Annotated in this window: 48 protein-coding genes and 1 pseudogene (2 of these 49 cut by a window edge); 21 read left to right on the top strand and 28 right to left on the bottom strand. The window is 37.1% G+C overall.

All coding sequences use genetic code 11. From position 1 onward, the window contains the following. Positions 1-1,793, bottom strand: the 5' portion of a protein-coding gene (locus ACLLO5_RS01215; RefSeq protein WP_413173676.1) for an HAD-IIB family hydrolase. 409 nt of this gene lie to the left of the window's left edge; the window shows 1,793 of its 2,202 coding nt (coding positions 1-1,793); its start codon is at positions 1,791-1,793; its stop codon lies off the left edge, out of view. 237 nt (positions 1,794-2,030) lie between these two features. Here ACLLO5_RS01215 and ACLLO5_RS01210 point away from each other — a divergent pair. The 5 genes and pseudogenes from ACLLO5_RS01210 to ACLLO5_RS01190 form a co-directional block, all read left to right on the top strand. Beyond that, positions 2,031-2,453 (top strand): annotated as a pseudogene (locus ACLLO5_RS01210) (ferredoxin:protochlorophyllide reductase (ATP-dependent) subunit B); the annotation flags it as partial. 163 nt (positions 2,454-2,616) lie between these two features. Then, complete coding sequence (locus ACLLO5_RS01205; protein ID WP_413173675.1) at positions 2,617-4,638, top strand: AAA family ATPase; 2,022 nt, start codon at positions 2,617-2,619, stop codon at positions 4,636-4,638. A gap of 116 nt (positions 4,639-4,754) precedes the next feature. Then, positions 4,755-5,099: a type II toxin-antitoxin system RelE/ParE family toxin gene (locus ACLLO5_RS01200; RefSeq protein ID WP_413173674.1), complete on the top strand. Its 345-nt coding sequence runs from the start codon at positions 4,755-4,757 to the stop codon at positions 5,097-5,099. 2 nt (positions 5,100-5,101) lie between these two features. Beyond that, positions 5,102-5,395 carry a helix-turn-helix domain-containing protein gene (locus ACLLO5_RS01195; RefSeq protein WP_413173673.1) on the top strand — a complete coding sequence of 98 codons (294 nt, stop codon included), beginning with the start codon at positions 5,102-5,104 and terminating at the stop codon, positions 5,393-5,395. A 62-nt stretch (positions 5,396-5,457) separates the two neighbouring features. Next, on the top strand, positions 5,458-5,787 hold the full coding sequence (locus ACLLO5_RS01190) for a hypothetical protein (protein ID WP_413173672.1): 330 nt from the start codon (positions 5,458-5,460) through the stop codon (positions 5,785-5,787). Between the two features lie 134 nt (positions 5,788-5,921). On the opposite strand, the gene ACLLO5_RS01185 is transcribed toward ACLLO5_RS01190, so the two are convergent. Both ACLLO5_RS01185 and ACLLO5_RS01180 read right to left on the bottom strand, forming a co-directional pair. Beyond that, complete coding sequence (locus ACLLO5_RS01185; RefSeq protein ID WP_413173671.1) at positions 5,922-7,226, bottom strand: Tudor-knot domain-containing protein; 1,305 nt, start codon at positions 7,224-7,226, stop codon at positions 5,922-5,924. A gap of 343 nt (positions 7,227-7,569) precedes the next feature. Further along, positions 7,570-8,475 carry a hypothetical protein gene (locus ACLLO5_RS01180; RefSeq protein WP_413173670.1) on the bottom strand — a complete coding sequence of 302 codons (906 nt, stop codon included), beginning with the start codon at positions 8,473-8,475 and terminating at the stop codon, positions 7,570-7,572. A gap of 532 nt (positions 8,476-9,007) precedes the next feature. Between ACLLO5_RS01180 and ACLLO5_RS01175 the strand changes: the two genes are divergently transcribed. The 3 genes from ACLLO5_RS01175 to ACLLO5_RS01165 all read left to right on the top strand — a co-directional run bounded on the left by ACLLO5_RS01175 (position 9,008) and on the right by ACLLO5_RS01165 (position 13,108). Further along, positions 9,008-9,169 (top strand): ribbon-helix-helix protein, CopG family, encoded by a 162-nt coding sequence (locus ACLLO5_RS01175; RefSeq protein ID WP_200327443.1) that lies wholly within the window; start codon positions 9,008-9,010, stop codon positions 9,167-9,169. Between the two features lie 269 nt (positions 9,170-9,438). Then, complete coding sequence (locus tag ACLLO5_RS01170) at positions 9,439-12,024, top strand: GAF domain-containing protein (RefSeq protein ID WP_413173669.1); 2,586 nt, start codon at positions 9,439-9,441, stop codon at positions 12,022-12,024. A 589-nt stretch (positions 12,025-12,613) separates the two neighbouring features. Beyond that, the gene (locus tag ACLLO5_RS01165; RefSeq protein WP_413173668.1) at positions 12,614-13,108 is read left to right on the top strand and encodes a hypothetical protein; all 495 of its coding nucleotides are present in this window, start codon (positions 12,614-12,616) and stop codon (positions 13,106-13,108) included. Positions 13,109-13,147: 39 nt separating this feature from the next. On the opposite strand, the gene ACLLO5_RS01160 is transcribed toward ACLLO5_RS01165, so the two are convergent. From ACLLO5_RS01160 to ACLLO5_RS01150, 3 genes are all read right to left on the bottom strand, one after another. Further along, positions 13,148-13,435: a TMEM165/GDT1 family protein gene (locus ACLLO5_RS01160; RefSeq protein ID WP_413173667.1), complete on the bottom strand. Its 288-nt coding sequence runs from the start codon at positions 13,433-13,435 to the stop codon at positions 13,148-13,150. 9 nt (positions 13,436-13,444) lie between these two features. Further along, entirely contained in the window at positions 13,445-13,843 is a 399-nt protein-coding gene (locus tag ACLLO5_RS01155; protein WP_413176210.1) for a TMEM165/GDT1 family protein, read from the bottom strand. A 95-nt stretch (positions 13,844-13,938) separates the two neighbouring features. Then, positions 13,939-14,289, bottom strand: a complete 351-nt coding sequence (locus ACLLO5_RS01150) for a YkgJ family cysteine cluster protein (protein WP_413173666.1) — start codon at positions 14,287-14,289, stop codon at positions 13,939-13,941. A gap of 293 nt (positions 14,290-14,582) precedes the next feature. On the opposite strand from ACLLO5_RS01150, the gene psb30 reads away from it, so the two are divergent. Then, positions 14,583-14,702 carry a photosystem II reaction center protein Ycf12/Psb30 gene (gene psb30 / locus ACLLO5_RS01145; protein WP_413173665.1) on the top strand — a complete coding sequence of 40 codons (120 nt, stop codon included), beginning with the start codon at positions 14,583-14,585 and terminating at the stop codon, positions 14,700-14,702. A 175-nt stretch (positions 14,703-14,877) separates the two neighbouring features. Here the strand turns inward: psb30 and ACLLO5_RS01140 are convergent, their stop codons facing one another. Further along, a complete protein-coding gene (locus ACLLO5_RS01140; RefSeq protein WP_413173664.1) occupies positions 14,878-15,465 on the bottom strand; it encodes a hypothetical protein in 588 nt (195 codons plus the stop codon). A 109-nt stretch (positions 15,466-15,574) separates the two neighbouring features. Beyond that, positions 15,575-16,642 (bottom strand): Rieske 2Fe-2S domain-containing protein, encoded by a 1,068-nt coding sequence (locus ACLLO5_RS01135; RefSeq protein WP_413173663.1) that lies wholly within the window; start codon positions 16,640-16,642, stop codon positions 15,575-15,577. A 196-nt stretch (positions 16,643-16,838) separates the two neighbouring features. Between ACLLO5_RS01135 and ACLLO5_RS01130 the strand changes: the two genes are divergently transcribed. Both ACLLO5_RS01130 and ACLLO5_RS01125 read left to right on the top strand, forming a co-directional pair. After that, entirely contained in the window at positions 16,839-17,318 is a 480-nt protein-coding gene (locus tag ACLLO5_RS01130; protein WP_413173662.1) for a YbjN domain-containing protein, read from the top strand. A 199-nt stretch (positions 17,319-17,517) separates the two neighbouring features. Then, positions 17,518-18,195, top strand: a complete 678-nt coding sequence (locus ACLLO5_RS01125) for a biotin/lipoate A/B protein ligase family protein (protein ID WP_413176209.1) — start codon at positions 17,518-17,520, stop codon at positions 18,193-18,195. 358 nt (positions 18,196-18,553) lie between these two features. Here ACLLO5_RS01125 and purH read toward each other — a convergent pair whose 3' ends face one another. The 3 genes from purH to ACLLO5_RS01110 form a co-directional block, all read right to left on the bottom strand. Then, on the bottom strand, positions 18,554-20,089 hold the full coding sequence (purH, locus tag ACLLO5_RS01120; protein ID WP_413173661.1) for a bifunctional phosphoribosylaminoimidazolecarboxamide formyltransferase/IMP cyclohydrolase: 1,536 nt from the start codon (positions 20,087-20,089) through the stop codon (positions 18,554-18,556). Positions 20,090-20,298: 209 nt separating this feature from the next. Then, a complete protein-coding gene (locus ACLLO5_RS01115) occupies positions 20,299-20,625 on the bottom strand; it encodes a DNA-binding protein (RefSeq protein WP_413173660.1) in 327 nt (108 codons plus the stop codon). Positions 20,626-20,736: 111 nt separating this feature from the next. Further along, a complete protein-coding gene (locus ACLLO5_RS01110; protein WP_413173659.1) occupies positions 20,737-21,846 on the bottom strand; it encodes a Gfo/Idh/MocA family protein in 1,110 nt (369 codons plus the stop codon). A 158-nt stretch (positions 21,847-22,004) separates the two neighbouring features. Here ACLLO5_RS01110 and ACLLO5_RS01105 point away from each other — a divergent pair, with 158 nt between their 5' ends. Then, complete coding sequence (locus tag ACLLO5_RS01105) at positions 22,005-22,493, top strand: AAA family ATPase (RefSeq protein WP_413173658.1); 489 nt, start codon at positions 22,005-22,007, stop codon at positions 22,491-22,493. A 6-nt stretch (positions 22,494-22,499) separates the two neighbouring features. Here the strand turns inward: ACLLO5_RS01105 and ACLLO5_RS01100 are convergent, their stop codons facing one another. Both ACLLO5_RS01100 and ACLLO5_RS01095 read right to left on the bottom strand, forming a co-directional pair. After that, positions 22,500-23,648 carry a DUF1822 family protein gene (locus ACLLO5_RS01100; RefSeq protein ID WP_413173657.1) on the bottom strand — a complete coding sequence of 383 codons (1,149 nt, stop codon included), beginning with the start codon at positions 23,646-23,648 and terminating at the stop codon, positions 22,500-22,502. A gap of 44 nt (positions 23,649-23,692) precedes the next feature. After that, positions 23,693-24,865, bottom strand: a complete 1,173-nt coding sequence (locus ACLLO5_RS01095) for a sigma-70 family RNA polymerase sigma factor (RefSeq protein WP_413173656.1) — start codon at positions 24,863-24,865, stop codon at positions 23,693-23,695. A gap of 84 nt (positions 24,866-24,949) precedes the next feature. On the opposite strand from ACLLO5_RS01095, the gene ACLLO5_RS01090 reads away from it, so the two are divergent. Further along, positions 24,950-25,744, top strand: a complete 795-nt coding sequence (locus ACLLO5_RS01090; protein ID WP_413173655.1) for a hypothetical protein — start codon at positions 24,950-24,952, stop codon at positions 25,742-25,744. 74 nt (positions 25,745-25,818) lie between these two features. Next, positions 25,819-26,295, top strand: a complete 477-nt coding sequence (locus ACLLO5_RS01085) for a hypothetical protein (RefSeq protein ID WP_413173654.1) — start codon at positions 25,819-25,821, stop codon at positions 26,293-26,295. Positions 26,296-26,394: 99 nt separating this feature from the next. Here ACLLO5_RS01085 and ACLLO5_RS01080 read toward each other — a convergent pair whose 3' ends face one another. Together ACLLO5_RS01080 and ACLLO5_RS01075 are read right to left on the bottom strand one after the other, a co-directional pair. Then, complete coding sequence (locus tag ACLLO5_RS01080; RefSeq protein ID WP_413173653.1) at positions 26,395-26,691, bottom strand: hypothetical protein; 297 nt, start codon at positions 26,689-26,691, stop codon at positions 26,395-26,397. 161 nt (positions 26,692-26,852) lie between these two features. Continuing rightward, a complete protein-coding gene (locus ACLLO5_RS01075) occupies positions 26,853-27,779 on the bottom strand; it encodes a polysaccharide deacetylase family protein (RefSeq protein WP_413173652.1) in 927 nt (308 codons plus the stop codon). Positions 27,780-27,901: 122 nt separating this feature from the next. On the opposite strand from ACLLO5_RS01075, the gene ACLLO5_RS01070 reads away from it, so the two are divergent. Then, complete coding sequence (locus ACLLO5_RS01070) at positions 27,902-32,950, top strand: eIF2A-related protein (protein ID WP_413173651.1); 5,049 nt, start codon at positions 27,902-27,904, stop codon at positions 32,948-32,950. A 37-nt stretch (positions 32,951-32,987) separates the two neighbouring features. Here the strand turns inward: ACLLO5_RS01070 and ACLLO5_RS01065 are convergent, their stop codons facing one another. The 3 genes from ACLLO5_RS01065 to ACLLO5_RS01055 form a co-directional block, all read right to left on the bottom strand. Then, positions 32,988-33,725, bottom strand: a complete 738-nt coding sequence (locus ACLLO5_RS01065) for a choice-of-anchor E domain-containing protein (protein ID WP_413173650.1) — start codon at positions 33,723-33,725, stop codon at positions 32,988-32,990. A gap of 115 nt (positions 33,726-33,840) precedes the next feature. After that, positions 33,841-35,448: an iron uptake porin gene (locus tag ACLLO5_RS01060; protein WP_413173649.1), complete on the bottom strand. Its 1,608-nt coding sequence runs from the start codon at positions 35,446-35,448 to the stop codon at positions 33,841-33,843. Between the two features lie 29 nt (positions 35,449-35,477). Then, complete coding sequence (locus ACLLO5_RS01055) at positions 35,478-36,701, bottom strand: hypothetical protein (RefSeq protein WP_413173648.1); 1,224 nt, start codon at positions 36,699-36,701, stop codon at positions 35,478-35,480. 653 nt (positions 36,702-37,354) lie between these two features. On the opposite strand from ACLLO5_RS01055, the gene ACLLO5_RS01050 reads away from it, so the two are divergent. Further along, positions 37,355-38,314, top strand: coding sequence for a choice-of-anchor A family protein (locus ACLLO5_RS01050; protein ID WP_413173647.1), 960 nt, complete (start codon positions 37,355-37,357; stop codon positions 38,312-38,314). Positions 38,315-38,401: 87 nt separating this feature from the next. Here ACLLO5_RS01050 and dusB read toward each other — a convergent pair whose 3' ends face one another. The 3 genes from dusB to rppA form a co-directional block, all read right to left on the bottom strand. Beyond that, on the bottom strand, positions 38,402-39,460 hold the full coding sequence (dusB, locus tag ACLLO5_RS01045) for a tRNA dihydrouridine synthase DusB (protein ID WP_413173646.1): 1,059 nt from the start codon (positions 39,458-39,460) through the stop codon (positions 38,402-38,404). A 47-nt stretch (positions 39,461-39,507) separates the two neighbouring features. Beyond that, positions 39,508-43,653 carry a response regulator gene (locus tag ACLLO5_RS01040; RefSeq protein ID WP_413173645.1) on the bottom strand — a complete coding sequence of 1,382 codons (4,146 nt, stop codon included), beginning with the start codon at positions 43,651-43,653 and terminating at the stop codon, positions 39,508-39,510. Between the two features lie 470 nt (positions 43,654-44,123). Then, a complete protein-coding gene (gene rppA, locus ACLLO5_RS01035; RefSeq protein WP_413173644.1) occupies positions 44,124-44,834 on the bottom strand; it encodes a two-component system response regulator RppA in 711 nt (236 codons plus the stop codon). Positions 44,835-44,985: 151 nt separating this feature from the next. Here rppA and hisG point away from each other — a divergent pair, with 151 nt between their 5' ends. Further along, a complete protein-coding gene (gene hisG / locus ACLLO5_RS01030; protein WP_413173643.1) occupies positions 44,986-45,633 on the top strand; it encodes an ATP phosphoribosyltransferase in 648 nt (215 codons plus the stop codon). Between the two features lie 61 nt (positions 45,634-45,694). On the opposite strand, the gene ACLLO5_RS01025 is transcribed toward hisG, so the two are convergent. After that, complete coding sequence (locus ACLLO5_RS01025; protein ID WP_413173642.1) at positions 45,695-47,413, bottom strand: cation:proton antiporter; 1,719 nt, start codon at positions 47,411-47,413, stop codon at positions 45,695-45,697. 199 nt (positions 47,414-47,612) lie between these two features. Beyond that, positions 47,613-48,707 carry a calcium/proton exchanger gene (gene cax, locus ACLLO5_RS01020; protein ID WP_413173641.1) on the bottom strand — a complete coding sequence of 365 codons (1,095 nt, stop codon included), beginning with the start codon at positions 48,705-48,707 and terminating at the stop codon, positions 47,613-47,615. Between the two features lie 507 nt (positions 48,708-49,214). Between cax and ACLLO5_RS01015 the strand changes: the two genes are divergently transcribed. From ACLLO5_RS01015 to ACLLO5_RS01005, 3 genes are all read left to right on the top strand, one after another. After that, positions 49,215-51,923 (top strand): DUF3536 domain-containing protein, encoded by a 2,709-nt coding sequence (locus ACLLO5_RS01015; protein ID WP_413173640.1) that lies wholly within the window; start codon positions 49,215-49,217, stop codon positions 51,921-51,923. A 229-nt stretch (positions 51,924-52,152) separates the two neighbouring features. Then, the gene (locus ACLLO5_RS01010; RefSeq protein ID WP_413173639.1) at positions 52,153-53,232 is read left to right on the top strand and encodes a class I fructose-bisphosphate aldolase; all 1,080 of its coding nucleotides are present in this window, start codon (positions 52,153-52,155) and stop codon (positions 53,230-53,232) included. 85 nt (positions 53,233-53,317) lie between these two features. Further along, a complete protein-coding gene (locus tag ACLLO5_RS01005) occupies positions 53,318-53,701 on the top strand; it encodes a hypothetical protein (RefSeq protein WP_413173638.1) in 384 nt (127 codons plus the stop codon). Between the two features lie 73 nt (positions 53,702-53,774). On the opposite strand, the gene ACLLO5_RS01000 is transcribed toward ACLLO5_RS01005, so the two are convergent. Continuing rightward, complete coding sequence (locus ACLLO5_RS01000; protein ID WP_413173637.1) at positions 53,775-54,062, bottom strand: DUF433 domain-containing protein; 288 nt, start codon at positions 54,060-54,062, stop codon at positions 53,775-53,777. A 187-nt stretch (positions 54,063-54,249) separates the two neighbouring features. On the opposite strand from ACLLO5_RS01000, the gene ACLLO5_RS00995 reads away from it, so the two are divergent. Then, positions 54,250-54,471 (top strand): type II toxin-antitoxin system HicB family antitoxin, encoded by a 222-nt coding sequence (locus tag ACLLO5_RS00995; protein WP_413173636.1) that lies wholly within the window; start codon positions 54,250-54,252, stop codon positions 54,469-54,471. Positions 54,472-54,547: 76 nt separating this feature from the next. On the opposite strand, the gene ACLLO5_RS00990 is transcribed toward ACLLO5_RS00995, so the two are convergent. The 4 genes from ACLLO5_RS00990 to ACLLO5_RS00975 form a co-directional block, all read right to left on the bottom strand. Beyond that, entirely contained in the window at positions 54,548-54,754 is a 207-nt protein-coding gene (locus ACLLO5_RS00990) for a phycobilisome linker polypeptide (RefSeq protein ID WP_413173635.1), read from the bottom strand. A 214-nt stretch (positions 54,755-54,968) separates the two neighbouring features. After that, entirely contained in the window at positions 54,969-55,454 is a 486-nt protein-coding gene (gene apcB, locus ACLLO5_RS00985; RefSeq protein ID WP_015213876.1) for an allophycocyanin subunit beta, read from the bottom strand. A gap of 67 nt (positions 55,455-55,521) precedes the next feature. Further along, a complete protein-coding gene (gene apcA, locus ACLLO5_RS00980; protein ID WP_413173634.1) occupies positions 55,522-56,007 on the bottom strand; it encodes an allophycocyanin subunit alpha in 486 nt (161 codons plus the stop codon). Between the two features lie 305 nt (positions 56,008-56,312). Next, positions 56,313-57,671, bottom strand: partial view of a phycobilisome rod-core linker polypeptide gene (locus tag ACLLO5_RS00975; RefSeq protein WP_413173633.1) — the end only. Its footprint extends 2,037 nt past the window's final position; 1,359 of the gene's 3,396 nt are visible here — the last part of the coding sequence; its start codon lies beyond the right edge, outside the window; the stop codon is at positions 56,313-56,315.

Below are 57,671 nucleotides of genomic sequence, written 5' to 3'. Positions count from 1 at the left end.
ATTTTAAACTGGCGTTGAGTTTCCGATGGTTGCAATTCTACACCGGGTATATCTTTCATGGCTTGACGAATTGCTTGGGCTTGCCATTGATAACCTATATGTTTTTGCCAACTTGTATCTGTGACAATTTGGGGTCCATAGTAGATTTCACTACCTGCTGATGTAATTAATAAATCTGGCATGGGGAAGCGCCATTCTTCCAACATACTCAAGGTACTTTCTAATGTGCGTCCTGTGGCTATTCCGACTCCGGTTGTATGTCCTTCTTGACGAATGCGCTGTATCAATTTTTCTAGGGCTTCTTTGTCACCTAAAAGGGTGTTATCAATTTCGCAAACGAGGAAACGGTCTGCAGTTGGTAAACGGTTTGTATCTGGTACATTCCATTCTGGATGATCAGCAGCAGGAGACGCGGGGAGGGGACTGAGTAAAGATTGAATTCGTCGTTGGGGGAAAAGGCTGATTTTCTCTAGATATTTGTCAACGTGACTATTCCAGGAGAAATGTTTGCGGACATTAACTAAGCCGTTTTTAGACCAGTGTTGCCATTTTTCCGTATCTGTCAGGGTTGTGCGGAGGGCATTTTGGATATCTTGAATATTCAAGGGGTCAATCAGCAAACCATTTTCGCAAGCTGCTAAAATATCTCTGGGTCCACCGTCAGCAGTTGCAATAATCGGTACACCGCAAGCACTGGCTTCTATTAAAGTTAACCCAAATGGTTCTGTTAGGGCTGGATTAATAAAGACTCCTTTGGTTTTAGCCGTCAGTCTAAATAAATCTGGCACATCATCAGCGTTATGGTGTTTAGGATATGCAATATGGCCATAGAGGTCATAGCGGTCTATTAGTTGCAATATTTCAATAAATACTTGACGGGGACCAGATTCCATGGTCATGATGTCGTCTCGTTTCCCCAGTACAATTACTAGGTTAGCCAGGTGACGTAATTCAGGATCTTCTCCATAGGCTTTGATTAAACTACTCACGTTTTTCCGAATAGCGGGGCGAGAAATCGCCATAATTATCGGCTTTTGGGGTTGTTTGAGAAAACGATCTAATTCTGTTTGAATGGGTGGGTTGTGCCAATTATCTGCGGCTGAGTAAAAGCGATCCAAGTCTACACCAGGGGGAATCACTACCATTCTTTCTGGTTGATAGCGATCGTATATACTATATTGCTGTTCAACTTCTTGATTCGTACTGGCTATAACTAAAGCTGCTCCACCCAGTGTAATTTCTTCGGCTTCAATTCTGGTACTGATATGAAAATGTTCTTCAATTGCGTCTTGTTTAGTTCCCTGTTCCAGTAATTTTTGTTGCTTGACTCGTCCCAGGGAATGACCAGTATGGACAAGGGGTGTTCCTAACCACCCAGCCACCCGACTACCAACATATCCTGCGTCGGCGTAATGTGTATGAATTACATTTGGTATTCTTCCCACTTTGCGAATATGTCGGAGTAATTCATCAGCAAAGGTATCTAAATGTGGCCAGAGAACTTCTTTACGTAGGTAGCGACGGGGACCGCAAGCAAGGCGAATAATTTGGGCTTTATCTGAAAGTATTTCTATTGGTTGGGCATAGTCAACACTGACTTTGGAATCATTCACCAACCGGGTGACTAAATCAACTCTTTCTACTTGGGGATTTTTGGCTAATGTGTTGGCCAGTTCGACTACATATTTTGTTTGTCCACCGGTGTCTGCATCTCTTCCTAGTTCTAGATTATGACCTCTAATTAAACCGTGAACACTGACGAGTATAATGTACAGTCCTGGGCTATTTGACATTTGTCTTCCTCCATTGTTGACTGTATATTTGGCTGTAAGTAAGTTGGCAGATATGGAAGGATCTAATTGGGAGGTTCAGCCATAATAATATGGCTTCTTGTCCTTTACTTGCCTCGTTGGGGACAAATCCTTAGCGATCGCAGTAGTTTAAACCATAGCTGACGAGCGGGTATATTGTCATCTACTATCCAGATTTTGTGGTGGCGTTGCTTGGGTTTTCATGCGTGCGATCGTATGGAATGCACCGTTATATTTGTTACACTGAGGGAACGCCACGTTGGTAAACGTTTGGATATTCCTTGCGGTGTCATTGCCGCACCTATTCACGTGCAGAATTTCCCCATTGGTTACAAATCATTTATGGGTTATGAAGGCACAAATCAAATCACTGATTTAATCTACAATTCCTTCACTTTGGGAATGGAAGATCACCTGTTAGAAATCTTTGGTGGACACGATACAAAAGAAGTAATTACCAAAGGAATTTCCGCAGAATCTGGTTTGAATTCGACAAAAGATGGACAAGCAGAATTGAATAAGATTCCTGGTTTTGTGCGCGGGAAAGTAAAGCGAAATACGGAAAAGTTTGCCCGTGAGCGTGGGTTTAAAGATATCTCTGCTGAGGTATTGTATGCAGCTAAGGAGTCTGTAGGGGCGTAGTTTTGGTAGTTGGTTGATAAAAGTAAGTGGTGAGGGGTAAGATTTACTCTTTACTACTCACTATATATTGACGTTTTTGATTTTGGTATAAAGTTGATTATATAAGAAGTTATTTAGTGTATAATACTACCTGTAAGCTTCTTCATTATCTAAGTCTATATATATGAAACTCTCTTTTGTTAAACCTTATAAATCTATAACTTTTCTCCCTGAGACTGAATTACCTGATTTTGTCGTACTGACTGGAGTTAATGGTGCTGGAAAAACTCACTTATTGGAAGCAATCGAAAAAGGCTATATTTTAGTTGATAATATTACAATAGATGAACAAATAAAACCAGTTAGATTTTTCAATTGGATGAACTTGGTAACTCAAGATAGTGGTGCTATAGCTCCTTTTCAGCTAAGTCAAGAACTATCAAATTTTTGGTCTCAATTGTCCCAATCTATTAAAGAGTCTCTTCCTATAATTTATAATACTTTGTATTCCAATTTTAATAAACCTGAATTCTTATCTATAAATATTCGTAATCTTCTGAATATGAGTGAAGCAAATTTCATAGAAATAGGGATTAATTCAAATCAAGCGCAAGAAATTCCACGGATAATTCAAAGTGCTATTCAAAACGCAAAACATAATTTTATTCAAAAAAACCCTAATCGTCAAATTCCTAATACTCACTCAGAATTAATCAAGTATTTAGAAGAAAGCAGTGGAATTCCTATAATAGCTTTTGAAGAAAAAGATTTTTATGATAACTTTCCTAAGATGGGTTGGATGTCTGTGGATATATTTCAGCAATCTTTTGGTAGACTTTTCGCAGAGTATCAAAAGAATTGGCTTTCTAATGAAATAAAAGCTTGTGCAAGATATAAGGGAGAAAATGTCACTTCTTTATCTGATGAAGAGTTTAAAGAAAAATATGGAGAACCACCTTGGGATTTTTTAAACAGTATTCTTGAAGCTGCAAATTTAGATTTTCGTGTTAATCAACCTGCTAAGTATGATGATAGACCTTACGAACCAGTTCTTACAGACAAATTAAGAGAAAACACTGTCCTATTTGCTGATCTCTCCTCTGGAGAAAAGATTTTGATGTCATTTGCACTATGTTTATATTATGCAGAAGATAGTCGTCAGATTGTAAATTATCCCAAAATTTTACTTTTTGATGAAATTGATGCTCCGCTGCATCCTTCCATGACTCAATCTCTTTTAAAGACAATACAAAATGTACTGGTAAATCGCCATACTATTAAAGTAATATTGACAACACACTCACCATCAACAGTCGCTTTAGCTCCAGAAGATTCAATATATGTCATGAACAAAACTGGAGAAAATCGTTTACAAAAGACGACAAAAGATAACGCACTTGCTATTCTAACTTCTGGTGTTCCTACCTTAAGTATAGATTATGAAAATCGCCGTCAGGTATTTGTTGAAAGTGATTATGATGCTAAATGCTATGAGAAAATTTTTAATAAGCTAAATAAGTCAGAAAATACTTTAATATCAGAAATTTCTTTAAATTTTATTTCTTCTGGATTAACAAGTAAAGATCCAAACGGTGGAAATTGTACTAGGGTTAAAGATATAGTCAAGGAGTTATATCAAACAGGGGGTAACAAAAATATTTATGGAATCATTGATTGGGATATTAACAATAACGAAAACGAAAATGATCATGTAAAAGTTCTTGGGCATAAAAAAAGGTATAGTATTGAAAATTATATTCTTGATCCACTTCTATTAGTAGCTTTTCTACTTCGTGAGAGACATAATGAAAAAATAGTTCAAGAAATTAAACAATGTTGTGAAATAGGCTTAAACAATAATGAAACGTTTATGGATATTGCCAAGTTTAATGATATCAGACTTCAAAAGGTAGCTGATTTTATAGTAAATAAGGTGAGAGAAAAATTGTCACCTTCCATAGATGAAAATAATCAACAGTGTGAGTATATAAATGGACAATCAATTAACTTGCCAGAATGGTTTCTTAAGATTCAAGGACACAAGTACGAAGATATACTAAAGGATATTTTCAATCCTCTAAAGCAATATAAAAATGATGCCCTGAAAAAAGAAATATTGAATAAAGTTGTTGATGATATACCACAACTTCTTTCTAAAGATTTTATAGATTTATTCCATAAAATTCAGAATTTCAATATCTATTGACTTTATGTACCAAAAAAGGTACTATATAGCATAACATCAAATCTAACGTATGTAGTTGTTAGATAAAGGTATGCAAAATACTAATGCCTACTTCTATATTTAATTAGGTTTGATGTATGACAGATAAAAGAGTTCCGGCTGAATTTTATAAAAACGAAAATGGTAGTGAGCCAGTTCGTGATTGGTTAAAAAGTTTATCTAAAGAGGAAAGATTTTTGATTGGTGCTGATATCAAGACGGTTGAATTTGGTTGGCCAATTGGAATGCCAACCTGTCGGCCAATGGGTGATGGATTATTTGAAGTCAGAACAAATTTACCACAAAATAAAATTGCTCGTGTGTTATTTTGTTTCTATGCAGGTAAAATGATATTGCTGCATGGCTTCATTAAGAAAAGTCAAAAAACACCAAAACAACAATTAGATTTAGCCTTGGAACGCAAACACATATTGGAGGCGTAAATATGAAAGAAAATCCTTATATTGGTTCTTCTCTTGATGCGCTTTTAGAAGAAGATGGAACATTAGATGAAATCAACTTAATAGCTATTAAAAGAGTTATTGCTTGGCAGATTCAAACAGCAATGGTAGAGAAAAACATTACTAAAACAGCAATGGCTGAGAAGATGAAAACCAGTAGATCATCTGTTGATAGACTTTTAGATCCTGATCATCATTCTGTTACCTTAGAGACAATTGATAAGGCTGCTAGAGTTGTTGGTAAGAAAATTCGTTTTGAATTGGTAGATGCTGTTTAAAGTAGAAAAAATCAAACTCATGGCTGATTATGAATGTTACCCATTATGGTGGGTAAATTCTGATGAAGCTGGAGATATATATTGACCCAGAAAAATTACCACTGAGTCAAGAAACTATTACACGTTTGGAAAAATGGGCTGATATTTACGATGCAAAATTGAACTGGGAAGATCCTAATTCATCAGGTTTTCCCAGTTTAAATGCTAAAGCAGCTTTTGAAGCAGAAGGAATTAGTTTGTGGAAGCAACTGCAAAAAGAACTTGCACCCAACTATGAAGTTGTTTATTTCAGTGAAACATTACGCAAAGTCGTAATTGATATAAATGAATTAGAATCTTTACGCAATAGATATCTCCGAAAATTAAATGTGCGGTTTCTAGAAACCTTGTAGAGACGTTCCATGGAACGTCTCTACGTCTCTACAATCTTTTTTGGATATCTCTAATATCAATACTTAACAGATAGTCAACTAAAAAAGTAAACAATGACAAAAGCCAGTTTATTCTAATAATACCTGCTCGGTAGTTAGCAAATATCATCTAGATCAACCCATTCATCATAGGATGAGTCATAGTCAATGTAATGTACAAAGTATTGTTGACCCTGAATTTTATTGATGGTTGCAGAATACCATTCTTCATTATCCTCATCCCAAACTTTGACTTTGACACCCACCGCATATCCATTATCATCGGATGAGGCTTTATCGCGGATACGCAAATCATCTGGTTCAACCCATTCATCTGAGGATGACCCGTAACCATCATAATGAATAAAGTATTCGTTATCTTTGACTTTCTCAATAGTTGCAGAATACCAATCCTCATCTTCTTCATCCCATACTTCTACTTTTGTGCCTACTGCATACTGATTATTATTAACTTTGCCAGCAGATGAAATATCTCGAACAGATGATTTTTCCTCTTGTTGAATTTCTTGTTTAACTAAAATATGGGCTTGCTTAATCAAACTGGCAGCCACAGTTTGAATCCCTGTATGCTCATAATAATTAGTAGTTTGATCAAGGAATGCTGCTACAAAGTCTAGATTATCATCAGCAATTTGAATAAAATTACCCAGACTACTAAAAATTGATTGCGGAGTTATACCTGTCTTGGATACTAAATTAGATATCCAGCCTTGTACAGAGTTAAAACCTTGAGTAATAAAACCAAGTTTATCAGTGGGATTATTACCTGGTAGAGAGCTATTAATAGCTGAAAAAACTGGGTTTTGAGCTATTTGACTAGCATCAGTGCCACTAATAAGTTCATGAATTTTGTTGAGGAAGTCGGGACCTAATGGCACTATTCCATCTAAACAAACTAAAGCTACCATCCTCATAAGGGAGGCATCTTGATAGTTGTTGGCTAGAGACTTGGCAAACTCTTGGGGGTTCGGTTGAGGAATACCATTGAGTTTGCAAAAAACGATGATTTCGATCGCAATTTTCAGTACCAAATCAATCGTTTGGGTGAGGTCTGCTTTGGGTGTAATATTGGTCAGAAACGAAAGAATACCAATTTTTTCACCAACTTTGTTCGCTAAAGCTGCCGTAGCCATAGCTGTGTCTGCTTTATCAACTGTTTGATAAAGTTTAATTGCACTCTGGTAGCCCTGTTGAGGATCGTGATACAAAATAACAGCACGCTCCCGGATTTTCTGGATTACTTTGGTATCAGTTTCTCCAGTAATAGCACGGATAGTATTGTCAAAGCCCACCAAATTGTTCCACTGACTTGGGGCTACATAATCAACAGCCTTTAAAACTTTAACGGTAATATTATCAGTTGATAACTCGTCAACCAATTGAATAATTGATTTCTCCATAAGTAATCCTCAAATAATCCTCAAAAACAAAAATGGGACGTATTGATAGAGTTCCCTAAATTAGTAAAAAAGTAACTTTCATTTTTATCTAAAGTTCCCCATGCGGACGTGAGCAAAAATGCTGTAACCTTTATCGGCCGATAAATACAGGCTTTGATGGTAGAAAAGCTGTACTCATGGAATTTAAGATTTTTTTCAGATTTGGGAGTTAGTCTAACAAATGCAGCGTGTTTTTTTTAATGCTTTAAAAAGAGCTAATACCAGAAGTTGAAGAAAATCCTCTAAATTAGTAGAGACATAAAAAACGTCTCTACATTTGCCAAAACCAGATTTGAACTTAAATTTAGTTCAGCGACTGATTAGATGAAATATATTGTTGTTGACAATATTCCTGAGTTGGTGTGACAGAAACAACTTCCACTTCCACAGGTTTTTCTGGTGCGGGGTTAATAATAAACTCACTCGGACCGACATGGGGTTTTTGTGCATTTCCCCAATCATAGGTATAACCTAAACCTGACCAGGGATAATATTCTTTCTTCTCATTGGTGTAAGAATTGGTGTATATTGTCTTGATTACAGGACTGCTATCAGGCACAGGTAAAGGTAAAAGATTACAACTAGCATCGTTAATTTCTGAATCAATACAGGGTCTCATTAAATCTTCCCCTTTTACCCACAATTCGACAAAATGGGTTTTGGTGGAATACTTATTTAAGATTAATCCTAAATACTGTTGTAAGCGCAGTGAAAGTTCAACATTATCAGGAATATTCGCATCTATGGCTTGATATTGCTGACAAAATTCTTGAACTTGTGGTACTGCTGTAAACCAAGTTTGATAAGGGAGTTGTTTTTTTGCACCTATTGGCCAATCTACAGTTGGGTTACTCACATATTTCCAAGTAGACATTAAATATTCAATTTTGCCATTATTCTCTCTCCATTTAATTTTGGGATTACTGGGAGACAAAGCCCAAAGATCACTAACTACCTCATCTTCTAATGGTTGTTTTGCATCTTCAATCGCATCTGCTAATGTCTTGGTCAAAAGATTATAAGTTTCCGGTTGATATTGCAAGAGATATTCATAAACATTTAATGGTGCTTCTGCTAGGGCTAATTGTGTTTTTAGTATTGATGTACTATTGCTAGCAATTTCTTCAGCTAAAAGCTGTGGTTGCCATCCGAAAACTAAAAAAGCACAACATAATAAGCCTACAAAAAAGCTTTTCTGCCAATTCTTCATGGTAACTAAACTGGTATGTTTGTTGTTGATCGAATTATATCCAGGTCATATTTTATATTTACTTATTACGAGATAACCGCTAGTCTTTATGTTTTTTAATTTAACTTTTATGTATAAATTTGAACAAAATATTAATATATGTGTGTACTTTTTCAGTGATTTTGACCAAATGCGATTGGATGAGTAAATTTTCTCATCTACAATAAAGTTCAGTTATATTATTAGTAATAATACTTATTTAAAACATGGAATTGAGTAATTTGATACAAATAACTTTAAAACTATTTTTAAAGTTACTGAGTTTAAGTGACAAAGTAATCTTTTTTCCTTTGTCTCACCAACAAAACCTATCAAGGTGCTGGAGTCTGTCTCATCTAAATTTTTTGCAGTGATTGATACTAATTGGAATTATAGATTAGTAATACTTATAATCAGGCTATCGGATGGATTTGTAATGGTATATGCTATTGCTCTTTCGCAGAATAACAAAATCTATTAAAATTAAGATGCCTCCGTTAATGGTATCTTAAATATGCCTAAACCTGAAATATACATAACTTTTAGGTTGACTCAGCCAGAAAAAGATTTACTGCGTGAGTATTGTGAACAAACTGGTAGAAACCAAACAGATGTGTTGCGCGAATTGGTACGGGGGTTAAAACGTCGAATCAAAAGAACAAATGAAGAGGTTTAAAAGCTGCTTAATGTTCCTATATAATGATTGGTAAACCTTCCTGTTTTTACTCTTGGATTCATAACTATGCAAATACTTTTTAAATTTAATTGGAATTATCAATTGTTGAGACTTGATTCTCCCCAGTATAAACTTTATTTAAAAATTCATTAGTTCATAGGGTATACTGTCCAGTAATGATAGTCTGAAGCTAAACCTAACATAATAAATTTCATAGCCACCTGAGCGACCATTTGTAATTTCTAAATCCTACTATATCAAATACAGTTATGTCACCGCAAACACCAAATATCGAAGAAAACACAGATGTGATTATTAGTTCTAGCAACAACGAAACTTATAAGTTACAAAGTAATTCTTCTCCAGTAGTAAGTTTGGCTACAAGAAAAGGAACTATTTCTCAGTTTCTGGCTCCCTTGACTCAAGATAGCTTTAAACAGGTAGTTCAGGAGGTTGAGCATAAATTGAAAATTGTTAACGAAACCTTATCCATGTTGGATTATCAAGGTTTTGAAACAATTCTCCAAGAAATGCTGCATTCAATTACTCTGAAAACAGGGGAATTACTAGGAGCAGACCGGACAACAATATTTTTATTAGATCAGGATAAACAAGAGTTATGGTCTATTTTAGCTGAAGGGGAAAGTAAGCGACCATTAGAAATTCGGATTCCAGCAAATAAGGGTATTGCTGGGGAAGTTGCTACTTTGAAAAAAGTAGTGAATATTCCCTTTGATTTTTATAATGATGAGCGTTCTAGATTTGCTCAAGAACAAGATAAAAGAAATGGCTACCGTACTTATACAATGTTAGCGTTGCCGCTGTTAAATGAAAATGAAGAATTAGTAGCGGTTGTACAATTATTAAATAAATTAAAATACCTACACAATCCTGATGATCCCTTGGCAGAACGCATTGATAATAAGGGGTTTAGTAGCTCGGATGAGAAATTATTTCAAGATTTTGCTCCTTCAATTCGCCTGATTTTAGAGTCTTCTCGTTCTTTTTATATTGCTACTCAAAAACAAAGGGCAGCAGCGGCTTTGATGAAGGCAATTAGATCCTTAAGTCAAAGTAGTCTTGATTTGGAAGATACCCTGAAACGGGTTATGGATGAAGCAAAGGAACTGATGAATGCGTATCGCAGTACACTTTGGTTAATAGATAGCGATCGCAATGAATTATGGACAAAAATTACTCAGGATGATGGCACGACTAAGGAGTTGCGAGTACCAATAGGTAAGGGTTTTGCAGGTATAGTTGCAGCTTCTGGGAAAACTTTAAATATTCCCTTTGATTTATATGAGCATCCAGACTCAGAAACCGCTAAAGCCATAGATAGACAAACTAATTTCCGTACCTGTAGTTTGCTTTGTATGCCGGTGTTTAATAGCGATCAAGAATTGATTGGTGTTACTCAGTTGGTTAACAAAAAGAAAACTGGAGATTTTCCACCTTATAATCCTGCTAATTGGCCTGATGCTCCTGAATGCTTCCAAGCCAGTTTTGATCATAATGATGAAGAGTTCATGGAAGCTTTTAATATCCAAGCAGGGGTAGCATTACAAAATGCTCAATTGTTTGCCAGAGTCAAACAACAGGAACAAATGCAGCGGGATATTTTGCGGAGTCTTTCTAATGGGGTAATTTCTTCAGATAAGTCAGGATACATTATCACTGCGAATGAAAGTGCAAAACGTTTATTGGGATTTGATACTGATGAACGTTTGGAAGGTAAATTGGTGAGTGATGTTGTGCATATTAAGGAGGGTGATTTTAGCAAGTGGTTTACAGATGCTTTACACGCTACTGATGTCAAAGATACCCAGCAATACTATCCAGATCGTACACTTTTAACGACTAATCAAGAACAACACAGCGTTAATTTATCACTCAATACTATTGCTAATGCTAATGACCAAAATCAAGTGTGTGGTGCATTGGTGGTAATGGATGATATTAGTGATGAAAAGCGTCTCAAAAGCACGATGTACCGTTACATGACTCAGGAGTTGGCAGAAGAACTGCTGAAATTAGATGATGCTAAACTGGGAGGCGATCGCAAAGAAGTTACGATCTTATTCTCGGATATTCGTGGCTATACCACTCTCACAGAAAATATGGAAGCTGAACAAGTGGTAGGTATGCTGAATGAATATTTTGAATCTATGGTAGAAGCTGTCTTTAAGCATAAAGGCACTCTTGATAAATATATCGGTGATGCCATTATGGCTGTTTTTGGTTCTCCCCTACCCTTGGCAGAACACGCACGGATGGCAGTGGAAACTTCTCTAGAGATGCGTCATCGGTTACAAGAATTAAATCAGCGTCGTGAAGCTGCTAATGAGTCCAAAATCAAAATTGGCATTGGCATTAATTCTGATATCGTTATTAGCGGTAATATCGGCTCTAGTAAGCGGATGGAATTTACTGCTATTGGTGATGGTGTTAACCTTGGTTCTCGACTAGAAAGTGTCAGTAAACAGTATGGTTGCGATATCATTATCAGCGATAATACATATAAATTCTGTCAGGATAATATTTGGGCTAGGGAACTTGATTTCATTCGTGTGAAGGGTAGAAATGAGCCTGTATCTATCTATGAATTGATTGGGATGCGTTCTGATCCTATTAGCTCTACTAAACAAGAATTAATTGAGTATTATCACAAAGGACGTGAGTATTATCTGAAACGTCAGTTTGCACTTGCCCAAACTGAGTTTGTCAAAGCTTTAACTGCCGATAATAATGACAAAGCCTCTATGTTATATCTAGGTCGTTGTCAGCATTGGTTACAATCACCTCCATCCGATACAACTTGGGATGACGGTGTTTGGACGTTTAATGAAAAATAAGGTCAGGAGTCAGGAGGCAGGAGGCAGGAGGCAGGAGTGATTAATTTGATATGAAAACAACAGCCTCTATGCTTTGCTAATTTGGGTTCACTACCCCCAGTAAATAAAAGATTTACTGTGGTCTTCGTTAAGGAGGGTATTGAATCCCATTCTTAACGCCTTCTACCTTCTTCAACAAATTATCAAATAGGTATTTTTGGTGTGAACCTGAACCAGGTTAAAGCGTCGCGTGCCGTATGACTCCTAGATCGTCACAAAATAGCCATAATTAATGCCATCAGGACGTTCTATTTCTGGTGCTGTACGTCCTGATTAATTGGTTGTGTATTGGAAATAGCTCGATTACCTACCTTACAATTTCCAAAATTTAGCCATACCTAAGCCTAATCTTAATCTCCTCTAACTAAAAGTTTAATTTTTTAATTGTTTTTATTATTTTGTAATTAAACTTAAAGAAATTATTCTAAGAAATTCAAAAATCATTGTGAAAATGTTGCATACAGTAGGTTTTGTAACAGTTAATTGATATTTGTTGTCAAAGTCATTCTATTAAGTTAGAAACTAGGAATACAACAAAGCAATTATTTTTATGAACGCTATTTCTAACCTTCAATTAAAACGGTCAACTTGGCAAACTGCCATTATGTTGACTTTAGGCTTTTGGCTCAGTTCCAGCTTGGTTTTAGATTGGGTAATTATGCCTAGCCTTTATCTGGCAGGAATGATGAACGAAGCGAATTTTGCTACAGCTGGCTATACAATTTTTTGGAATTTTAATCGTCTAGAATTATTATCTGCGGCTGTAGTTTTGACGGCTGTACTGGCTGTTGGCCAAGCTAAATCTAATAGGAGTTTGGGCAATATATTTTTATCTTGCTTCCTGCTAACAGTAGCCGTAGTTGATACTTATTTTTTAACTCCGCAAATGTGTGCTGTAGGCAGTCATTTAAATCTCTTTACTGCCAGTGCAGTTCCTGAAACGATGAATTTACTTCACGGTGGTTATTTTCTGCTGGAAGTGTTCAAGCTAGTGGCTGGTGCGATGCTATTAAATCGGTGTTGGCGAGAAAGTTGTGAAGTTTAAAGCATCTAGGAGATGGTGGGCAATGCCCACCCTACGAGATTAATCTGATTCGGTTTCATTTTTGGGTAAAAGTAGACGAATAGCGAGGATAGCAAATCCCACAGCAGCGATCGCTTTTAAAACCCGTGTGGGAAATAATTCTGATACTGCGCCCCCAGCTAATGCACCTAACAAACTGGTTAATAGTAATGCTCCGGCTGTGCCAAAAAACACGCCACGCCGAGATTGACCACGACCAGAAAGAGCGATCGCAGCTAATTGGCTTTTATCACCTAGTTCTGAAAGAAAAACTGTAATAAAGCTGATTCCTAAAAGATTCCAGTCCATGTTGTATAACTAACGACTAATAAACACATCCCAAAATAGCATTACAGAAATTAACAGCAACATCACCCCAGCGGATTTTTCCACAGTCTTAGGACTAAGTTTACTGGCTATCCAGCCACCTAAAAGCACACCTAAAAGGCTGGTTGTGATCAGTGCAGTTGCCGAACCAATGAACACTACCCAAGGTGCATGAGATTCTGCACTCATTAACAGAGTGGATAGTTGAGTTTTATCACCAATTTCTGCCAAAAAGATGGTGATGAAGGTTGTACCAAACACCACCAATGCTGAATCCTGTTTTTTGGCAGTATCCTGAATGACAGGCTGAAGTGGATAATCGGTAATTTCAGTTAGTTCTGGCTGGGTTTGAGTATGAGCTATGCCCAGAGGTGCGGAGTCAAGTTTCACAGGCGGTTGTCCTGTCACTAAGTTGTTTTCATATTCTTTTCATTTTCTCAGATTGTTGTAACAAATTGCAACTCAGAAGCAAAAAAAAGTTAAACTCAAAAACCAACAGCTTGATCAAACCGGATTTGTTCTAAACTGCGATCGCCATAAACTGCTTCTATTTGTTGACGACAGCAGTCGATCGCAAAATCATTTAGTTCCTCCGGTTCAATCCCATACATATCCTGAAAAATCTCTGCTTCTACCCGACAAAAACGCGGACGATTGGCGTAAATAGTGCATTCTCTCGTTTCTTGGTCAAAATTCACACACCATCCGTCCTCACCGACCATACTCAGATAAAGTCCCAATTCCTCTGGTGAAAGATATTCTTCTAAATCTGGACGCTCATCAGGATCAAGATGACAGCACGCTCCACATTGCTTTATACATTGCCAAGTAGCCATAATTTACCTCTAGGGATTGGGGACTGGGGATTGAGACAGAAGGTAAGGAAGAGAATGACAACTGATATCAAAATGTGACAGATGATGAACTAGAACACAAATACAGCAGGTGATTCCCAATCCAAAATCTAAAATCCAAAATGGTATGACCCATTCTCAGCCCAGTTTACATTTTTATATATTTTCCTATAATTTTGTTAAGTAACTTAAAATTTGCTGCCCCTATCCAGATATGATCTATTGCGGGCTTTGCATTTAAGTTATTGAATCTTTTAAAACCGTTTGGAGGAAAAATGGAAGCTTTAGCCAATATCAACTTTGAAGTTGTGTTTCAATTAGCCTGTGTAGCATTGATTATCATTGCTGGTCCAGCAGTAATCTTTGTCCTCGCTTTTCGCAACGGCAACCTGTAAATTAGGTAAGGTGTAAGGGGTAATAATTTTTACTAATTATCAATTACCTATTACCCCTTTACTCCACAACATAGGGAATTGTACGGTTTTTGTTAAATTTCTTGGATGTTAACATCCGCAATTACTGTTTCATGCGAGTCTAAAAATAATCTGTGTGTCTTCAAATTGCAGAGTGTCAAAGTGATTTTGCTTTATTCTTGAGTTGATTCCAAGCGGAGATGACGGGCTGCAATTTATTTGGTAGGCTATTTTGAGAAATATCATTGTACTGAACCGTACCTTGTTGACTAGTTAGAGTGTAAGTAATGTAGTCAGCAGCACCAGTAGGTGCGGGATAACTGAGATTATTGAATTTAGCAATGTTATTTTGATTCAACAATTTTTTAAACTTTTTAACCTCTTGTAAAGAAACACGACGAACGCTGCGTTCAGAGTCATTCGCATCACCAATACGCACACGGCTTAAAATTCCATCATCGCGTAAAACTGTCTCATAAGTTGCTCCTGTAATTCCACCACTGGAAATTTCTCGGAATACCATACCTCTATCTAAAGGTGGTGGTAACTCGTTTGCAGGAATTGGTACAGGTTGGATTTTATTATTGTTGACATTTCGCTGCTGAACATTGATGGGATTTGCAGAAGCAGGATGGTTATTGATGATAGTTAAGCCGCCAATTGTAGATAAAATGGCAGTTAATATCAAGGAAGCTGCGATTTTCCTTTCATAGATATTGGTTTTTAGGGTAGAGAAGTTTTTCATATTCACCAAATCAGAAATATTTCAGTATTTTTAAATAAGACGCTGAAGTTTTCGAGATTGTTGCCGATTTAGTAAAATTTTTCAACTTACTCATGATCAAACATTAACTTTATTTCTCAACTTGAGTTTTCATTAGCTTCTGCACACTTACTAAAGCTCGATTTAATTCATAATTTCGGATTTCTGGGTTTTGTAAATAAGCTTGTTGTTCTTCTTCAATCATTTTTACATCTTGGATTACCAAACCATCAAGTAACTTTTGGGCTGCACCAAATAGGCTATTTTTGATAAATCGCCTAAACCATACAGGTAGTTTGTGCAGTCGCCAAAAGGCGTTGAGTGAGGTAAAATGAATTAAGTAGGCTTTGGTTTGTGTCTCATTTACAGGACACAACAAACAGTAAATTTTAAAATCATTTCCCAAGCTAGATACCCAATGGGGATAAACATAACTGACATCTAATGGTTCAGGATGCAAGCGACGCAAAGCTGGGAAAAATAATTGTGATATTGACCAAATCTTATCTATTTTATAATAACTTTGGGCTGTATAATGAGCATCAACACGAGTTTGATTTTCATCAATACTTTGCAATGATGCTTCTGCCCAAGCTTGTAAATCTTGATGTAAATGTCCGTGATACATATCCATCAAGTTTTCAATTAAATAGGAATAATGGGCTTGAGTGTTAATAACGGAAACTGTGGCAATATAATTTAAATGTTCCCATTCTGGTAAACCCATTGGTTCTACAGATGGTTTTATATCTGAGGGAAATAACCAAATAAAACCGTCTTGTTCTTTAACTGGATAATGGCGAATTGTACAAGTTGGTAATTTTTGATTGGCTGCTAAATAGGGAACTGCTGTACATTCACCTTCACTATTGAAGCGCCAACCGTGATAAGCACATTCTAATTGGTTGTTGATGACTTGCCCATGACTGAGTTTAACTTGACGATGGGGACAGCGGTCTTCTAGGGCGTGAACTTTTCCGCTATTATCTCTATAGAGTGCGATCGCTCGTGTCCAAATAGTTATACCAATAGGTTTATTTTTTACTTCTGTACTGCGTGCAACTACATACCAATGATTTGGGTTAATTCCCAATTTTCGGACACTATTTTGTAAAACTGGAGAAATAGACGTAGTAGATTCAGGTATTATTTGTTGCATAATCTGTTAAAATTTAAGTATATTTAAATATATAGTATAAAAATCATATTTGATTTTTGCGAAACTAAGTACCCTTTATTTTTCTTTCCTTTTCCCTGTCACCTATCACCTGTCACCTGTCACCTGTCACCTGTTCCCTACAAGCGATAAAGTAGTTGTAGAGAAAAGCAGTCACTATATTCAGGAATAAATCTGTATGACAAGCTACCAAGAAACTCTCACTCCCGATGAATTGATTGATGAAATTATTGCTGAAACATCAGTTCTTAACCATATAGAAGTCATTGAAAACGTTATTAGCACGCTAGAACAAGATAACAGCGCCATGGTTAACCACACACCAGGGGGTGCATATCTATGGAAATTTAAATATGGTAGTGTGGAAGTATATGTACAACTCACTGGTTCTACTGATGAAGATACTATCACTGTTTGGTCTGCGGTGTTGAAGTTACCTGCCAAAGATGAACCCAAATTAACACGCCATCTGTTAGAGTTGAATTGCACTAGTACATTTGAAGCTCGTTTTGGCATTATTGAAAATCAGGTTGTTGTTATTTCCACACGCACTTTAGCAGAGTTGTCACCAGGGGAAATTTCCCGCATAATTACCATTGTTGCTACCATTGCTGATGATAATGATGAAGCTTTGGTTGCTGAGTTTGGTGCAGCATAGGTATAGTAGGTGACAGGGAACAGGTGACAGGTGACAGGGTTGAAAGTGTGTTTGTGTCTAAATTTTATCGTCAATTAAAGTCTGAACTGTCTTGTCTGTTCTGATAAGTTTGGATTTTAGATTTTAGATTTGGGATTTTGAATTGGTAAAACAGGTTTGGCGACTAATTCCTTGTTTAGCGGCTGCTGGTAATGTCCAAATGGCAGTTGATAGATGGTTGCTAGAACAGCATGAGTCGGGAAAACATTCTCCCACTCTGCGGTTTTATACTTGGTCGCCACCCGCTATTTCTCTGGGTTATCATCAAAAAAAATACCCGGAATATTGGCAAAATTTAAGGACAAATTTAACTGGGCAAGGTGAAAAACTTGATTTGGTACGTCGTCCTAGTGGTGGGAGGGCAGTTTTACACCAAGGTGATTTAACTTATGCTGTAGTTACTTCTGGACTTGTGGGAAGTCGTATTCAGGTGTATGCAAAAATTTGTGAGTTTTTGATTCAAGGATGGCGATCGCTCGGTGTAGAGTTAAACTATGGTCAAGCTGGACGCGGTTATATCCACAATCCCAACTGTTTTGGAACTGCTACAGGTGCAGATTTAGTTTTAGCAAATGGTAGTAAATTAATTGGTAGCGCCCAACTGCGAAGAGGTGAGGCAATTCTACAACATGGTTCTATTCTCTTAGACCCAGATACGGATTTATTTAAACAGGTTTTTGGGAAAGATGCTTTTACTCCAGTCCAACTGCTTCAAAATTTCCATCAAGAAACAGTCATAGAGGCTTTAATTGTTGCAGCTTGTGATGTTTTTAATATGCAGATAGAAGTACAACCACTTTCAGAAACAGAGTGGAAAGAAATTCTCAACCACTGCTAATTAACCATAATAGAAAATCATTTATCAAATCAAAAAGCGCCTGGGAGTGTTGCCGTGTTTCCACCCCAAACGCTTTTTTTCAACAATGCTCCTCACACACAAATAGACTATATCACTGGTTCAATTAAATAGCAAGCGTTTTACTGTCAATTTGATATTAGTAAATTTAATATATTATTAGTAGCCACAATAAAAAACGCCTGGGAGTGTTGCCGTGTTTCCACCCCAAGCGTTTTTTATATTTAACATTGCTCCTCACACAAGACAACCATATCACTCAAATTAGAAAATGGCAAGTATATTGGATGACAATTTTACAATTTGATGAGTTGATATCATATCTGTCCCATATTCAGATTTAGTGTAAGAAGTGCCGAACACCAGTTACAACCATTAATAAACCCAGTTCATTAGCGGCTTTGATAGAATCTTTATCCCGCAGACTTCCCCCTGGTTGGACAATAGCGGTAATTCCCGCTGCGGCTGCGGTTCTGACAGTATCATCAAAGGGGAAAAAGCCATCACTAGCTAAAACTGCACCCTTCGCTTTTTCTCCAGCTTGTTCTACGGCTATTTTTGTCGAACCGACGCGGTTCATTTGTCCAGCACCTACACCCAAAGTTGTCCGGTCTTTGCTGATGACGATAGCATTAGATTTAACGTGCTTACAAACTTTCCAAGCAAACAACAACTCGGCTAACTCAGCGGGAGTCGGTTGACGTTCAGTAACAACTTGCCATTTACTGGTGTCAGCAATGATATCATCGGCAGTCTGGACTAAGAAACCGCCTGCGATCGCTCTCACAGTTTCTTTCGGACCAGTCAACAAATCTGGTAAAATCAAAACTCGGACATTACCTTTCTTAGTCAGAATTTCCTTGGCTTCTTCATCACAACCAGGTGCAACCACGCATTCTAAAAAGGTCTTCGTTAATTCCGTCGCTGTTGCTGCATCAATGACACGGTTTAAAGCCACAATCCCACCAAAAGCCGAGGTAGAATCAGCATTGAAAGCTTTTTGATAAGCATCAAAAATTGTTTCCGCTTCCGCAGTTCCACAGGGATTGGTATGTTTAATAATTGTCGCAGCGGGAGTTTCGGTAAATTCAGCAATAATCCGGCGTGCAGCTTCCAAATCTACCAAATTATTATAGCTGAGTTCCTTACCTTGCAGTTTCGTAGCCGCTGCCCAACCAGTAGGTTTAGTTCCCGTTTGATACCAAGCAGCAGGTTGATGAGGGTTTTCACCATAACGCAGAGATTGAATTTGTGTCCCGGAAACAGTGTATGTTTCTGGTAAACCTTCAGTTTCTACACCACCCAAATAAGCAGCAATAGCGTTATCATAACTTGCCGTGTGCAGAAATCCCTTCAAGGCGCACTTTTGGCGAAACTCCAAAGAAGCCGACCCATTTTGGCGTAATTCTTGCAAATACTCATCATATTGAGCAGGATTGCATAATACAGTCAAATGGGCAAAGTTTTTGGATGAAGCCCTTAACATCGCAGGACCACCAATATCAATTTGTTCCACAGCGTCAGCTAAAGTGACACCGGGTTTAGCAATGGTTTCCTCAAAAGGATAAAGATTCACCACCACTAAATCAATTGGACGAATTTGGTTATCTTCCAAATCTTTGATATCTGACTCCACATCCCGCCGTGCTAAAATACCGCCATGAATACGAGGATGGAGAGTTTTCACCCGACCACCCAAAATTTCTGGTGAACCCGTATAATCAGAAACCTTTGTGACTGGAATTCCCGCATCCTTCAGGGTTTTGGCCGTTCCCCCACTGCTGATAATATCAAAGCCAAATTCTTCCACTAAGCTGCGGGCTAGGTCAATTATACCAGTTTTGTTAGATACACTCAGCAATGCCAGACGCGCCATAATTCCCCAGTTTCCTTTGACTACAAAATTCTAAATAGATGATTATTCTACCTAATGGTTGGCAGGATTGAGAAAAAGGGTGTGGAGTGTGGGGTGTACGGTGTGGGGAAAGAGCTTTATATTGGAGGCATCAAATGGGTTATTAGCAAGCCATTCCTCTAGTTGTATTTTAGATTTTCTTGATTTTCTTGAATTTTCTGTACAAATTTTTAATGGGGAATAACCGTCGTCTGAACATTAATATCAACATTCAGCTTTTTTCTCAAAACATTAAAAATCGCTGTCAGATTATCCATTGTTGGATTACCTTTTGCAGATAACATCCGATGTAAACTCTTGCTAGGTTTAGAAGTTTCAATCGCCAACTGTTCAAAACCTACCGTTGCATTAACAATATCTCTCAAAATCAGTCTTGCTGTTTCAGGTTCACCATTGAGGAAAAGAGAAATTGCTTCATCAAGTAAAGCTATTACAAACTCAGGATCTCGTTGAATTCGTGCATTAACAGTTTCTTTAAAGTCTCTAGTGAGTGCCATAATAACTACCTCTATAATAGACATAATCAAATATAGTAACTTATAGGTTACTGTTTGTCAAACAATATGATTACATCAGCTACTAAGTCATCTCTTTCATCACCTCAATTGTCAATATGGCGTAGTATTTGCTAAAAATGAATCTAAACTTGGTACATCTACCCAGGTTCTTAACTCATTAGATTTATGAGATAAATCCATTAATAATTGAGAATATACACCCTCATACAAAGATGGTGTGGTTTCCTGCTTGGTTTCAATTCCTTTTACCCATTGGTCTACGACACGCAGAAAGGCACAAATCCGACCATCATTATAATGTTGGGGAAAGAGTAAATGTTGAGGAATTTCTATTTCTTGTAAAGGTTGACCTGGTTGTGAACCCCAAACCCGGAAACCGTGAATATAATCTTTTTGGTTATAGCTTCCTAATATTAATGTGCCTTTATCTCCATACACTTCTAGCCAATGTGGTCTATCTGCATGAACCACTGCGCTAATAGAAACTTGGCAAGGTGTACCATTAGCTAATTCCAAAGATAATAGACAATTATCATCTGTATCTACTGATTTTAATTCTCCTGTTTCTGGGTTAATTCTTGCGGGAATAGCTGTAGTTAAATAGGCGTTTAATCTGCTAACTGAACCGAATAACCAGTTAATATAATCAAAAGCATGAGAACCTAAAGAACCTAATGCACCACCTCCTTGTTCTTGGCTGGAATACCAATTCCAAGGACGGGATGTATCTGCACGGGAAGAACCTAACCAATCAATTTTGATTAAGCGCAAATTGCCTACATAGTTTGAAGAGAGAAGCTGAGAAAAAAATTGCCATGCGGGAACAAAGCGAAATTCAAAGTCTACAGATGCAATTACACCTTGATTTTTGGCTAAATGATATAGTTCTTTGGCTTCGTTTGCATTTAAGGTGATGGGTTTTTCTAATAAAATATTTTTACCAGCTTGCATGACTTGTTTTGCCATTTCATAGTGTAAAAATGGCGGTGTGGAAATGCTAACTGCTTGTACTTCTGGTAAAGCGAGAATTTCTGTTAGGTTATCACTAGCGTGGGGGATATGATGAGTTGCGGCTATGGCTTTAGCTTTCTGGATATCTCGATGATAAATAGCAACTATCTCGGTTTTGTGATGGGCTTGAAATGCGGGAATATGTACTTTTTGACCAAATCCAGTACCGACAACTGCAACACCAATCATAGTTTGTTAAAAATTGAAGGTTTAAAACGGTAATTTGCTGAATAGAATAATTATACATTATTTTAGTAAGAATATTTTATTCGTCAAGCTGAATATTGTATATTGCAGTTATAATATAAGTACACAAATAAATAATTTAATTTTATAGAAGATATATTATGATGGCAAAGTTGCGGCTAGAAAGATTTAAAAATTTTAAAGATGCAGAACTTAATCTGGGAAACTTAACTTTAATAGTGGGTACTAATGCTTCTGGTAAAAGTAATATCCGGGATGCTTTTCGTTTTTTACATGGGATTGCTAGAGGATATAAGTTAGCTGAAATTTTTGGTGAGAAATGGGTTGAAGGTGGCGTTTTACAATGGCGTGGTATTCGCGGAGGCACAAGAGAAGTTACTTTCATGGGTGAAGAAACTTTTGCGTTAGAAGTTGAGTTCAATTTATTGAATAATTCTGTTCAAAGAATAGTAGATTATGGAATAGAAGTTAATTCTGGGCATGATGTTAAAGTACCTGAATTCAAAAAGCAAAAATTTCTTATATTGGGAGAACCTCCTATAAGAGGAATTACTTTTTCTACTCGTCGTTCTCTACTACACCAAAATGCAGAACTAGAATTACCCAACTCTGAAGAATCATTTATTTGATCATAATTAAAACCTGAGAATTTCACGATCATAATTTTCCGGTAGGGGTTCGATTTCCCAAACTATCCCTTCTCCTGGTTCTAATGCCACATCTATATATAATGATTCTACCGCAGTTGTGGCTACGGCTTCGTTGTCTGGAAAGTTTTGTAAATCTTCGGTGAGAAGTCGGAGTTTAAAACCAGCGGGAATGGTTAAACCAACTGTGAGATGACGCAGTTCAAAGCGCCATGTATCTTCTGGTTGGGATGTTAATAGTAATTCATATAATTGTCCCGCTATTTGTAATTGACGAGAAAGTGTTTGTTGTGGTTGGGTTGCTGTTGTACTCCTAGCACCAGCAGTAGCGTTTTGTAAGTTTAATTTTTCCCAACCAAAATTCTCAGCTATTTGGGAAACACCATGTTGTAACCATTGTAAAACTGACCATTGTTCTGGTATTCCTAACCTTTTTTGATATAAGTTTTGTCTCCACCCACTATGTTCAATTAATGCACCCCATAAAGTAAATGGAATGTTTTGACGGGGGTTAATAATTTCAGGACTTGCTAATCTTGTGATGAGGTTTTGTGCTTGGGTTTGTGGTAAAGGTGGTAAGGGGTTAATAAGCTGGCGGGTGGTTTCTGTGGGACACAGTTGTAATGTTAAAGTGAGGATGTTAATATCTGGGTTGATGTCATTTGCATCTAGAGAATAAGTGCGGTCGCTTGCGTCATAGCTACCTTTTATTTTCAGATGTTCATGAGTACAATAACCCCAAATCTTTACAAAACTATCTTCTGGTTCTATTTGTATTGCTAAATAATAGTCTCCTACCCAATTTGGTATATCCACCCATTCTTGGGGTACTCGCAATTCACTTAAATCAATGGTGTCTTGAGGAACTAACATGACTTTTTTGGAGTCTATGATGACAGCAGTTCCATTTACTAATTCCCAAAAACTTGGTAATGTATTTGTAGATAGCCATACTTTGGCTTGTGGTGTTACATCTTCTTGTATCCATTGCAAAACTGTGTTTAGGCAAAGTTCATTAACATAAGCTTGATAGCGAGAATAGGAGTTAGAAAAAGATTGACTATGAAGACGGGCTTGTTGCTGGGTGGTGTCGGAAATTTCTAAAATTAAGTCTGTTGGGTTGGCAAAGGTTAGCATAATAGGTGACAGGTGACAGGTGACAGAAAGTAAAGGATAAATAATTACGAATTACAATAATAAGTCTGTAGCCATTCTTCCATTACTACACTCATGTTTTTGAGTAGGTCTGAGGTGATGGAAATATGCAGGGTATCTCGACTCCAGTTAGCTAAGGATTTTAATAAATTTTCTTGGGCTTTTTTGAGTCTGCGGGATACGGTATATTGTTGCATTTCTAGTTGTTTGGCAATTTTGTCTTGGGTTAATCCTTGACGGTAATATAATTGCAAAATTTGTTGTAATTGTGGTTCTATTTGGGATATTGCTGTAGTTAAAACCTGATTTATGGCATTTTGCTGGTGGTTTCTTGTTTGTTCTTCTTCTTGGGCGATAATTTCGTTAACTAATGATTCTTGCTGTAAGTCGGGAAGATTATCTAACCATTCCAAAGAATTATCTCCAGCTTGGGGGGTGTTGAGAGAATTGAGGGTAGGATAAAGATATTTGCGGATAGCTTTTGCGGTATTTAACAGCCATTTTTCGATAGTTTGGGGATTTACTGACTGACTGCTTTGAGAATTATAACTTTTTGCGATCGCATTCCATGTTTCTTTATCTGGGGGAGGGAGTTGACGAGATGTACCTGTGGGTGTGGGAACATAGAAGGTTTTGAAGCATTCCCAAGCAAGTGCATAAGCACTCATATCACTGGGAGATAAGCCAGCGGTTTCTAAAGACTCCAGCAGTCGTTTTTTCGTGATTTTCCGCAATAAACCCCAATCTGTGCAGATATCAATTTCGTGACGTTGACGCAGAGTTTCCCGAATAGAATTACTAAATATGGTCGTGGCGTAATTTTTCAGATTACTGTGATTTGGGTTAAAAGCTTTGAGAATTTTCTCAACTTGAGAAATAGCGATTTGGAAGCAGTCGGAGAGTTGATACTGCGTACTAGCGAAACTAGCAACGGTTTTTTGCGATACCCAATAACAGCTTTCCTGTAAGTAAGCGGTGAGATGTTCCCTCGCTAAAGACTGGGTTTCTGTAACTTGCCAGAATTTATACCAATACAACGACCAAAAATATTCAGACTCAGAAGTTGCTTGAGGTGTGCGGTTGAGACAAGTTTGCATACTACGCCGTAGTTTAGATTCTATCGCCCAATTACCGAAGCGATCGCCCGCAAACTGTACAAAAGTTGAAAAAATTTCAATGATGTTTTTTCGAGGCTGCATAAAAAATAATTTGTCTACCTATATAACCAGTGAAGGCGTTGATAAAGCTTTCATCAACCAACTTTACTACAAGGAAAGATAAGTATGTTTCGCCAAACCATGAAATCTTTAGTAATTGGTACTATAACCGCCCTAACTGCTACAACTAATACCTTAGCCCAAGTACCAACATTGCACAAGTTTCCAATAGTTCAAAAATCCAATTTTACCTGTGCGCCTCATCTTCGTACCTACATTGTCAAACCATTAGATAACCGTCAAGGCTTTGGTATTCGCTGTGTTAAATTGAGTGAAGGAAAACCAGGAACTACCATTCCTAGACTAGCATGGTATGGTGAAGGTAATTGGGGCGGTGCAAAATATCGCCATCTCGGACAAGCAATTTATAGAGGTTCTAACCTGATTGGTTTTGCTTCCGATATTCATGGAAATGGCGAAGACATTAACAATAATTTTCCCGGAAATATCCAAATTAAAATCTTAAATTCATCAACCATTCATGTTACTGGTGCATGGAATGAAGAATGGCAATTAGTCCAATCTACCAATTACAAACCTTTACCCAGACCAACAACTTGCGGTGACTATTTAGATGAATATAAAGTTTCTGACCTAAACGGAAATCGTCAAGGAGAAGGGTTGCGTTGTGTTCTTCGTATCGGACCAAAAAACACAACTTGGTTTGGTAATGGTAACTGGGGAGGAACAACTTATTCCCACATTGGAACTCGTTCTTCAAATGGTTACGGTGCAGGTGATATTTGTGCTGCTGGTTTTGGTCCAATTTGCAACACTTTTGGTTATGGTTCTTTGAACTTAACTCCTGTAACTGGTGGGTTTGATGTTACAGGTGCATGGAGTGAAAAATGGAGGCAATAAATAAGAATCCAGATCAGAATCCAGAAAGATTTTAATTTACTAATTCACAACATCAAAAAAAGAGAGTAAATCAAATGTTGAAACAGTCTTTAACTCTTGCTATTTCCAGTTTAGCTTTAGCTACAACCTTAGTTAGTCCTGCTATAGCTGCACCTGCTGATTTTATTGGTACTTGGGTAAACAAAGATAGCAATACTCGCGGTGTTACTCGCTTAGTAATTACCTCTACTGGTGACAAACTAAATATTCAAGTATTTGGTCAATGTCATCCACAAGATTGTGATTGGGGAACTGTCCCATTAGTAACTTACGGTGTGAATGTCCAAGACACTAATCATAGTTATGCTTCCGCAAATTATAATCAGAATTTTGCTAATAGATTATTAACTTTTGGTCATGCGGGCAAAGAAATTATGTTGCAAGGTTATACCCAGTTTTTAGATAATAGCAATCGCCAAAACTTTTACTCCCGTGAATACTTTCAAAAGCAACCTCAAGTGAAATTTCCTCCCAATATTCGCACAATACCCCCTAATTTCCGGGATAGATAGTGATAAGAGGATATCTCAAAAGTCTCAAATTAAAGTATCAATTGGTAGTGCGGGCATCTTGCCCGCTATAATTCTCAAAGTTAAATATCTAACAGCTTATCAAGGTACAAGTCTATATTCTTCAACATCACCCTTAAACACAAACCAAGTTTGAAGAGATTCACCTCCTTCTTGAGGTTTTAACTTATCCTTAAAGGTAACTTTCCAATGATCTCCACCATAATAATTAGCACTTTTTGGATCACTAGAACCTCTATCAACAGTTGTGGCAAAATAAGTCTGACCTGAACGTGCTATATATGTAGGATCAGTTTTTTTCAATTCACTAAATTGTTTTGTGCTTTGCTTAAAAACTGTAGTGCCAACATCATCCTTGATTCTTAAAATACTTGGCATTGATACTTCTCCTGCAACTGTAAATTAAAGCTGGTATATTTTGATTAGCTTATTTTAGTAAACAAGCCATAATAACATAACATAACATAACAAAATATAATCAAAAATAACTACTTTTAAGAAAGAATTAAGATTATATCCACGTTTGATTTCTAAATTGCTTACTTACAAATTCCTTTTTTAAAACTTTCTTGAGTATCGGTTGGAAAATCTTGAATCATTGCTATTAATTCCTGACTAGATTTAGTTGAATTAACCATTAATCTGGGAATTTTATAATTATCTTTTAAACAGGTGTAATTGAGTAATTTATCATTATATAAATAACCAGATAAATAATATTTAGCAACATACTTAGCAACCGTTTTATTAGCAGCACCATAGGGATAAGCTAAATGAGAAGCTACTTTCTGTTCTGGATCTAAATCATCTAAACATTTCCGCAATTTAATTCTAGCTAGTAACAGTTCACTAACTATCTGTTGTTCAGATATCTCTGTTAAATTTTTATGCTTATCACCATGAGATTGAATATCAAAAAATCCCTTTTTCCAACCATCCCGTAATTCTTGACATCTCAAATGAGTTGCAGGTATCCCATCATCATTAGCCAATGTCCCAGGACTAATAAATAAAACTACTTTAATTTTCTTACCATATTTATTTTCTAACTTAGAGAGAATCGGCAATAAATTTGTGTATACTGTTTTATAACCATCATCAAATGTCAACATAATAGTTTGTTTATTCCGATAAGCATAAGGGATTTCCTTGGATTTAGTCAGAAAATAATCATACAAATCTTGAGTAGTTAAAAACCAATAATCATGTTTAATAAAATACTCCAATAATTTTTCCATCTCCTGTTTTGTATAGTCCATGTCCAACTGTGAAGATTGACGAAATTTACTTTTAGTATTAACTCTCTTAGCATCAACAATGCCATGAAAACCCAAAATCGGGATTGTTGGTGGATTGTATCCTAAATTTAGAAAAGGAAACATCATTACCAGTAAGAAAAATACACTGATAGGGAAACTTTTACTTCTTGAAGAATTAGTAACTTGATCATTATTATCTTCTGTCATTTTTAAAATTCTCCTTTTTTGTAAAACTTGGTTATCAGCATGAATGCAAAATATTATTATATAATATGTATATATTTACAGCTTAAAATCCAAAATCTACAATCTAAAATCTAAAATTAATTATGTGTCCACGCGGTGTTGCTACTAGTCAATCAAATCAAATTCAAAAAACAACTACCGCCAAACTTTGGTTACTACTGGTGGGAGTGAATCAATATGCAGATCAACAACTTCCCTCGTTACGTTATGCAGCAGTTGATTGTCAAGGATTAGCGGCAGCTTTAACAAGTGCAACACAACAGCAATTTCCTGAACAAGAAGTAATAATTTATCATGATTTTACTCAAGATTTGCCACTTTTAGCAACTGTGCGTACTAGCTTAGAAAATATCACTACTTCTGCTAAACCGCTAGATACAATTCTGTTGTATTTTTCTGGTCATGGCATTTTAGAACCTCAATCTCAGCAAGCTTTTTTATGTCTAGCTGATACTCAAAAAAATGATATAAAAAATACGGCTTTACCTGTAAAAGAATTCTTACAATTATTAAGTAATAGTCAGGCACAAAATCAATTAGTTTGGTTGGATGCTTGTCATAGTGGCGGAATGACATTGAGAGGAGTAAATCCTACAGCCCAATTAGTAGAAGTATTACAACAAAGTGCAGCTAAAAGTAAAGGTTTTTATGCCTTACTTTCCTGTGATACAGACCAACTATCTTGGGAATTTACCGAACTAGGACATGGAGTATTTACTTATTATTTAATGTTAGCATTAAATGGTAATGTCGCAGATACACAAGGGCTAATTTCTGCTGATGCAATTTATCGCTATGTTTATTATCAAACTCTACAATATATAGATAAAACCAATCAACAATTACGCCTAATTAATCAGCAAAAAAGAGGAAAAGGAGAAACTCAACTTTTTAATGAATACCCACTCCAAACACCAAAAAGAATTGTAGAAGGTGTGGGAGAAGTAATTATTGGTAAAATTCCTATTATTCCAGAATCTCATCCTCCTAGAACAGCGTTAGTAATTGAAGGAATTAGTAACTCCTCTCAGGCTTTGGATTTTAGTAAAGTTTTGGGAAGTGCTGGGGCTTTTGATTTACAGTATTTACAACCTTCAGAAACTACAACTTCTCAAGATATGAGGAGAATAATTCAAGATTTTTTTCAATTAAATATTCATGCAAATAATCAAAAACAGCGCACAGCTTTATTATATTTACGAGGAAGATTAGTAGAAACTCCCACAGGTGAAGCGGCCTTAGTTTTATTAGCAGAAATATGGCTGAGTCGTTCTTGGTTGCGTCAACAGTTACGCCATTCTCAAGTTACGCAACAAATTATTATTTTAGATTGTCCAGGAACTACTATTTCTTCTCTGCAAGAATGGGTTGAAGACTTGCAATTAGACCTTGAAAAAGGACAATGTATTATTGCAGCTAACTCTCCTCAAAATAATTCTGAACTTTTTTCCCAAGCACTCATTAATACTTTAAAAACGGCATCTCAACCCGCTGGTTTATCGGTTGCTGGTTGGATTACCCAATTACAAGTATATCTGGCTGGGGCTGTAAATTTGCAAATTTGGTTATCAGGTACACAGGGTGTAATAGAAATTATTCCTGGAATTTCTGGTATACGCACTCACAAACCAGGATTAGATTTAAAAATTTGCCCTTACCGGGGTTTACGGGCTTTTGGTGAAGAAGATACACAATTTTTTTATGGTCGAGAATCTTTAACTCAACAATTAATTAATGAGTTAGGAAATCAATCATTTTTAGCTGTAGTTGGTGCTTCTGGTAGTGGGAAATCTTCTGTAGTTAATGCGGGATTAATTGCTAAATTACGCTTGGGAAAACAACTTCCAGGAAGTGATGCTTGGTTAATAAAAAGTTTACGTCCGGGCGCACGTCCTTTAGAAGTATTATCCCAAAAACTTGCCAATGTGGGGAATAGGGAAGACGCAAGTTCTAGTTCTCCTCACCTTTTATTAGAGGGGATATTATATCAAGGTGTAGAAGGTTTTGTTTATTGGTTACGCAATAGACTTGAACCTGTAATAGTTTTAGTAATTGACCAATTTGAAGAATTATTTACTATCGCACCAATTGAAGATAGGAACAGATTTTTAGAATTAATTTTGGGGGCGTTAGAATATGCACCAGATAGATTTAAATTGGTCATTACTTTACGGGCTGATTTTATTTCTCCTTGTTTAGAGTTTCCAAAATTAGCTCATTTATTACAAAAGTCCAGCGTTTTAGTTCCACCTAAATTGAGTGATGATGATTATCGTCGGGTGATTATTAACCCAGCCGAACAAGTGGGTTTGAAAATAGAATCGGGATTAGTAGAAATTCTTTTACAGGAGTTAAACCACTCGGCAGGAGATTTACCACTTTTAGAATTTGTTCTAGAACAATTGTGGGAATTTCGCCAAAATGGTGAGTTAACTTTAATAGCTTATCAGCAACAAATAGAGGGAATTAAAGGTGCTTTGGAGAGAAAAGCACAAGCAGTTTATGAAAGTTTAGATAAGTCAGCACAAGAATGTACTCGGTGGATTTTTTTGTCGTTAACGCAGCTAGGAGAAGGAACGGAAGATACTAGACGCAGGGTTTTTAAGTCTGAATTGGTAGTAAAAAAATATCCTCAAGCTTTGGTGGAAAAAACTCTGCAAGTTTTAATTGCAGCGAAATTAATCGTGGTGAATGTGGAGGAGGAGATAGGAAATGGAAAAGGTGAAGAAATACAACCACTCTCCCCAATTGGTTTAGTGACAATAGAGGTAGCACATGAAATTTTGATTCGTCATTGGTCAACTTTACGCTGGTGGCTGGAGGAAAATCGTAGTAGACTGCGATCGCAACGTCAAATTGAACAAGCTGCTAGTTTATGGAAACATCACCAAGAACAGGCTGATTTTTTGTTACAAGGTATCCGTTTAGCAGAAGCTGAAGAAATTTATGTGCAGTACACAGATGAATTATCTCCGGATGTGCAGAATTTCATTGCAGCTTGTTTAGATGCAAAAAAGCAACAACAACTTGAACAGAAAAAGCGCCTCAGACAAGCACAAACGGCGGTTGCTGTAATTAGTATTCTGGGCATTTCTGCCAGCATTTTGGGCGGTTTTGCCTATTTCCAAAAACAAGCAGCACAGTTGCGAGAAATTGCTGCTTTAAATTCTTCATCATCAGCATTTTTATTATCTAATCAACAGTTAGAATCTGTAATTGCTAGTGTGAAAGCTGGACGAGAACTTAAACAAGTTTTCGCACCAAATAAAGATATTCAAATTGCAACTGTAGCCAGTTTACAACAAGCGATTACTCAAACTCAAGAAGTTAATCGTTTGCAAGGTCATAATCAACAAGTCAATGCAGTTAAATTTAGTCCCAATGGTAAATTTTTAGCTTCTGCAAGTGATGACCAAACAGTAAAACTTTGGACTCCTGAAGGCAAGCTAATTACAACTATTACAGGATTTGACAACAGAATTACAGCCATTGATTTTAGTCCTAATAGTAAATTGCTGGCTATTAGTGCAGGTAAGCATATCAAAACCTACACGCTGGATAATAATTTTAACTATAAAATAATTACTAATTTAGTTGGACATAGTGATAATGTTACCGATATTAGTTTTAGTCATGATGGTCAATTAATTGCTTCTGGTAGTTTGGATAAAACCATCAAATTATGGCGCGTTGATGGTACTTTAATTAAAACCTGGAATGGTCATAATGGTTGGGTAAATACCGTTAGCTTTAGTCCTGATGATCAGATTATTGCTTCTGGTGGTGAAGATAATTTAGTCAAACTTTGGCAGTCTAAAGATGGCAAATTAATTAAAAGATTACCAGGACATCAATCACGTATTACTAAAATTAAATTTAGCTTAGATGGTAAATTGATAGCGTCTGCTAGTGGTGATAAAACTATTAAATTATGGAATTTTGAAGGTAAATTATTACAAACATTAACAGGTCATGGTGAACAAATAAACAGTATTAGTTTTAGCCCTGATGATAAAATTATTGCTTCAGCATCTGCTGATAATTCCATCAAACTTTGGCGATTAGATGGTAGTTTATTAGCAACATTTAAAGGTCATGGTGAACAGGGTAGAGATGTGAATTTTAGCCCAGATGGTAAATTAATAGCTTCTGCAAGTGCTGATAAAACTATTAAATTATGGCAAATTAATATTAATCAACCGCAATTAGAAGATATTAATAGTGTGAGTTTTAGTAAATCTCAAATATTTGCTGCTGGTTGGGATGGAAAAATTAGCATTTGGAATCAAGGTAAAATTCATCAATTTCTTGCACACAAAAATATTATTAATGCTGTAAATATTAGTCCTGATGGTAAAATATTGGCTACAGCTAGTGCTGATAAAAGTATTAAACTTTGGAATTCTCAAAATTATCAGTTAATTAAAACAATTACCGGACATCAAGACCAAGTGACAAGTATTAGTTTTAGTCCCAATAATCAAATGCTTGTTTCTGGTAGTGCTGATAAAATAATTAAACTTTGGCGTTTAGCTGATGGTAAATTAATAAAAATATTCACAGGACATACAGATGAAGTATCAAGTGTTGATTTTAGTCCTGACAATCAAATCATAGCTTCTGGGAGTTTTGATCATACTGTTAAAGTTTGGCGAATAAATGGCGATTTGATCCGAACTTTGACAGGACAAGGTTTAGCTATTTCATCCGTAAAATTTAGTCCAGACGGTAAAATTCTCGCTTCCGCTAGTTGGGATAATTCTATCAAACTTTGGAATGTGAAAACAGGAGAACTAATTCATACTCTCACACGACATACTGATGGGGTAACTAGTCTCAGTTTCACTACTGACGGACAAATTTTAGCTTCTGGAAGTGCTGACAATACTATCAAATTATGGAATGTGGAAACGGGTACATTAATCAAAACTTTATTAGGATATCCTCAGCAAATTAACAGCGTTAGTTTCAGTTCTGACAGCAAAATTTTGGTGAGTGGTGGCAAAAATGCTGGGGTGATGCTGTGGAATTTAGATTTAGATAATTTGATGCAAACAGGATGTACTAAAATATCAAACTATCTTCAAAATAACCCGAATGTGAGTAAGAATGATAAAATTATTTGCAATTAAAAACTTGCCCCTGTGAGCTTTCCCCCTCATTAGCAAGTTATTTATTTACTATGAATTTTCTAGTTTTTCTTGCTAGACCTAACGTTAGTAAGAAACCTGCTACTGGAAATGTTGGTCCACCTGGTATATCGAAAGGAACTGCTTGCGTTGAATTGATGGGGTCGTAGTTGTATGTAACTTGTACTATTCCTTGAGTAGATGGACTTATCATACCGATTACATTACCACGCGCTCTCATGGATGATATACCGATGGATGATACCAAAAAGCTTACATTTCCAGAGCCAATAAATGCTTGTAAGTTGTTATTTAAAGTTTGTGTGTTAGATAATGTAGCAGTTAAACCTGTCATGCTTCTTCCAGAAGCACCAGCAAAATCAATTAGTCCATCGTAACTAGCGACTTGATAAGTATAGATTTGACCAAGACCAGACGAAACAAGAATTTGATTGTCTAACTTTAGTTCAGTCTGGATGTACAGATCTACAATTACGGTTGTTGCTTGAAAACTAAGGTTTTCTAAACTAACATCGCTAATCATATTAGCGGTGAAAATTAAATCAACGCTATTGAGCGTACCGAGAGAATTGTCAAATTGTTGAATATCTAAAGGTGTATCAGCAAAATCTAAAGATTGGAAACTCGTACTATTGGTATAAGTTAATCCTAATGCTTTGGTTGGAGATACACTTGCAAGAATAGCAGCACAGCCTACAAGAAATTGTAATGCATGAGAAGCAGTAGATAAATTGTTCATTGTAATTGCCTTAAACATTGGTTTTTTGCTCAATCACTCCATATTATCAGTGTGAGTTAGGGTTTGCTTATATTTAATTCCGGTTGGTGAGTGATAATTCTTGTATGCTTATTCCTCATATTTTTAGGCAAATCTAAAAATTAAATGTTGTTCTCAACACACCAACAAAAATATCATCATTGCTAGAAATATGTCCAGGGTCAGTAACAATAAAAAATCCAGGAGTAATTGCTATATTATCATTAACTAAATAACGATAAAAAACTTCATAATGTGTAGAGTTACCACTATCAGTATTAGCAATTAAATAACCATTATTCAACTTTAAAGGTTGACCAATTATCAACCCCAATAAATCACCTTTTCTGCCAAAAGGATCATATAAACCTACAGATGCTTGGTAGGTAGTGCTGAAAGCAGTTGCATCTGATTTCACAGAATCAGTAAATACTCCACCCCCCCACACACTAAAAACTAAACTATCACTTAATTGCCATTTCATACTTGCATTGAAAGCATGAATTTGAGCAGGTTCTTTTAATCCCCCAGAAGTATCTGCATTACCGCTACCTGTGCCAGTATCTAATTGACCATCACTAGCGTAAGCATTAATATAAGCTAAACCAGTAATTAAAGATGCGGTGGGTTTATATAAAAATTGCACTCCTAAAGCACTATGATCTGCACCAACTACACCTTGGTTATTATCGTTGCTATTTCTTGTCCCATAGGCAAATTGCAACCGCATTTGATCGGACATCAACCAATCAAAACCTACCCCAGCATCAAGACTACCAATTTTGAATAAAGAAGTTGAACCTGCAAATGAAGAAATAGCACCTTGATCTGCATTAGCATAAGGAGAGTTAACACTGAGAACACTACTTAAACTAAATCCTACAGGTTTAAAGGTAAATACCATTTTGTCGCCTAATCCGGCTATTCTATATTCTAAAGAATCTAATTTTACTTGATTATCATAATCTGCTTGCCAAGCTAACCTGGCCATATTTGTGTTAAAAGCTTGCGGATTCCCAAAGCTATCATCGGTACTATTTCCTGATGTTAAACCAATGCGAAAAACGTCTTTACCTGTAAAGGAAGAAACTAATTGTAATTGAGTTAATTGAGTAAATATTGTATTAGCTTCACCCTTGCCAGGAGGCTTACCACCTGCACCTGTGGCTATGCCAAATATAACTTGTCCGGCTAATTTAGTAGTGTTAGAAAACTGTTGTGCTTGAATTTCCGCAGTCCGGGCTTCTAAACTATCAATTCTGCTTCGTAAAACGGATAATTCAACTGCAAATTGTTCTGATAATTTGGCTACTTTTTCTAAATCTTCTCTTCTGACAACATTAGAGTATGCACCAACTAACAATTCATCAATTTTCTGCATTACCGCTTGTAAACCTGCGGCAAATTCATAGCGAGTGAGGGAACGATTACCTTGAAATGTACCATCAGGATAACCAGAAATTACACCGTAACGTTCAATTAAAGATTGTAATGCTGTAAATGACCAATCACTAGGTTGAACATCGGATAACTGGGAAACAGAGGTTAAGCGATCGCTACTCTCAGACGCTGCTGAATCTTGTGCTATATGATCGAATTTATGCGGTTCTTCTAGAAAAATTATTGGTGAATTATTAGGTTGTTCTCTAGCATCTGCAAACACTGAAAAATTCAAATAAATTAATAATGTTCCCGAAAAAAGCAATAGATTTTTAGCACCCATGATAACTCCTCACCCTTAATCAAAGAAAATTAGCGATCGCGTGCCACCCCAGTAGTCAAACTCCCACTATAAGGAATTCCATTTTCAGGTTCTTCCCCATTCACCCCAAAAACATCAATTTGAGTTATTTCTCCATTCGCATTAATCACAGAACCACTGGCATTGTTACCACTTAAACCTGCTTTATTACGTACTCCTGACTTGCCATCAATAGTAACAGTTCCTGTGTCAAAATCTAGATTCAGTCGTTGAACACTATTGGGATTATTTTCCGGTATAAAAATCGCCCTGTTCCCTTCTATCCGATAAAAAGTTCCTCTAGTTACCTGGGGATTACTAATCCTCACAGACCCTCGAAACCGAGGATTTAAATCACCTTCCGTTCCACCCAAAGCATCGCTTAAAAAAGTGCTAGTAAACCCCTGAATTCTTTTAGTCTGATTTCTCAAAGCCGCTAAAGTTTGAGTTCTCACAATCTTCAGAGTTTCTTGTACTTGAAGTGCTTCTTGAGCAACTAAATTTTCTTGATTTGGTGCTAAACCACTAGTCAAATTAGTTGATTTATAAAAGCCTTGTAAATCAAATTCTTGTACTTTTCCTACCACACCATTTTTAACCGCTACAGTTTGACCACCTTTAAGAGCCACAGTTTTTTTATCTTGTTGATCAGATATAGCAAATTCTCCATCAGTCAAAGCAAAAACTCTAGTTTTATTAGTTGTAGAATCATGAATAACCATAGCTGCACTAGCTTTACTTGCTGGTGAAAACAAAGATGTTAATTCCGGGCTGCTACTTTGAGAATTTAGAGGATTTGCAGCAAAAATACTAATTTTACTTTGGGGTGTTTCCACCTTTGTTCCCACACTTCCTGGAGGACTCAAAATCAAAGCCGTACCATTTTCCAACTTAAAAATCACCTCATTCATAGCAATACGATTTTTCAGTTCAAACCGACGCACACCAGGTTCAAATCTAAAAATACTGCTTTGATCTACTCGAATTAAAGATTTATCATTGAAAAACAATTCTGCTTGAGAACTAACCCCTGTTTTTACCGCATCACGAGGAACCATCACATCCTTCAATTCGGCTTTCCGTGGTTTTTTATTTTGCAGCCAAAGTTCAACAGTTTGAATCAGTTTATAAAGTTCCGCACGAGTCAGCGTCTCGTCTTTAGCAGCTAATACAGGAGTTATCCAGGATAGTGCCAATAAACTGCTAACAATTAGCTTGTGAGTTATTGATAACACCTTATCTCCCATTGATTCTGACCTATGATCACTACAATTCTAGAGTATTTCTAGATTCTTTTTGTTCCATATTGTAAGTATTTTTTGGGTTTACCCAACAAAATGCAATTTACGGAGTTTTCATGTATTTGAACTACAATTTTTATATCTAACCCTCAACCCCTTCTCTTGTAACGGGAGAAAATCAAAGCCTCCCTTCTACAAAGAAAGAGGTCAGCTTGTAGTCTATTTACCTAAAAATAGTTGTAACGATAACACTTGAGCAACATTACTGGAGGTAATTACTTAGGTACTGAAAAGCTCAGTTTCCTATAATAATTGTCAATTACTGTAAGATTGCGTAAAAGTAATTACTTAGAAATAATTTTCCAAATTACTACCTTATTTTTTGTATAAAAAAGAACAATATTTAAAGCATAAATATTGATAATTATTATTCAAGAAGCTTATTTGGCAAAGAATTAAGATAATCAAAATAAATTACTTTGAGTATCATGAAATACGCAATACTACCTGAATTTTCACTTTGTCATGACTAAAAAATACATAAATGCCGTAAATTATGAAGTGTGAATGAAAATAGTCGATTGATCAATACCTGACTCTAATTTCAACCTTAAAATGATGGAATAAATCCAGTAGATCTGACAAAAATGCCATCAAAAACCTATTTTAACTGGGGACGAATAGCAGTTCCTGTTTTTGCTACTTTGGCGTTGAGTTATTCAGCAAAAGCAAATGCTGCAACATTAGGCATAGCCTCCGAATATAACGTATTTGTTATAGGGAATATTTCTCAGCAATATACAGATATTGAAGGTAAACTTGCTGCCGGTGGTAACGTTAGCCTAATTGGTAGCAGTGTCGGGGATAAACTTCCTAACAATAGTGGCAATGTAGTGGTAGCTGGAAATAACTTGACGTTAAGTAATGGTCAAGTAAACCACGGTAATGCTGTCTATGGAGGAACTGCTAATGTCAGCAATAACGTGGGATTTCCTAACGGAACACTCAGCCAGGGTAATCCCATTGATTTCAATGCCGCAAAAGTAGAATTGCTATCACTATCACAGTATTTAGCCGGTTTAAATCCTACTGGTCAAACGACAGTGCAGTATGGCGGTATTAACCTTACTGGTAGTGGTACAGCTTTGAATGTTTTTAACCTTGCAGGATCATCTGTATCCAGTGCAAACTCTTTTGACATCAATGGAGACCAAAATTCAACCGTTGTTGTCAACATTAGTGGTACTAATGTGTCGCTACAAAACTTTGGCTTCAATATCCAAGGTACGAATAGACAAAAGATTATATACAATTTCTATGAAGCCACAAACCTAACTGCCAGTGGGATTGGCATAGAAGGTACTATTCTTGCACCTCTTGCTAATTTTAATTTTAATAATGGTCAAATCAATGGCAACGTGGTAGTATCTTCCCTCACAGGAAATGGAGAATCTCATAACTACTTGTTTAATGGCAATTTGCCAGATGTCCCCAAAACTCCCATTCCAGCATCTGTTCCTGAACCAGCAAATTTAGCAGGACTGGGATTAGTTGCTGCAATGTTTTGTTTATTTCAATGCAAATACAAAAAGACTATCCAAGGCTAATCAGGATATATTTTGATAATCCTGATTGATATAGCGACTATGATGTCATTTATTCAAGTGCATACCGCTATCAGCAAGCACTTTTTTTCAAACTAAGATAGGATTAGATTCCGCCTCTAATTCTACTAGTTCATAACCAGTTGCTAGTTTTTCAATCGCCCTATCAATTAAATCCAAACCTTGCTGCACGGTTTCTACTAAACTTAAATTTCCGCGCAATTCAGCCGCACCGACAAAACCTTTAGCATACCAAGTGAGATGTTTCCGCGCTTGACGTACACCCCGATCACCCTTATATTCCCATAAAGCATATAAATGTTCTCTAGCACATTCCATCCTTTGAATGGGGTTTGGTGCTGGTAATAACTCCCCAGTTTTTAAGAAGTGATCAACTTCACCAACTAAAAATGGATAACCCAAAGTCCCACGGGAACACATCACCCCGTCGGCACCAGTTTCTTCTAAACATTTTACGGCTGCTTCTACAGAAAAAATATCCCCATTACCAATGACAGGAATTGATAATATTTCCTTCACCCGTGCAATCCATTCCCATCGAGCATTACCATTGTAACCTTGGGCGCGGGTACGTCCATGTACTGTAATCATTTTCGCTCCTGCATCTTCCATTCTTTTGGCAAAATCAAGAATAGTAATTTCCTGATCATTCCAACCAATGCGAGTTTTAACTGTAACGGGAACATCAACAGCTTTTACCACTTCCCGCACAATAGCTTCTGCTATATCTGGTTGTCTTAATAAGGAAGAACCACCACCATTTTTAGTAATTTTATTGACTGGACATCCCATATTTATATCCACAGTATCTGCACCTTCTGCAACGGCTTTTACTGCTGCTTCTGCTAAAAAATCAGGACGACAATCAAATAACTGAATACTAATAGGGCGTTCATTGGGGTCTACCTCCATAATTTTCGGTAGCTGATTTACATAATGCAACCCCGTTGCATTTACCATTTCAGTATACATCATCGATTCTGGTGCATAGCGACGCACTAAGCGACGAAATACCATATCTGTCACCCCCGATAAAGGTGATTGCAAAACCCGGCTTTTAACTTCCAAAGAACCAATTTTTAAAGGTTGGGAAAGTCTAGCTTGGAGAGAGGGAGATAAAGAAAGCATAAATAATAACGCAGTTTTAGGAGTTCAGAAGTGGAGTCACGCGAAAATTACTTACATTCTAATTTTAATGCAGCATCTACTTGGTGATATTCTGTCATAGCTTGGGATAATAATAATGTTGCATCTCCTAAATTGGCATCACGTCCCAAATCTTCTAATTTTTTAAAAATTTGAGACAAATTTTTAGCACCAACAATAGCACTACTAGATTTAAGAGCATGAGCTTCTAATTGCAGAGTTTTTGCATCTCCTTGATTAATTGCTTGCTCAATGACTTGAAAACGCTGGGGTGTATCTTCCAAATAACATTCAATAATTTGAATAAATTCTTCTATATTATTACTGCAAATTATATCTCTGAGTTCTTCCAAAGCAGCAGCTTCTAGTATACTTTTATCCATATCTTTTTCATTTTTATTCATGGTAACGCTGTGTTTTTGACAATTGCTTAAAGCCTTGGTTAACTCCTCTATCCGAATAGGCTTTGTAGTATAATCATTCATCCCTGCTTCCAGACATTTTTCTCGATCTCCTTGCATGGCATTTGCAGTCATGGCAATAATCCAAGGACGAGAAGATAAAGGCCATTCTTGGCAAATTTGACGAGTTGCTGTCAAACCATCCATTTCTGGCATTTGCAAATCCATTAATATAACATCATAAGCTTGCCTACGCAAAGCTGCTAAAACTTCCAAACCATTTGCTGCTACATCAGCACGATAACCCAGACGTTGCAAAATATTAATCGCAACTTTCTGATTTACCACATTATCTTCAGCTACTATAATTTTTAAGGGTAGCTTATCTGCCATTAGGTGATCGAATTTAGATTGTGTGCTGGCAGAAATATTATCTTTATTCATGATAACATCATTACTAAAGATATTAATTAATATCTTCAAAAGTTGAGACTTCTTAATAGGCTTGTTCAGATACGCTGCAAACTCTAAATTTACTTGCTGAGAATTTTCATAATTCTGCACATTACCAATAGAACTCAGCATGATTAATGGTAATCTTTTATAGTTAGGTAAATTGCGAATTTTCTCAGCTAGAGTTAATCCATCCATTTCTGGCATCTGCATATCTAAAATAGCAATATCAACTTGTCGTTGCTCAAGATATCTGAGTGCTTCTTTTCCAGATTCTACTGCTATAGGAAGCATACCAAAGGACTGACATTGTAGCATTAGTGCTTGGCGATTTGTGATATTATCATCAACTATTAACAACCGTTTATTATTAATCAACTTATCATTATCATGGTCATTATCATTAATATTTTTAATATCGGATTTTTCAATAAATGAAGTAGTAATAGTAAATATAAAACTTGAGCCTTGACCAACTTGACTTTCAACCCACATTTTACCTCCCATGAGTTCAGTTAGTCGCTGGCTAATCACTAATCCTAAACCTGTACCACCATAATGACGAGTTGTAGAAGCATCGACTTGACTAAATGGCTGGAAAAGCCTGTACATTTTGTCTTCAGGAATGCCTATTCCTGTATCTTTAACAGTAAATCTAATTTCATATAACTGGTGACTTTCTTGAGTAATTAATGAATTGTCTAACTGATTTGTGACTTTACTAGTGACAGAGACAACAACTTCACCATAATTAGTAAATTTAATTCCATTACTGAGTAAATTAACTAATATTTGCCTTAAACGGGTAACATCTCCCTTAATAAATTCAGGTGTTTTGGTATCCATTAAATAAGCAATTTCTAATCTTTTTTCACTAGCTTTGGGGGCAACTAAATCTAAAGATTCTTCAATACAATTTCTCAAATTAAAAATTTGTTTTTCTATTTCCAATTTGCCAGATTCAATTTTAGAGAAGTCAAGGATATCATTAATTAGAGTTAACATAGAATCTCCGCTATTGCGGATGATTTCTGCAAATTCTTGTTGCTGTGGAGTCAGTTGTGTATCTAATAATAAGCCAGTCATACCGATGACTGCATTCATAGGTGTGCGAATTTCATGGCTCATAGTTGCTAAAAATTCGCTCTTGATCTGGTTGGCAATTTCGGCCTCTTCTTTAGCAAATTTTAGTTGTTCTTCAGCTAGTTTCTTCTCAGTAATATCTGTAATTGTTCCTACCAATCTATAAGGATTACCCTGTTCATCACGAATACATTTTCCTTTGGTAGCTATCCAAATATAATTGCCATTTCTATGTTTAATTCGATGGGTACTTTGATAAACATCTGTTTTTCCTTCTAGATGCTCTTTAAGTTCAGAGATTACTTGCTGAAGTTCATCTGGATGCACATTATCTGACCATGTAGAATAAATCTGAGGTAATGGTTTATTCTCATATCCTAAAATTCTCATCCAAGCCGGTGAAAAATAAACTTCCTGGGTAATTAAGTTCCAGTCCCAAATACCATCATTTGTCCCAGAAATTGCTAATTCATAACGTTCTTCGCGTTCACGTAATAGTTGTTCAACTTTTTGCCGTTGCACTACTTCAGATGCTAATTCTTCATTAATTATTGATAATTCTTGAGTGCGTATCTCCACTCTTGCTTCAAGTTTTTCATTTGTATTTTTGATTTCTTGGAACATTTGATGCAATGCTACTACCATAGACTTAAAGTTACGAGTTAGTGAGTCTAGTTCAGCAATATTACTATTATTAATAAGAATATCTTCTTGTGCTATTATTTTTCTTGGTAAATCCGTGGTAACTTGAGTCAACTTCAACAGAGGTTGGACTAATTTATTGCTCAGGATAACGGCAGCTAACAAAGCCATCAAAGCCGTGACTAGCATGATCGATAAATTTTTTATATAAATACTACGAATATAATCTATTTTTGGTTTAGTTGGTATTTCGACTACTAACTTCAGGGGAAAACTATCATCTAAATTACTGATTTGTGAATAAAAAGATTTTTCCCATTTCCAGATAGCTGCCATATTAGGAGTGTTTGATAGCAAATGCACAACATTGTTATTTAGTTTGCGGCTGTTTTTATGTTCGTGTTTTTTGAATTTCTCAAGGATTTTAATAGTATTTACATTAGTAGCAATAACTCTATAATTATCATCCAAAATAATGATTTCTAAATCAGGATTGGGATTATTTTTTTTAATTATTTGATTTAATTTTTCTAAATTAATTTCTCCAAAAACAGCACCTAAAAATTGCTGATCTTTAATTAGTGGTACGCCTAATATCAAGGTTTCATTTTGTCCATTTGCATTTGAATTAATTATGATATCAGTGGTGACTATCAATTTATGTGTTTTTAGTTCTTGAAAGTAGTGGCTTTTATTTAGTTCTATATATCTTTGTGGTTTTTGTGGATATGAAGCAATAGCTTCACCCTGGGAATTAACTGTGTAAATATAATCAAATTGAGGAAAAATTTTTTGGGTATTTTCTAAGATATTTTCCAGATTTTGAATATTATTAGAATCTAATTGTACTAATGATGAATTGGCAATATTTTTTAAGATTGTCACATGAGTTTCTTGCCATATCTTAATGTTGCTTTTTAAGGAATATGATAAGGAATTTAATGTTTGAACTATTTCAGTTTCAATATTATTGGTAGAAAGAATAGCATTATTTATATTAATAGCCATGACTGGAAAAAATACAAAAGCTATTAATAAAACAAATAAGGATTGCTGCCAAGAAATTGTATGTTTACTTTTAGAATTTTTTAACCACTTATTGAGAGGCAAGTAATTAATAATTAAGCTGCAAACTAGGGCATTAAAAAAACCATTAACTGCTTGTTTTAATAAAATTAGCAATGTACCTATGAGGCTAACTTTTAATATGCCACCATACAAGAGAGCGACCAGTGGCATCCCTAATATAACCCAGTAAATGCCGTCTAATAAAAGTAGATTCTGGCTTTTTTTTCGTAATAATAATCCTATAAATAGTGCCTCACAAGTAAAAATTATCATTGCATAAGGATGCCCCCATAATAAATAGGTATAACTGCTGCTAATGATGGCAGCAAGAGTCCCCCATACATATCCATAAATAGCTACCACTATCAAAACTGCTATGCTACCAAATAGAAAGTCAACTCCAAAAAAAAGTGTGATTTTAAAATAGTTTCCGATAAAACCAGCAATTATTAATAATATAAGCAGTAAACTTTGTTTCTGCTTTACAGCTACGCTAGGTAATTTTAATAAGTTAGTGATTAACTGCATATTGCTTTAGGGTTTTCAAAAAATTGGTTTTTATAATTTTTAAACTAAAGTTTGGATATCTAATATTAGTATTTATGTAAGCATATAGACTAAATAGAGGGATTCTATTAAATTTTTGTTTTGTGAAATTGTCCTGTGCTGCAAAAAAATCAGTACACATTTTAGTGCCTTGTTTCGCCTCTTTCCTATTCCTTATTTAGAGCTTACGCAAATCAATATGGCTGATGCTTCCGGCACCCTACCGCGAATGCTAGGTAAGTTATCATAAATCAATCGGATTCCTTTATACCTGCCTGGTTTGGAAAACCTTTGTGCCTCTTGCCCCCTGTGGAGAGCTTACTTAATAGGAAAACACCGTCTACTGTTGGGATTCCAGCAGATAACTGAAAGTTGACCTAGAGATTTATTTATATATTGAAAATATATCAAATTAGTAATTTTTAAATTCAAAATCGTAGTTAAGATTTGTATTATTCTATAACCGTACAACCAAAACGATAACCTTTCCCATAAACTGTGTGAATCAGGGCGGATTCATTACCTGCTTCTATCTTTCGACGCAGTAGGCGAATTAGAGCAGCAATTACATTACTCCCAGGTTGTTCGTCATCTGTCCACAAATGTTGCATTATTTGGCTGTGAGTAAGTAATTGTCCGGCATATTCCATAAAATATTGTAGTAGCTGACTTTCTTTTTGTGATAGTTCAATAATTCTCCCTTGACGATAAGCAATCTGATTTTCCATATCCAGTTCTAAATCTGCTACTACTAAGCGTCCTGTTGTAGTGCTGTGGGATTCAATACTAGAACGACGCAATAAAGCCCGGACTCTTGCCAGCAATTCACGCAGTTCAAAGGGTTTGATTAAATAATCATCTGCACCTGCATCTAAACCTTGTACACGGTCATCTAGAGTATCTTTGGCCGTGAGAAATAGAACGGGGGTAGTTTTAGCTTGATGACGTAATTCTTGGCAAATTTCTAATCCTGTTTTTCCTGGCAACATCCAATCTAATATCAGTAGGTCATAAGTACCTGTTTGTGCTAGTTGGCTGCCTTTAATTCCATTATAAGCGGCATCTACAATATAACCCTCACGAGTCAATACGCGACTCAAGGGATCTGTTAATTCAGCTTCATCATCAACCAATAAAATTCTCATGCTGCTTGTACTAAGCATTGGCAACTCTCAGGCCTAAAGATGTTGAGATTCTGTGGACAAAATTAGCTTAATCTAATTCTCGCTGCGATCGCTAAAGATCGTCTACTGAGTTTTACTCTTACCGGGATACCATATAATTAACCGCAAAGACAAAGATACTAAAAAAAGAATGCTGACTGTTGCACTACCAAAAGGGGAATTACTTAAAAATAGCATCCGCTTGCTGCAATCTGTGGGATTAGACTTTAGTGGTTTTTTAGATTCTGGAAACCGCCAACTGCAAATTCCTGATGCTAGTGGACAAGCGAAGGCTCTTTTAGTACGGGCGCAAGATGTACCTGTTTATGTAGAATATGGTCAGGCACAACTGGGTATTGTTGGTTATGATGTGCTGCAAGAAAAAAAGCCACAGGTTGCACAATTAGTAGATTTGCAATTTGGTTATTGCCGTATGTCGGTAGCGGTAAAAGCTTCTAGTTCCTATAAAACGCCTTTAGATTTACCTGCTCATGGTCGAGTTGCTTCTAAGTATGTAAATTGTGCGCGGGATTATTTCCAAGGTTTAGATTTACCTGTGGAAATAGTTCCTTTGTATGGTTCAGTGGAATTAGGTCCAATTACAGGGATGTCTGAGGCGATTGTTGATATCGTTTCTACTGGTAAGACTTTGCGTGAAAATGGTTTAGTTGAGATTGCTACTTTGTATGAAAGTACGGCGAGGTTGATTGTCCACCCTTTGAGCTATCGTCTCAATATGGGTAATATAAATCAATTGGTGGAACAATTAAGAGTTGAACAGTTAACTGTTAACAGGTGACAGGTGACAGGTGACAGGTGACAGATGACAGAATATTATTCGTCCTTTGCTTTCCTGCTGCCTATACTGATCTAACAGTTAGATATTGACCTTTACGAATCTGATTGATGACTGTTTGAATATAACTATCTTCTGCACCCAAGGTTTTTAGCAAATGGCTTCCTAACTCTAGTGCTGCTTCAAATTCAGGTTGTACTACTTCCTTTGCTCCCATTTGAGTTAACAGGTCAATTTCCTTATCGGTGTGCGATCGCACAATTATATCTAATTTTGGGGCGATCGCTAGAGCATATTTTAAAAGTAACCTGGTACTTGCTGGATCAGGAAGAGCAATTGCTAAAGCTTTAGCCGTTTCTATATGTGCTTTTTCCAAGACTAATTGAGAATCCGCATCACCAAAAATGTAAGGAATTTTGTGCATTCTCAACCTTTGTACAGAGGCTTCACTATTTTCAATTACTAAAACCGCATATTTTTGACTTTGTAAAATCTTGACAATTACTTGCCCAACTCTACCGTAACCGGCTACAACTACATGACCACTCATTTTTTCAGGTAAAGATATTGTTTGTGATGTAGAAAAGCCTTGCATAAGCTTTACTAGCCAAGGTATTTGATTCAAATAATTTGCTGTTTGTGGTGCAGCATTGAGCCATAAAGGTGTAAGGATTAATGTAATAGCAGTTGTTCCTAATAATAAGTAATAAATTTGTTGTGATATTAGTCCAGATTTTAAACCTACTAATGCTAAAACAAAGGAAAATTCTCCAATTTGATTAATACCAAAACTGACTAACACCGCCGTTTTTAGCGAGTAACCAAATCCAATTACAATTAGAAAAACTATTGCTGCTTTACCCAGCATAACTAGAGTTACTAATCCGAGAATTATTCCCAAATTATTAATCAGAATTGCCGGATCAATTAGCATTCCAATTGAAGCAAAAAATAAACTAGCAAAAGTATCTCTCAAAGGTAAAATTTTTGCTAAAGTTTGATCTGCATAATCAACCTCAGAAATCATTAAACCTGATACAAATGCTCCCATTGCTATGGAAAGGCCTAAAGCAACTGTGGTTAAAGATAGTCCTAAACACAGAGCAATTACTCCTAATAGAAATAATTCATTACTTTCTGTGGCAGCAAGCATACTCAGAATACGGGGAACTATCCACCGACTTAAAATAATCGCCACTCCTGTAAATAATAAAATTTTCAATACAGCAAGACTTATTGCCACAAAGATATTTTCTGGTTGATTTAGCGCCGGCAATATGGCTAACATCACACCCAACGCCAAATCTTGAGCAATTAAAATTGCTAACATGATTTGACCGTGCATTGTATTAGTTTCACCTCTCTCCGTGAGAGTTTTTAATACTACTGCTGTGGAAGAAAGAGAGAGAACTGCACCCAGAAAAATTCCTTGAGTAATACTAGTAGCCCAGCCTGTAATAACCGTCACTAATGCAACCAATAAAATTGTTAAGCCAATTTGCCAAAAACTTCCTTGTAAGGCAATTTTTTTAACTCTTTTTAATTCTGCTAAAGAGAATTCAACTCCCAAAGCAAACAGCAAGAAAGCGACACCAATTTCTGCTAAAGATTTAATGTCTGAAGCATGACTTAATAACTTGAAACCAAAAGGACCAACAACAAATCCACTCACTAAATAACCCAGAATTACAGGTTGCCGCAAACGATTTGCTAGAAATCCTCCCAATGCTGTAGCCACCAAAACAATGGTAAGATCCAGAATCAAACTATACTCATGTGCCATGTCACTTTTTCTTGAAAGAATTTTGGCACTTTCACAATAACTTGATATTAGGTCTGTAAACATCCACCATCAGTAAATAACTGACAATAGGGTGTGGGTGAAAAAGTATTGGTTAATTATTCAAGAGTTGGTGAGAGTAAAAATAGTGAATATTTGATCACAAAACACCACACCCCATACCCCACACCCTACCCCCTGTCTATACGGGATGGAAATAGAAAGCGAAGCCCAAAACTGTATAGGCTGCTAAGAGTAAAGTTCCTTCCAACCAATTGGATTTACCATCAGAACTAATGCTATTAGCAATTAACACTGCTACTGCTACTGCTACTAATTCAAAGGGATTGAAATCTAAATCCATTGGCTGATTCATGAACCGTCCAGCAATAACTAAAACGGGGGCGACAAATAGGGCTATTTGCATACTTGAACCCACAGCCACAGATAAAGAAAGATCCATTTTATCTTTCATGGCTACAGTAACTGCTGTGGCGTGTTCTGCGGCGTTACCAACTATGGGCAACAAAATTACCCCTGTAAATAGTGCTGTCAAACCTAACTTGGATGTGGCTACTTCTAATGTATCAACCAGTAATTCTGATTCTAAGGCTACAAAAAGGGTGCAGACTAGTAATACACTAGTCCAAAGCCAAAGATTTGGTTTTTCTTCGCTGATTTCTTCGTGTTTTTCTTCTGCTTCTATTTCTATCTCTGCTACACCTACGTCATATAAATAGGCATGAGTTTTCATAGAAAATAGCAGTGTTAGTCCATAAACCAAAATTAAAACTACAGCAACTGCCAGGGAAAGATTCTGCACTGTTCTTTCACTGATACCAATAGATGTGTAGTTCATTGCTGTTGGCAACAAAATCGCAATCACTGCCAAGTTCATTGATGAAGCATTTACCCGTGCTACAACTGATTGAAACGTCTGTTCTTTGTAGCGCAGTCCGCCCAATAGCATGGATAGTCCCATTACTAATAGTAAGTTGCCAATAATTGACCCGGTAATACTGGCTTTAACAACATCTATCAACCCCGCATTGAGGGCGACTAAAGCAATAATCAATTCTGTAGCATTACCAAAAGTGGCATTTAACAACCCTCCTAATGAGGGTCCGACAACAACGGCAATTTCTTCTGTGGCCTCACCCATCCAAGCGGCTAGGGGCAGAATAGCTAATCCAGCGGTGATGAAAACTATCAATTCTCCCCACTCTAGAAAATGAGCCGCCAGGGAAATGGGTATAAAAACTAACAAAACCAGAAAGATGATGTTTTTAGTTGACATTTGTGATCTCGAATTTTGGATATCAGTTACAGATGCTTGTGCAAAATTGAAACATGAGACTTTAACCAAGATATACGATACTGTAAAGCTTTCAGAAATTTTGCTGTTTCCAGCATGGGAGCAGATGATATATAAAATAAGATTAAGATTTCATTTGTTATTGCAATCTTTTGTTGCAAAAATATGAGTTAAATTCAGGGTTTTATCTAGAGAATAGGTTTTAATAGGTTAAAATACCATTAAGTTTCTTGGCTTATTAGCTTTGCTGGTGATACGATTATCATTAATGAGGTTTGATTGCAATATTTAATAATTTCTTGCTTGACGAGAAATATGTGCGCGATAATGCAGATTTCTTGCTGGATCAAGAAATTTTTTGCCAAATTCGTTATTTAGCTTTATTCACCAGATGTTGTTTATACCGGATTGTCTGCACAAACAACTGTAAAAATGTACCTATAACAATACTTTCTCCACAACCAAAATTTTACCTTGGATATAAATATTATGACTTCTGCTGCTGAATTACCAGTTAGCTCTGGCTCAACATTTGATTTAAATCAAGATTCCCAAGCAATGCCACATCATGATCCCCATGATCCCCTGAAAAAATCTCAGGGTGTATATGTGACTGTGCATGGTCATTTTTACCAACCACCTAGAGAAAATCCTTATTTGGATGCGATTGAACGTCAACCAAGTGCAACACCTTTCCATGATTGGAATGAACGCATTCATTGGGAATGCTATCGCCCCAACGCCTTTGCTAGAGTGCTAAATGACCGGGGTGAGTTGTTGGGGATCGTTAATAATTATGAGTACATGAGTTTTAATATCGGCCCAACGCTGATGTCGTGGTTAGAACGCTATGATGTGGAGGTTTATCAGCGGATTTTGGAGGCTGATGCTAAGAGTAGTCAAAGGTTGCATGGTCACGGGAATGCGATCGCGCAAGTATACAATCACATCATCATGCCTTTGGCTAATGAACGAGATAAATATACCCAAATTCGTTGGGGTAAAGCAGACTTCAAATCTCGATTTGGTCGTGATCCCGAAGGTATCTGGCTGGCCGAAACTGCTGTAGATTACGCAACTTTAGCAGCTTTGGTGGCTGAAGATATCCGCTTTATTGTCCTGGCACCATCCCAGGCACAGCGTTGTCGTCCTTTCCCTTCTGAAAATGATCCCCAACCAGAATGGCATGAAGTTGGTGGTAGTCAAATTGATCCCACTCGTCCCTATCGTTGTTATTTAAAGCCTAGTCTTAGTGTTGCATCTTCTCCTCTGAGTGCTAATCAGGCAAATAGGTCAGAAAGCACGGAAGGCTTACCTTATATTGACATTTTCTTCTATGATGGACCTATTTCACGGGACATGGGTTTTAGTGATGTGGTGTATAGTTCCACTCATTTTGCCGGACGGGTCGGTGCAGCAGTGCGCGGGGATCATCGTCCAGCACAGTTAATTTCTGTCGCTACTGATGGGGAAACCTTTGGACATCACAAGAAGGGTACGGAGAAAACTTTAGCTTATGCTTTTATTGGTGAGTTTCCTCGTCATGGTTGGACGGTAACAAATTTTGCTCATTACCTGAGTTTAAATCCTCCCAGTTGGGAAGTGGAGTTAAAGTCTATTACAGCCTGGAGTTGCGCTCATGGTGTGGATAGATGGCAAGATGATTGTGGTTGTGGTGGAGAAGGTGGTGTATGGCATCAAAGATGGCGGCGACCTTTGCGAAATGCTTTGAATTGGTTGCGAGATCAATTGATTGAGGTGTATGAGGAATATGGAAGCAAGTTATTTCGTGATCCCTGGTTAGCAAGGGATGAATATATTCAAGTTTTGCGCGATCGCTCTCCTGCTAGTGTCAGTAGTTTTCTCTCCCGTCATCAAACTCGCAAGCTACAAGCCGCAGAACAAATAGATGCTTTGCGTTTGTTGGAAATGCAGCGTCACGCTTTGTTTATGTTTACCAGTTGCGGTTGGTTTTTTGAAGAAATTTCCCGCCCCGAAGGTACACAAATTCTTCGTTATGCCGCCCGCGCTTTAGAATTAGCTGGAGATGTGGCTGGTGTGCAGTTGGAAAAAGGCTTTCTGAAACGGTTGGGTTTAGCCCCCAGTAATGTGGAACACTTTAAGCATGGTGCTGAAATTTATCGTCGATTGGTATTAACTGCCCAAATTGGGTTTAAACAAGTTGCTGCCCATTACGCCATTACTTCTCTGTTTAATCATCACAACAGTGCGCCATCTACACAAGATACTTCTGCAAATTTCCATAGTTATCAAAAAGCAGTTTATTGTTACACTGCCAATGAGTTAGATTACCAGATGCAACGCATGGGCGCGTTGAGTATGGCGGTAGGACATTTGAAGCTTGTGTCAGATATTACTTGGGAAAGTGAAAATTTGGTGTTTGCGGTTCTGCATTTAGGAGGCTGGGATTTCCATTGCTGTATTCAACCATTTACGGGTAGACGTGATTACGGCAACTTGAAAGAAAAGCTATTTGCATCGCTGCAACAAGCCAGCGCAGCGCAAGTTATCTTGGTAATGACGCAAATTTTTGGCGGTGAAGCCTTTAGTTTACAGAATTTATTTGCAGAAGAACGCCATCGAATTATGCGGCTGTTAAGTCAGGAAACACTGACAAGATTAGACCAGCTATATACCCAAACATACCGGGAAAATTACGGTGTGATTATGGCGTTTCATCGGGATGAGTTAACTGTTCCCCAAGAATTGCAGGTAGCAGCGGAGATTGCTTTGGGTTATCGCTGTATGATGAGTTTGCGATCGCTAGAGCAAGATATTACCGAACCCCAATTAAGTTGGAATCATATCGCAGAATTAGAAGCGATCGCCACTGAAGCTAAACATCTGCGTTGTCGTCTCAATATACCTGAAGGTAAGCAAATATTAGAACAGCTAATAGTGCGATTACTTTGGCAACTGTTACACGATGTTAATGGTGCTTTTGCCACAGATATCCAACGGTTAGAAAAGTTGATTGATGTAGGATATCAACTAAATTTAGGCATTTGTTTAGAAAAATCCCAGGAACTTTACTTTAGTTGTTTACATAGTCAAATAGTTCCTCTATGTCTGACTAACCTGGATAACCAAGCAGATACTTCTCAGTGTCGTCAGTTGCTCAAATTAGGACAAAAATTAGCCGTTGATGTCAGCATGATTTTGAAAAAATTGGCTTAAAACTCAAATATTTGGTAATGGGTAATACAGCAGGAGGCAGGAGGATAAGAAGAAAATATTTCCCCCCCTCTCCCCTGCTCCCTTTCCTCTTGACTGTCACCTGTCACCTGTCACCTGTCACCTATCACTTGTCACCTGTCATCTGTCACCAGCTATATATCGAAAGACAGTGGTCAAATACTCCCAATAACAGACCTAAATAATAATAGTGTCAAAACTGCAAAAACCTATGGCTACAGTTTTAGAAGCTAATTATATTGAGTCCTTATTAGGGAAAGAAGCAGAAGACCTGCTGACTTATCAAGCCAAAGTTGGCCAAGATTTATTACATCTACCAGGGTCAGATTTTATAGATAGAATTTGGGTAAATAGCGATCGCTCTCCCCAAGTCTTGCGAAATCTCAAACACATCTATTCTACCGGCAGATTAGCCAACACAGGCTATCTATCCATTCTCCCTGTAGACCAAGGCGTTGAACACTCCGCAGGTGCTTCATTTGCACCCAATCCCATTTACTTTGACCCAGAAAATATTGTCAACTTAGCAATAGAAGGCGGCTGTAACGCTGTCGCTACAACTTTAGGTGTATTAGGCATTATTTCCCGCAAATATGCCCATAAAATACCTTTTATCGTCAAACTCAACCATAATGAATTATTAACCTATCCCAATCAATTTGACCAAATAATGTTTGCTGACGTTGAACAAGCTTGGAATTTGGGAGCAACAGCAGTAGGAGCAACAATTTACTTTGGTTCAGAACAATCTACCAGACAAATTCAAGAAGTTAGTCAAGCTTTTAAACACGCCCATAAATTGGGTTTAGTCACAGTTTTATGGTGTTATTTACGAAATAACGCCTTTAAACAAGATCAAGATTATCACCTCGCCGCCGACTTAACCGGACAAGCAAACCATTTAGGTGTGACAATTGAAGCCGATATCATTAAACAAAAGTTACCCGAATGCAATAATGGTTATGGTGCAGTTTCCCAAGCCACAGGTAAAAGTTACGGTAAAACCAATGCGCGAATTTACACAGAGTTGACAACTGAACACCCCATAGATTTAACTCGCTATCAAGTCCTCAATTGTTACTGTGGAAGAGTAGGATTAATCAATTCTGGTGGTGCTTCTGGTAAAAATGATTTTGCCGAAGCCGTGCGGACTGCCATAATTAATAAACGTGCTGGAGGCACAGGTTTAATTTCGGGAAGGAAGACTTTTCAGCGTCCCTTTGCAGAAGGAGTGAAGTTATTCCACGCCATTCAAGATGTTTATTTATCTCCTTTAGTAACTATAGCGTGAGACTATAACTAACCCCAAGGAAGACGTTAGCTCAATGAGAATTTTTTAACATTCAGGCATTTGCGAGCCATGAGGAGATTTGCTAATGTTAAAAATCAAGAGCATATTTGATCAAATATCCAAAAAATTAGTCCTGACTCTGTTGGTGAGTCTATTTCTACTGCTGAGTTTACCTGTAGCTTCGGTTCAAGCAGCTGGTTATTTTTCAGAAAAAACTCACAAGGTACAAATTGTCAAGCCTTTTTATTCTACTAAGGAGAGGAAAATAGTCAGAGATGAGGTTGTCAGACCTTTTTATTCAATTCAAGAGCGACGCAAGGAAAAAGTTTACACAACACCCAGCAGTGATGATTATACAGAAAGTGGGAAACGAGCAGGTAAGCTAATTCCTAAAGATTTGGAAACTGAAAGTAGACAGAAAAATTCCGTCAATATACTCAAACGCACAGAAGAAGAATTAGATAATTAGCCACTGAAACGTGGAGTATGTCACAAATAAGATTTAAGAATCTGTACAGATGTTATTTTAACATCTGTATATTTTATTTTTTGAAGCTGTTAAAACTTGCCAAACTCCAGTATTCAGCCTCTGCTTGTGCTAATTCAGTCTCAATCTGATCACGGTTAGCATGGTAGTAAGCTAAAGCAGCATATACTTGAGCAAGGTTGAGGTGACTTATCCGACGAGCAATTTCTTCAGCATTTGCACGTTGTTTGTAAAGAACAACAACCCGACTTACAGAAGTTTTAGTTCCTGCAATCACGGGACAACCATCACCCACATCAGGAGAACAGGTTACTAGCGTACCAATGTTAGTAGCAGTTGCCATAGTTGACAGAACTTTTAGCTATAAGGTTACTTCATTATCCAAAGGGTAGAACAAATGATGAGTTAATTCATTCTGCTGATTCTAAAAAAGCCATCACAATTGATATCGTTAAAGAATGGTTTACGAATGATTTCCAAGCAAAGGTAAAAAATTCCTGATGAAGAAAGTTTGGAGAGTATCAGGATTTATGAATCAATACAGTATGATTATTCAATGGTCAGACGAAGATCAGCTTTTCTTAGTCACCATTCCAGAATTTAGCCATCTTGTAATCATGCCTTGCACTCACGGTAAAACTCGTGAAGAAGCAATTCATAATGGTGAAGAAGTAATTGAAATGTACTTAGAAGCTTGGGAAGCAGAAGGTGAATCTATCCCTGAACCCAACACACTGCAAATAGCATCTTAATGTGAATTTCCAAAAAAAAAAGAGGTCATTGCTGACCCCTGACAAATCTACCAAAATAATCTCTGATATATAGAAATTACAGCAAACCAGTGTTTGTACCTTGCTTACCAGTTGCTAATTCAACCTTAACAATTTTGCCACCCATTTTCATGATGCGTTGTTGTTCGCGGAACCAGTTCTCAAATGCAACCAACTTGGTGAAGTAGGTATTTTGTAATTCGCGTTGAGTGCGAGTACGAGTTAGGCTAGGAACACAAGCGGTTACTTTAAATAAACGAGCCATTTTTTTCTAATCTCCTGATATTGTTGGGAAAACTTTTTTATCTCAAATATCTTGAGTGAAAATCTTTAATTATTTTTTCCAAGTCTGGGAATCAACCATCAATACTAGACTGATAACACTTACAATTAATCAGCAAGAGAACTTTCTAGCACTGACAATTGATTTCCAAACCTTAATAAAGCCGCACCTAATTTACTAAGTGCAAACCTAACTCCTAGCTCAAGCCAGAGGAGATATAGTCGAAGTAAACGCCCATTTCTTTACCAGCGTCAGGACCAACCAAGCTTGCAGTTACTTCTTTCATAGCTTGGATAGCTTGAACGGTAGCGCCTACGGGTACACCCAAGGAATTGTAGGTTTCTTTCAAACCGTTTAATACGCGCTCGTCGAGGATGGAAGGATCTCCAGCCAACATAGCGTAGGTGGAATAACGCAAGTAGTAATCCAAGTCACGGATACAAGCTGCGTAACGGCGGGTGGTGTACATATTACCACCGGGACGGGTGATATCAGAGTACAACAAGGACTTAGCTACAGCTTCTTTAACGATAGCAGCAGCATTAGCACTGATGGTTGTAGCTGCACGAACGCGCAGTTCACCAGTAGCGAAGTAGCCTTTGAGCTTTTCTAAAGCAGCGGTGTCAAGGTATTTACCTTGAACGTCAGAAGAATTAATTACAGAGGTAATTGCGTCTTGCATTGTTGTTATTTCCTTATTTCCAACTTGATTGCAACGGTTTTAGTTTCAGCAGTTAAATAGCTGTAACTTAACCCATTGCACCAACAACGTAGTCGAAGTAAGAACCAGCTTCAGCAGCGTCTTCAGCAGACAACAGGGTAGAAGCAACGCTCTTCATAGCAGCAACGCCACCAGCAACAGCATCAATGGGGGTACCCAAAGATTTGTACATTTCACGTACACCAACGATACCGATTTCTTCGATGGGGGTTACATCACCAGAAACGATTCCGTAGGTTACAAGACGCAAGTAGTAGTCAAGGTCACGAAGGCAAGTAGCTGTCATTTCTTGACCGTAAGCGTTACCACCGGGGGAAACAACATCAGGACGTTTTTGGAACAATTGGTTGCCAGCTTGCTTAACAATGCTTTCGCGGTTGTCAGTCAATACTTGAGCGATGCGGAGACGTTGTGAGCCACCAGCAACAAAGCTCTTAATGCGATTTAATTCACCGGGGCTGAGGTAGCGAGCTTCTGCATCAGCATTCACGATAGCTTTCGTGACGATACTCATTAATGGATTCCTCCAAAACTAATGAAACCAGAACTTGGTTGATAGTAGGACTGTGTTAAACACAGTAGAGCCAGGTTGGGTATTTACACACGCAATCTGGAAAACTGAACTACCTTCCGCAAATTATTCTCCGGCATTATGTTGAGCATTTATGACTGCTCTTAATATTTTGTAACAATCATTTTCAGATTTGCTCATTTTTAGGAGTCAGGAGTCAGGAGTCAGGAGTCAGAATTTCAGGAGAAAGAAGTAATTTTTCTACACTGTTACCTGTCACCTGTCACCTGTCCCCTGTCACCTATCACCTATCTGTTACCAGGACGACCAGTTAACACAGCGGGAGACAAGCTAGACCAAGATTGTTTAACCAGGTCAGTTTCTGCTTGTACACTACCCAAGTAGTTACCTGCTGGTAAAGAGGGGAAGCGGTTGTAAGGTACAACATCTTCACCAAAGTAACGAGCATATTCTGGGCTGTTAACGATCGCTTCTACAGCTGCCCTTAAACCGCTATCAGCCAATATTTTGTTATATTGACGGATTTCACCTTGGGTTGCTGGTGCGCGTCCCAATATGTGACGGAATAGGAATTCAATCACTTTGGTGTTGGGATAGGGGGTATAGAACCGTTTGCGGTAGATTTCAGAACTAGCTAGTTCGAGGACAAATTCACGCACGGTAATTTCACCGTTACGCAGTTTGCTATCTAAATCACTACGGCGGAAATATTCAGGAACTTGTCCGCTAAATACGTCCATTACTTGACAATAAATAGCATTAATTACCTGATTGGTTTCGGGCGAATTTGTCCCAGTGGTGGCGCGATAAATACGGGCTGGTTTGCGGCGAATTGTACCAACACCAACTTCTACAGACTGACCACGACCATCATTGAAGGAACGACCCAATTCAATAAACAAGGGGTTACTCTTGTCCATTTGTTTAGCTTGAGCCGCTAAATCTGCGATCGCCTTCGCTAAGATTGGTGTATTCTCAGTCTTAATTCTGGGCTTCACAGTCTCAAAGCTAGGTACAACCAAGTCATCATTTTGCTTGGTTAGCTGGTTGTAAAGCTTCTCTGTATTGGGGAAGTTAGCCGCAGGTAAGGTGGGGAAGCGACGATAAGGAACAGTATCTTCGCCAAATGCTTGGGCGTACTCAGCACTATTCACCATTGCGCCAATAAACGCTTTGATACCTTGAGTAGCTAAGATTTGGTTATACTTGCGAATCTCCGCTTGGTCAAGAGGTGCGCGTCCCAAGAAGTGCTTAGTACCCAACTCAATTACTTTGGTGTTGGGATAAGGTGTATAAAATTCCTTGAGATACAGACTAGAATAACCAAGAGCTTCAACAAATTCCTTCACAGAAATTTCGCCATTACCCAACTGAGTTTCTAGAACAGTAAACTCATTTTTCAGGATGAAAGGCGCAACATCCCGTTCAAAAATTTGACGATAAGCACCACCAATTAAAGTTTGTACCGCTACCTTATCAACAGTATTTGCAACCAGCTTGAATACCTTGGTTTGTTCACGCTGCTTAGTTACACCTTGGTTGATGCGGAAGTCAATATCTGGTTGAGTCCGCATTTCGGTGACTGCACCCAGTTCCACAAAGCGTGGGGTTACATCCTTCTGAACATTGGCCACATCCTCACGAAT

It is taken from the genome of Anabaena azotica SJ-1 (assembly GCF_047275885.1).
Lineage (GTDB): Bacteria > Cyanobacteriota > Cyanobacteriia > Cyanobacteriales > Nostocaceae > Trichormus_B > Trichormus_B azotica_A.
Note: the sequence above shows the minus strand (reverse complement) of the source record. Positions and strands in the feature narration are given on the sequence as shown.

Coding starts and splice junctions, on each gene's coding strand:
- ACLLO5_RS01205 (WP_413173675.1), top strand. CDS start 2,617: ATGAAACTCTCTTTTGTTAAACCTTATAAATCTATAACTTTTCTCCCT.
- ACLLO5_RS01200 (WP_413173674.1), top strand. CDS start 4,755: ATGACAGATAAAAGAGTTCCGGCTGAATTTTATAAAAACGAAAATGGT.
- ACLLO5_RS01195 (WP_413173673.1), top strand. CDS start 5,102: ATGAAAGAAAATCCTTATATTGGTTCTTCTCTTGATGCGCTTTTAGAA.
- ACLLO5_RS01190 (WP_413173672.1), top strand. CDS start 5,458: ATGAAGCTGGAGATATATATTGACCCAGAAAAATTACCACTGAGTCAA.
- ACLLO5_RS01185 (WP_413173671.1), bottom strand. CDS start 7,226: ATGGAGAAATCAATTATTCAATTGGTTGACGAGTTATCAACTGATAAT.
- ACLLO5_RS01180 (WP_413173670.1), bottom strand. CDS start 8,475: ATGAAGAATTGGCAGAAAAGCTTTTTTGTAGGCTTATTATGTTGTGCT.
- ACLLO5_RS01175 (WP_200327443.1), top strand. CDS start 9,008: ATGCCTAAACCTGAAATATACATAACTTTTAGGTTGACTCAGCCAGAA.
- ACLLO5_RS01170 (WP_413173669.1), top strand. CDS start 9,439: ATGTCACCGCAAACACCAAATATCGAAGAAAACACAGATGTGATTATT.
- ACLLO5_RS01165 (WP_413173668.1), top strand. CDS start 12,614: ATGAACGCTATTTCTAACCTTCAATTAAAACGGTCAACTTGGCAAACT.
- ACLLO5_RS01160 (WP_413173667.1), bottom strand. CDS start 13,435: ATGGACTGGAATCTTTTAGGAATCAGCTTTATTACAGTTTTTCTTTCA.
- ACLLO5_RS01150 (WP_413173666.1), bottom strand. CDS start 14,289: ATGGCTACTTGGCAATGTATAAAGCAATGTGGAGCGTGCTGTCATCTT.
- psb30 (WP_413173665.1), top strand. CDS start 14,583: ATGGAAGCTTTAGCCAATATCAACTTTGAAGTTGTGTTTCAATTAGCC.
- ACLLO5_RS01140 (WP_413173664.1), bottom strand. CDS start 15,465: ATGAAAAACTTCTCTACCCTAAAAACCAATATCTATGAAAGGAAAATC.
- ACLLO5_RS01135 (WP_413173663.1), bottom strand. CDS start 16,642: ATGCAACAAATAATACCTGAATCTACTACGTCTATTTCTCCAGTTTTA.
- ACLLO5_RS01130 (WP_413173662.1), top strand. CDS start 16,839: ATGACAAGCTACCAAGAAACTCTCACTCCCGATGAATTGATTGATGAA.
- ACLLO5_RS01125 (WP_413176209.1), top strand. CDS start 17,518: ATGGCAGTTGATAGATGGTTGCTAGAACAGCATGAGTCGGGAAAACAT.
- purH (WP_413173661.1), bottom strand. CDS start 20,089: ATGGCGCGTCTGGCATTGCTGAGTGTATCTAACAAAACTGGTATAATT.
- ACLLO5_RS01115 (WP_413173660.1), bottom strand. CDS start 20,625: ATGGCACTCACTAGAGACTTTAAAGAAACTGTTAATGCACGAATTCAA.
- ACLLO5_RS01110 (WP_413173659.1), bottom strand. CDS start 21,846: ATGATTGGTGTTGCAGTTGTCGGTACTGGATTTGGTCAAAAAGTACAT.
- ACLLO5_RS01105 (WP_413173658.1), top strand. CDS start 22,005: ATGATGGCAAAGTTGCGGCTAGAAAGATTTAAAAATTTTAAAGATGCA.
- ACLLO5_RS01100 (WP_413173657.1), bottom strand. CDS start 23,648: ATGCTAACCTTTGCCAACCCAACAGACTTAATTTTAGAAATTTCCGAC.
- ACLLO5_RS01095 (WP_413173656.1), bottom strand. CDS start 24,865: ATGCAGCCTCGAAAAAACATCATTGAAATTTTTTCAACTTTTGTACAG.
- ACLLO5_RS01090 (WP_413173655.1), top strand. CDS start 24,950: ATGTTTCGCCAAACCATGAAATCTTTAGTAATTGGTACTATAACCGCC.
- ACLLO5_RS01085 (WP_413173654.1), top strand. CDS start 25,819: ATGTTGAAACAGTCTTTAACTCTTGCTATTTCCAGTTTAGCTTTAGCT.
- ACLLO5_RS01080 (WP_413173653.1), bottom strand. CDS start 26,691: ATGCCAAGTATTTTAAGAATCAAGGATGATGTTGGCACTACAGTTTTT.
- ACLLO5_RS01075 (WP_413173652.1), bottom strand. CDS start 27,779: ATGACAGAAGATAATAATGATCAAGTTACTAATTCTTCAAGAAGTAAA.
- ACLLO5_RS01070 (WP_413173651.1), top strand. CDS start 27,902: ATGTGTCCACGCGGTGTTGCTACTAGTCAATCAAATCAAATTCAAAAA.
- ACLLO5_RS01065 (WP_413173650.1), bottom strand. CDS start 33,725: ATGTTTAAGGCAATTACAATGAACAATTTATCTACTGCTTCTCATGCA.
- ACLLO5_RS01060 (WP_413173649.1), bottom strand. CDS start 35,448: ATGGGTGCTAAAAATCTATTGCTTTTTTCGGGAACATTATTAATTTAT.
- ACLLO5_RS01050 (WP_413173647.1), top strand. CDS start 37,355: ATGCCATCAAAAACCTATTTTAACTGGGGACGAATAGCAGTTCCTGTT.
- dusB (WP_413173646.1), bottom strand. CDS start 39,460: ATGCTTTCTTTATCTCCCTCTCTCCAAGCTAGACTTTCCCAACCTTTA.
- ACLLO5_RS01040 (WP_413173645.1), bottom strand. CDS start 43,653: ATGCAGTTAATCACTAACTTATTAAAATTACCTAGCGTAGCTGTAAAG.
- rppA (WP_413173644.1), bottom strand. CDS start 44,834: ATGCTTAGTACAAGCAGCATGAGAATTTTATTGGTTGATGATGAAGCT.
- hisG (WP_413173643.1), top strand. CDS start 44,986: ATGCTGACTGTTGCACTACCAAAAGGGGAATTACTTAAAAATAGCATC.
- ACLLO5_RS01025 (WP_413173642.1), bottom strand. CDS start 47,413: ATGGCACATGAGTATAGTTTGATTCTGGATCTTACCATTGTTTTGGTG.
- cax (WP_413173641.1), bottom strand. CDS start 48,707: ATGTCAACTAAAAACATCATCTTTCTGGTTTTGTTAGTTTTTATACCC.
- ACLLO5_RS01015 (WP_413173640.1), top strand. CDS start 49,215: ATGACTTCTGCTGCTGAATTACCAGTTAGCTCTGGCTCAACATTTGAT.
- ACLLO5_RS01010 (WP_413173639.1), top strand. CDS start 52,153: ATGGCTACAGTTTTAGAAGCTAATTATATTGAGTCCTTATTAGGGAAA.
- ACLLO5_RS01005 (WP_413173638.1), top strand. CDS start 53,318: ATGTTAAAAATCAAGAGCATATTTGATCAAATATCCAAAAAATTAGTC.
- ACLLO5_RS01000 (WP_413173637.1), bottom strand. CDS start 54,062: ATGGCAACTGCTACTAACATTGGTACGCTAGTAACCTGTTCTCCTGAT.
- ACLLO5_RS00995 (WP_413173636.1), top strand. CDS start 54,250: ATGAATCAATACAGTATGATTATTCAATGGTCAGACGAAGATCAGCTT.
- ACLLO5_RS00990 (WP_413173635.1), bottom strand. CDS start 54,754: ATGGCTCGTTTATTTAAAGTAACCGCTTGTGTTCCTAGCCTAACTCGT.
- apcB (WP_015213876.1), bottom strand. CDS start 55,454: ATGCAAGACGCAATTACCTCTGTAATTAATTCTTCTGACGTTCAAGGT.
- apcA (WP_413173634.1), bottom strand. CDS start 56,007: ATGAGTATCGTCACGAAAGCTATCGTGAATGCTGATGCAGAAGCTCGC.